The organism is Streptacidiphilus anmyonensis, from assembly GCF_000787855.1.
Classification (GTDB): Bacteria; Actinomycetota; Actinomycetes; order Streptomycetales; family Streptomycetaceae; genus Streptacidiphilus; species Streptacidiphilus anmyonensis.
The window spans coordinates 324176-380678 of sequence record NZ_BBPQ01000002.1 but is presented as its reverse complement, the minus strand read 5'-3'; the positions used below and the strand labels follow the sequence as shown (position 1 = coordinate 380678).

Below are 56503 nucleotides of genomic sequence, written 5' to 3'. Positions count from 1 at the left end.
GGATGACTCCGTGCGCGCGCCCCATTCGGCGTGCGCCCGCCCCGAAAGGACCTTTGGTGCGAGTTCTCGTGGTCGAGGACGAGCAGTTGCTCGCCGATGCTGTCGCCACCGGTCTGCGTCGCGAGGCCATGGCCGTGGACGTGGTCTACGACGGCCAGGCAGCGCTGGACCGGATCGCGCTCAACGAGTACGACGTCGTGGTGCTCGACCGCGATCTGCCGCTGGTCCACGGCGACGACGTGTGCCGCAAGCTGGTCGAGGAGGCGCTGCCGACGCGCGTCCTGATGCTGACGGCCGCCGGCGACATCAGCGACCGGGTGGAGGGCCTGGAGCTGGGCGCCGACGACTACCTGCCCAAGCCGTTCGCCTTCAGCGAACTCGTCGCCCGCGTGCGGGCGCTGGGCCGCCGGGCGACGACCCCGCTGCCGCCGGTGCTGGAGCGGGCCGGGATCACGCTGGACCCGGGCCGCCGCGAGGTGCTGCGCGAGGGCAAGCCGATCTCCCTCGCGCCGAAGGAGTTCGCCGTGCTGGAGGTGCTGATGCGGGCCGGCGGGGCCGTGGTCTCCGCCGAGCAGCTGCTGGAGAAGGCCTGGGACGAGCACACCGATCCGTTCACCAACGTCGTCCGGGTCACCGTGATGACGCTGCGGCGGAAGCTCGGCGAGCCGCCGGTGATCATCACCGTGCCGGGCTCGGGATACCGGATCTGAGTCGTGGCCACCACCGAGACCAGAGGCGTGCGGAGCAGCGGCGACGGCAGCCGCTCCGACCACGGCAACCACATCGACATCAGGGAGTCGCTGCTCCCGTTCCGGCCCACCCTGCGCATCCGGCTGACCATGTTCTACGGCGGGATGTTCCTGCTTGCCGGGCTGATCATGGTGCTGGCGATGTACCTCTTCGTGAACCAGGCGTTCAGCAGCGCCACCCGGATCCCGCCGATCAACGTGGGCCCGAACGTCACCATCACGCAGAACGGCCAGCCCCTCACCGGCGCGGAGTTCCGGGCCTGGCTCTACGCCTACCAGCACCAGGAGGCGTCGGACGCCCTGCACGTGCTGGTCTGGAAGTCCCTGGCGGCGCTGCTCGCGCTGCTGATCCTGGCGGTCTTCTTCGGCTACGCGATGGCCGGCCGGGTGCTCAGCCCGCTCGGCCGGATCACCCGGACCGCTCGTCAGGTGGCCTCCTCCGACCTGCACCGGCGGATCGAGCTGGACGGCCCGGACGACGAGCTCAAGGAGCTGGCGGACACGTTCGACGACATGCTCGACCGGCTCGACAGATCGTTCGAGTCGCAGCAGAAGTTCGTCGCCAACGCCTCGCACGAGCTGCGCACGCCGCTGGCGATCAACCGCACGCTGCTGGAGGTCCAGCTCTCCGACCCGGCGGCGCCGCCGGAGCTGGTCCAGCTGGGCAAGACGCTGCTGGCCACCAACGAGCGCAGCGAGCAGCTCGTCGAGGGCCTGCTGCTGCTCGCCCGCAGCGACAACGAGCTGGCCGAGCGCAAACCGGTCGACCTCGGCGAGGTGGCCCGTCAGGCGCTGGAGCAGACCCGTAGCGAGGCGCAGGAGCGCGGAGTCCGGCTCCGCTCGACGCTGCCGCAGGCGGGCGAGGTCGTGGTCGCCGGCAACGGCGTGCTGCTGGAGCGGGTGGCGCTGAACCTGGTGCAGAACGCGGTGAAGTACAACCTGCCCGCGGACGGCTGGGTGGACGTCCAGGTCCACGCCGCCGTGAACGGGGGCGGCGAGCTCGTGGTGGTCAACAGCGGCCCGGTCGTGCCCGGCTACGAGGTGGAGAACATATTCGAACCGTTCCGGCGCGGAAAGGGCCGGGAACGGACGCACAGCGACAAGGGCGTCGGGCTCGGCCTCTCGATCGTCCGCTCGGTCGTGCGCGCCCACAACGGCTCCATCGAGGCCGTTCCGCGCGCCGAGGGCGGTCTGCTCATCCGCGTCCGGATCCCGGCCGCCAAGGCGCCGGTTCTGCCGCCGTTGCCACCCCGGGGCGCCATCGGCTGATCCCCCGTGTCTCCCCGCCACCACGCCGCCCACCTGCGGCGCGGCGGAACCGGCTGTTCCGAAACGGCGCTGATCAGGCTCTTTGACGACCGGCAAGTAACCGAATATCCGACTTGTGACGTGCGCCCGTGGCCTTGCCACCGGGCGCTTCGTCAACCTACGGTGGCGTAACCTACGGAACCGTAGGTGAGAGTGCTCCGAGAGTTGGATTGCCGTGACGATCGCCCCCGACCGCCCCGCCGGCCGCACCCACTGGACCGACGCGCAGCTCCTCCACGCCCTGGAGGAGGTCGTCGAGCGCGAGCTCGACCGACACCAGGGTGTGGCCAAGGAGTGGATGCCGCACGAGTACGTGCCGTGGAGCATGGGCCGCGACTTCGACGGCCTGATGGGCGGCGAGGCCTGGTCGGTCGAGCAGTCCCAGGTGACCGACGTCGCGCGGGTCTCCCTCGTGGTGAACCTGCTGACCGAGGACAACCTGCCGAGCTACCACCACGAGATCGCGTCGATGTTCGGCCGCGACGGTGCCTGGGGCACCTGGGTGCACCAGTGGACGGCCGAGGAGGGCCGCCACTCGATCGTCATGCGCGACTACCTGCTGACCACCCGCGCGGTCGACCCGGTCGCCCTGGAGCGGGCGCGGATGACGCACATGGCCGAGGGCTTCGAGTCGGACAACAGCCACTCGATGCTGCACTCGGTGGCCTACGTCTCGTTCCAGGAGCTCGCCACGCGCATCTCGCACCGGAACACCGGCCACAACTCCGGCGACCCGATGTGCGACCGCATGCTGGCCCGCATCGCCACCGACGAGAACCTGCACATGGTCTTCTACCGGAACCTGCTGAAGGCCGCCCTGGAGATCGCGCCGGACCAGGCGATGCGCGCCATCGCCGACGTGGTGATCAACTTCCGGATGCCGGGCCACAGCATGCCGGGCTTCGAGCGCGCGGCGGTCCAGATCGCCGTCGGCGGGATCTACAACCTGCGCATCCACCACGACGACGTGCTCCAGCCGGTGCTGCGCCACCTCAAGGTCATGGAGATCGGCGGACTGGGTCCTGAGGGCCTCCAGGCCCAGCAGGAGCTCGGTTTCTTCCTCGATGGTCTCGATGCCCAGGCGACCCGGTTCGACGAGCGCCAGGCGGCCATTCTGGCCCGTCGACAGGCCGCGCAGGAGCGCCGCGCCGGCTAGGCGTGCCGTTTCGTCCCGGCTGCGTCCGGGGTGGGCGGAGAAGTCCGGACTTTCCAGAACCGTGACGAACGTCACAAACTGGTATGTCACTGTGGGTGTGCGCACATTTTCAGCCAAAGTGACGTCGAACACCTGATGACGGACAGTGATCGTGCGGGTGGCCGCGGAGCCTTGCGGTTCCGGGGTTTCCGCTCGCCATGATCACGGTAAGTGGTCAATGAAGGATAGCCGTCCGGCCCCCACTGACCTCCCCGAACAGACCCGGCGATCACCTCTTCGGGGGTCTGATCGGGTGTCGATTGAGTAACGGACCTTGAAGTAAGGCAAAATCTCGCCCTCGGGTCGGGCACAAGTCCGGCCCCCTGCGCGTTACGTGCGCTGGAGACAACCGCAACACGCCCAAAGGGGGAGAGTGATATGGCGACTGACTACGACACCCCACGCAAGACCGATGACGACCTCGAATCGGACAGCATCGAGGAACTCAAGGCACGCCGGAACGAGAAGACGACCAGTTCGGTCGATGTCGACGAGTTCGAGGCTGCCGAGGGTCTGGAGCTGCCCGGAGCAGACCTCAGCAACGAGGAACTGTCTGTCCGGGTGCTTCCGCGCCAGGCCGACGAGTTCACGTGCTCGAGCTGCTTCCTGGTGCACCACCGGAGCCAGCTGGCCAACGAGAAGAACGGCCAGCCGATCTGCCGGGACTGCGCCGCCTGATCGAGCGGTGTAGGAAGGGGACTCATGGGACCGTTCCGCAAGCCGCAGAGATCCTCAGGCGCCGGGAAGGACCCGGCCGGACCGTCAGCGAACGAACCTAGTGTGGCGCTCGACGAGACGACGGCCGACCTCGCCCGGATCGCCGACGAGATGGAGGTCTGGGACGGGTCCGCAGGAGCGGACTCCGTCCCCGCCGAGCCTGGCCGGATGGCCTCGCTCGCGCGGAAACTGGGGCGAAGCCTCAGCAGGGGTGCCAAGGGCAGCGCGGTCGGCCTGGCCGACCGCCTGATGGCGGCGGCACCCCGCATCAAGGTGCGCGACGTTGCGACGCTCCGCGCGCACCACTCCGACGCGCGCAGCGCGGAGGAGTTGGCCGACCGCATCGCGGCCGCCGGCACCCGCGCCGCCGGCGCGGTGGGGGCGGGCGCGGGCGCGGCGGCGATGATGCCGGTGCCGTTCGCGATGCCCGTCGAGATCGCTGCGGAGCTGCTCGCCGTGGCGGCGGTGGAGTTCAAGATGATCGCGGAACTCTACGAGGCCTACGGCCAGCCCGCGCAGGGCAACCTGAAGCAGCGCTCGCTGGCGTACCTCTCGGTCTGGTCCGAGCGCCGCGGCCTGGACGTCGCCTCTCCGGCCACGATCCTGGCCCTCGGCAAGAGCGCGGCGCTGCGGAAGTCGATCCGCCGGCGCCTCACCCTCTCGGGCTTCCGCAAGCTCCCGACGCTGACGCCCTTCATGATCGGCGCCGCGGCGGGCGCCTACGTCAACCGCCGCGACACGGCCCGACTCGCCGCGGACATCCGCCGCAGCCTCCGCGAGCGCCAGCCCGCCGACCCCAACTACTGGCTCGCCGCCAGACCACCCCTCCGCGAGCCGTAGCCCTCCCGGGCGCCGGATCGTCGCACCACGCCCAGGGGCGCGGGGCTGTGCCGCTCTGCGGCGTGGGTGCGAGGGGCTGGGGGTCTTGCTCCCGCGGTCGGTTGCAGCACCTTAAGGGGCGCGAGGCTGTGCCGTTGTGCCGCTCTGCGGCGTGGGCGCGAGGGGCTCGGGTCTTGCTCCCGCGGTCGGTCGCAGCACCTTCAGGGGCGCGGGGCTGTGCCGATGTGCCGCTCTGCGGCGTGGGCGCGAGGGGCTCGGGTCTTGCTCCCGCAGGCGGTCGCAGCACCTTAAGGGGCGCGAGGCTGTGCCGTTGTGCCGCTCTGCGGCGTGGGCGCGACGGGCTGGGGTCGGTCTTGCTCCCGCGGTCGGTTGCAGCACCTTCAGGGGCGCGGGGAGCCGCGCGACAAGCCGACGATGCGCGGATGGTCCTCATTGAGCAGCGTCATCCGCAGCGTGTGGTTCTCGCGCAGTTCCCCGGGCCCCTGGAGGTGGTGTCAGGTGCCCCGGGGCACGCCTAGCGCGCGGCGTCCAGCGCAGCGGCGAGGCGGTCCGGGGTGCGGGTGGAGAGGTAGAGGTACGGCGTCGGGTCGTCCGGGTCGGTGACCTCGACCCGGAGCGCCGTGTGGATGTAGCCGCGCAGCAGCATGAACGCGCGGGCGTCCGCCTTGCGCGTGCGCCAGGCGAAGGCCTCGTCCCGGTCCAGGATCTCGGCCTTGCCGAGCGCCGAGACGGGGATCTTCGCCTCGCCGGCGAGGAGGTGGCCCTGGGTGACCCGGATCCGGGGCGACCCGTAGCTGCTCAGCAGCACCGCGCCGCCGACACCGCCCGCGACCAGGCCCAGCAGGGCCGCGATCGGGCTGAAGATCAGCAGGACCAGCATGAAGGAGATGCCCAGGCCCGCCGGCAGCAGCCACAGGACCGCCGGGGCGGAGAGGCGTTCGTCGTACATGGCCTCCATTGTGCGCCGCGCGGGCGGCGCGCCCGACCGCGGGGCCCTGGTGCGGGCCGCTCCCTGTAGGGTCGCGGGGTGACCGATGCAGCACGCCCCAGCCTGACGCCCCCGCCCGAGGCGGAACCTCCCGTCCGCCACCCGGAGGCCCCGGCGCCGGGTGAGTCGATCGGATCGCACTACGACTTCTGCTTCGCCTGCGGCCCGGCCCAGCCGTCCGGTCTGCACCTGGAGGCGCGGGCCGGGGAGGGCGTGGAGGTCTTCGCCGAGTTCACCGTCGCCCCGACGCACCAGGGCGGCCCCGGGCTCGCCCACGGCGGCGTGCTGGTGACGGCGATGGACGACGCGCTCGGCACGCTCAACTGGCTGCTGCACACCGCCTCGGTCACAGCACGGCTGGAAACCGACTTCCGCCGCCCGGTCCCGGTCGACTCGACCCTCTACCTGCACACCTGGGTGGAGGCCGTGGCCGGTCGCAAGATCTACTGCAGCGGCGAGGCCCGTCTCGACGCCCCGGACGGCCCGGTCGCGCTGACCGCGCGGGCGCTGTTCATCCAGGTCCCGCTGGAGCACTTCGTCAACCACGGCCGTCCCGAGGACATCAAGGCGGCCATGGACAACCCCGACCTGCACAAGCGCGTCCGCGCCTTCGAGGTGAACCCGTGAGTTCCGACCTGCGCCCCGTCGACGTCCTGATCCGCAGGATCGACGAGGACCTGCCCGTCCCCGCCTACGAGCACCCCGGCGACGCCGGCGCGGACCTGCGCACCACCGTCGACGCCGTCCTGGAGCCCGGCGAGCGGGCCGTGCTGCCGACCGGCATCGCGGTCGCGCTGCCGGACGGGTACGCGGCCTTCGTACACGCGCGCTCCGGCCTGGCCGCACGGTGTGGCATCGCCCTCGTCAATGCCCCTGGAACGGTCGATGCCGGGTACCGTGGTGAGATCAAGGTGATCGTCGTCAACCTCGACCCGCGCGAGCGGGTGGTCTTCCACCGCGGGGACCGGATCGCCCAGCTGGTGGTCCAGCGGGTGGAGAAGGTCCGCTTCCACGAGGTGGCGGAACTGCCGGGGTCGGCGCGCGCCGCAGGAGGCTTCGGGTCGACGGGGGGCCACGCCGCGGTTAGCATTCCCGCGGCCGGGCAGAAAGACTCTTCGGTACCCGACCGGGAAGGACAGTGACCGTGTTCCGTCGTCGCGCCAAGGGCGAGGACGCTGGCAATCAGCTCGACGAGCTGGCCGACGCCGACAGCAACGAGTTCGAGGACGCCTCCGAGCTGGAGGACGGTGAGACGGGGGAGCGTGTCGGCCTGCCGCCGGCGCCGCGCCCCGAGGGCCCGTACGACATCTCCGAGGTCGACGACGCCAAGGACGGCCGGGTGGACCTGGGCGGTCTGCTGGTCCCCGGTGTCGACGGCATGGAGCTGCGGGTCGAGGTCGCGGGTGACGCGATCGTCGCGGCCACGCTCGTGCTCGGCAACAGCGCGATCCAGCTGCAGGGCTTCGCCGCGCCGAAGTCCGAGGGGATCTGGGGCGAGGTCCGCCAGGAGATCGCCGACGGCATCGAGCAGCAGGGCGGCGCGATCGACGAGGAGGAGACCGCGCTGGGCTGGGGCCTGCGCGCTCGCGTCCCCGTGCAGCTGCCCGACGGCACGCAGGGGGTCCAGGTCGTCCGTTTCGTCGGCTGCGACGGCCCGCGGTGGTTCCTGCGCGGCGTGATCAGCGGCCAGGCGGCTATGCAGGATGACGCGGCGGCGGTCCTGGAGCAGGTCTTCCGCCAGACGGTCGTCGTCCGCGGCGAGGGCCCGATGGCCCCGCGCGACCCGATCGTGCTGCGCCTGCCCGAGGACGCGCAGATGGTCCCGGACGGCATGCCGCAGCAGGGGCGTCCCGCCTCGGCGGGCGACCTCAACCCGTTCGAGCGCGGCCCGGAGATCACCGAAGTCCGCTAGCTGTCGCTCCCGCAGGTCGTTGCACTACCAGGGGCGCGAGGAACTGCGCGACAAGCCACCGCAGGTGGTGAGTCGCTCAGCGAGCAGGGCCATCCGCACAGGGTGGTTGCTCGCGCAGTTCCTCGCGCCCCTTGGCATGCCGCAGCTGGCGGTGGGCGAAGTCCTGCCGGCTCGCGCCCGGGCGGCGGAGCCGCGTGTCGGCACAGCCCCGCGCCCCTGGGCGTTGCAGCTACCTGTGAGTCACCAGAGGCTGGGCTTGCGCGTCGCCCAGGGCCGGGCGGACTCCAGTTGGGCGGACAGGGAGATGAGCGTGCTCTCCTCGCCGTAGCGCGCGCCCAGCATGACGCCGATGGGGAGGCCGTCGGCCGTCCAGTGCAACGGCAGGTTCACCGACGGCTGGCCCGTGGCGTTGTACAGCGGGGTGAACGGCGTGAACGCCGCGAGCGCGTCGAACTCCGCGGCCGGGTCCGCGTCGTTGCGGAGGCTGCCGACGAGCGCGGGGGGCTGGGCGAGGGTGGGGGAGAGGATGACGTCGTACGCCTCCTGGAGCTGGGCGACCAGCAGGCCGAGCGCGCGGAACGCGTAGAGCGCCGTCGCGAAGTCGGGGCCGGAGACCCGCGCGCCCTGCGCGCGCAGGTGGCGCGTGAGGGGCATCAGCTTGTCCTCGTCCTCCGGGGCGACCGGCGTCTGCGTGGCCATGACGGCCCAGACCTGGCCGAAGACGTTGCGCAGGGTGTCGTCCGCCGGAAGGTCCAGCCTCTCGACGTGGTGGCCGAGGGACGCCAGCAGCTCGGCGGCGGACTCCGTCGCCGCCCGGCAGTCCGCGTGCACATCGACGCCCGGCACGGGCGCCTGCGTCAGGACGGCCACGCGCAGCGTGCCGGGGTCGCGGTCCGCGAACCCGCGGAACGTCTCGCCGGGGGCGAGGGACGGCGCGGCGTAGGGCTCGCCGGGCATGCTGCCCGCGAGGACGTCCAGCAGGGCGGCCGCGTCGCGCACGGTGCGCGCCAGCGGGCCGGAGGTGGAGAGGCCGGAGACGTCGTAGAAGGTCGGGCCGGAGGCCACCCGTCCCCGGCTCGGCTTGATGCCGAACAGGCCGCAGACGGACGCGGGGATGCGGATGGAGCCGCCGCCGTCGCTGCCGTGGGCGAGGGGGGCGAGGCCGGAGGCCACCGCCGCGCCCGCGCCGCCGCTGGAGCCGCCGGCGGAGCGCTCCAGGTCCCAGGGGGTACGGGCCGGGGGCGCGACGAGGTTCTCGGAGTAGCACGGCAGACCGAACTCGGGCGTCTGCGTCTTGCCGAGCAGCACCGTCCCGGCGGCCCGAAGCCGGGTGACGACGTGGTCGTCGACGGCGGGCACGTTCTCCGCGTACGCGGCGGAGCCCAGGGTCGCCCGCACCCCCGCGACGAAGTTGAGGTCCTTGACGGGCACGGGGACGCCGTGGAGTGGCGGGAGCGGGCGGTCCTCGCGGCGGGCCTCGGCGGCGTCCGTCTCGGCCTGGCGGGCCTGCTCCAGGGCGATGTCCCCGGTCACGGTGACGTAGGCGCCGACCGTCTCGTTGAGCCGGTCGATCCGCTCCAGGTAGTGCTCGGTCAGTTCGACGGGGGAGAGCTTCCCCGCCGCGATCAGCTCGCCCTGCTCCAGCGCGGTCAGGTCGTGCAGTTGGGTCATGTCCCAGCCTCCTGGCGTTCCGTCCTACCAACGGGTAGCTCCCGGCGCGATCCTCGCACCGGGAGCCGGAGACCCGCCAGGGTCAGGGGTGAGGTCGGGACTGAAAGCTGCTACAGGCCCTGCCAGTGCGGCTTGGCCGCGTAGGTGGCGCGGAAGTAGTCCGCCAGCTTCAGGCCCTTCGCGGCGGCCTCGTCGACGACGACGGTGGCGTGCCGGTGCAGTTGCAGCGCCGAGGCCGGGACCAGAGCGGAGACGGGGCCCTCGACGGTGGCGGCCACGGCGTCCGCCTTGCCGGCCCCGGTGGCCAGCAGGACCAGGTGGCGGGCGTCGAGGATGGTGCCGATGCCCTGGGTGATGACGTGGTGCGGCACCTGGTCGATGTCGTCGTCGAAGAAGCGCGCGTTGTCGATCCGGGTCTGCTCGGTGAGCGTCTTGATCCGGGTCCGCGAGGCGAGCGAGGAGCAGGGCTCGTTGAAGCCGATGTGGCCGTCGGTGCCGATGCCGAGCAGCTGCAGGTCGACGCCGCCGGCGTCGGCCAGGGCCTGGTCGTACGCGGCGCAGGCGGCGGTGATGTCGGCGGCGTTGCCGTCGGGGCCGATGAAGGAGGACTCGCCGAGCCCCAGCGGCTCGACGACCTCGCGCAGCACGGTGGAGCGGTAGGACTCCGGGTGCCCGGCCCGCAGGCCGACGTACTCGTCGAGCTGGCAGATCCGCGCCCGGGAGGCGTCCACGTCGCCGGAGCGCACCTTCGCGGCGAGCGCGTCGTAGATCGGCAGCGGGGTCGAGCCGGTGGCCACGCCCAGCAGCGCGTCGGGCTTGCGGGCCAGCAGGTCGGCGATCGCCGTGGCGATGAGCTCGCCGCCCGCCGCGGCGTCAGGAACGATCACAACTTCCACGCTGGCCTACCTACCGATCTGGAGAGCTCAAGAGGAGAGGTATAGACCAATCTACCAGCAGGGAGGCCGGCGGCGCGCCCCCGACTTTCACGTACCCTCGCAGTCGGGTCGACACCGGGTCGGCAAGGAGAATGGTCGACATGGGACGCGGCAGGCTGCGCATCTATCTGGGGGCGGCCCCTGGCGTGGGCAAGACCTACGCCATGCTCGGCGAGGGCAGGCGCCGCGCCGAACGCGGCACCGACGTGGTCGTCGGCTTCGTCGAGACCCACGGACGGGCCAACACCGCCGAGCAGATCGAGGGCCTGGAGGTCGTGCCGCGCCGGACCATGACCCACCGCGGCGCGGAGTTCACCGAGATGGACCTCGACGCGGTGCTGGCGCGCCGACCCGCCGTCGCCCTGGTCGACGAGCTCGCCCACACCAACGTGCCCGGCTCGCGTCACCACAAGCGCTGGCAGGACGTCGAGGAACTGCTCGACGCCGGGATCGACGTCATATCCACGGTCAACATCCAGCACCTGGAGTCGCTGGGCGACGCCGTCGAGGGCATCACCGGCGTGCGCCAGCAGGAGACGGTGCCGGACGAGGTGGTGCGCCGGGCCGACCAGATCGAGCTGGTCGACATGGCCCCGGAGGCACTGCGCCGCCGCCTCGCCCACGGCAACGTCTACGCGCCCGAGAAGATCGACGCCGCGCTCGCGCACTACTTCCGGCCCGGCAACCTCACCGCACTGCGCGAGCTGGCGCTGCTCTGGGTCGCCGACCGCGTCGACGAGTACCTCCAGCGGTACCGCGCCGAGAACCACATCGCCAACACCTGGCAGGCCCGCGAGCGCATCGTGGTCGGCCTCACCGGCGGCCCCGAGGGCCGCACGCTGATCCGGCGCGCCGCCCGGATCGCCGCGAAGGGCTCCGGCAGCGAGATCCTCGCCGTCTACGTCTCCCGCAGCGACGGACTGACCAGCGCCTCGCCCAAGGAGCTCACCGTCCAGCGGGCGCTGGTCGAGGACCTCGGCGGCACCTTCCACCACGTGCTCGGCGACGACGCCGCCGAGGCGCTGCTGGACTTCGCCCGCGGGGTCAACGCCACGCAGATCGTGCTCGGCTCCAGCCGCCGCAAGCCCTGGCAGTGGATCTTCGGCCCCGGCGTCGGTGCCACCGTCGCCCGCGAGGCCGGCGACATCGACGTGCACATCGTCACCCACGAGCAGGTCGCGCGCGGCCGGGTGCGACCGATCCGGCGGATCGCCAACCTCGGCATGCCGCGCACCGTGGCCGGCTGGCTGGTCGGCGTCGGCGGGCCGCTGCTGCTGACCTGGGTGCTCAGCTTCGTCCCCTCCACCAGCGACAACCACACCGAGATGCTGCTCTACCTGGGCCTCACGGTGGGCGCGGCGCTGCTCGGCGGGCTCTTCCCGGCCCTGGCCTCGGCGGCGGTCGGCTCGCTGCTGATCAACTGGTTCTACACCCCGCCGCTGCACACGCTGACCATCAGCTCGGTGCAGAACGTCATCGCCGTCGCGGTCTTCCTGGCCGTGGCGCTGTCGGTCGCGTACGTCGTCGACCTCGCCGCCCGTCGGACGGCCGAGGCCGCCCGCAGCCGCGCCGAGGCGGAGACGCTGAGCTTCCTCGCGGGCAGCGTGCTGGGCGGCACCCGAGGGCTCCCCGCGCTGCTGGAGCGGGTCCGGGAGACCTTCCAGATGGAGTCGGTCGCGCTGCTGGAGCGCACCGACGAGTTCACCCCCTGGCGCACCGCCGGCAGCCTCGGCCCCGACCCGGTCAGCCGGCCCGAGGACGCCGACGTGGACGTGCCCGTCGGCGACCACCTCGCGCTGGCGCTCAGCGGCCGGGTGCTGCCCGCCGGGGACCGCCGCGTGCTGGTCGCCTTCGCCGCCCAGGCCGCCGTGCTGCTGGAGAAGCGCCGGCTGGAGGAGGACGCGGCCGAGGCCCGCCGCCTGGCCGAGGGCAACCGGATCCGCACCGCGCTGCTCGCCGCGGTCTCCCACGACCTGCGCACCCCGCTGGCCGGGATCAAGGCGTCCGTCAGCTCGCTGCGCTCCGACGACGTCTCCTGGGAGCCGGAGGACGAGGCCGAGCTGCTGGCCGGGATCGAGGCCGGCGCCGACCGGCTGGACCACCTGATCGGCAACCTGCTCGACATGAGCCGGCTGCAGACCGGCACGGTCGTGCCGATCGTCCGCGAGATCGACCTCGACGAGGTCGTCCCGCTCGCCCTGCTCGGCGTCGCCCCGGACGCGGTGCGCACCGATATCCCCGAGACGCTGCCGATGATCTCCGCCGACCCTGGTCTGCTGGAGCGGGCGCTCGGCAACGTGATCGAGAACGCGGTCAAGTACAACGCGGGCAACCACGTCGGCCCCGGCGGCGTGCCCTGCCGGGTCGGCGTCTCCGCGAGCGAGCTGAACGGCCGCGTCGAGGTGCGGGTCGCCGACCACGGCCCCGGCATCCCCGACGTGGCCAAGGAACGGGTCTTCGAGCCCTTCCAGCGCTACGGCGACGCCCCGCGCGGGGCGGGCGTCGGGCTCGGCCTCGCCGTCGCCCGCGGCTTCGTCGAGGCGACCGGCGGCACGCTGACCGCCGAGGACACGCCCGGCGGCGGCCTGACCATGGTGTTCACTCTTCCGTGTGCGGCACAGGCCGCAGCTCCACTGGTCGCCCACGAAAGGCAGCAGCTCACATGACCCGGGTCCTGGTCGTCGACGACGAACCGCAGATCGTCCGCGCCCTGGTGATCAACCTCAAGGCCCGGCACTACGAGGTGGACGCGGCCCACGACGGCGCCTCCGCGCTGGAGCTGGCCGCCGCCCGCCACCCCGACGTGGTCCTGCTCGACCTCGGCCTGCCGGACATGGACGGCACCGAGGTGATCCGCGGACTGCGCGGCTGGACCAAGGTGCCGATCATCATCCTGTCCGCCCGGCAGAACTCCGACGAGAAGGTCCAGGCGCTGGACGCGGGCGCGGACGACTACGTCACCAAGCCCTTCGGCATGGACGAGCTGCTCGCCCGCCTGCGCGCGGCGGTCCGCCGCGGCGCACCGGTCGGGCCGGAGGCCGAGAGCGCGACGGTGACGACGGCGACCTTCACCGTCGACCTGGCCGCGAAGCGGGTCGTCCGCGACGGCAAGGACATCCGGCTGACCCCGACCGAGTGGCACCTGCTGGAGGTGCTGGTCCGCAACAGCGGACGCCTCGTCAGCCAGAAGCAGCTGCTCCAGGAGGTCTGGGGCCCCGCCTACGGCACCGAGAGCAACTACCTGCGGGTCTACATGGCCCAGTTGCGGCGCAAGCTGGAGGTCGACCCGAGCGCTCCGCGGCACTTCGTCACCGAGCCGGGCATGGGTTACCGCTTCGAGTTGTGATCCGCCCGGGCGGGCCCTTCGGGCCGGGTCCGGGCTGTACCCTTCGGGCATGAGCAGTGAGACCTCCAGCGCGCGCCCGCAGGGGCGCCTGCGCCGCATGTTCACCAAGCTGAGCAGCAGCAACGAGGAGCTGAACGCGGAGCAGCTGCGGCAGGACGTCGAGCAGACGGGCGCCATCCCCATCGTGTCCTGCGGCGACCGCCAGGAGGTCACCGTCAGCGGCACGCTGCGCGCGGTCACGCTGCGCCCCCGCGCCGGCGTCCCGGCGCTGGAGGCCGAGCTCTTCGACGGCACCGACGCGCTGGACGTGGTCTGGCTCGGCCGTCGCTCGATCGTGGGAATCGAGCCGGGGCGCAAGCTCATCGCCCACGGCCGCATCAGCCATGCACGGGGGCGCCGGGTCCTTTTCAACCCGCGCTACGAACTGCGTCCCCACGGACAGGAGTGACCGCGTGAGCCACCGCGCACCGTCGGCGGAGACCACCCCCGCCGCCCCCTCGGCCGACGCCGGAGGCGCCTCCTTGATCGAGGCGTTCGGCGGCGTCCGCGGCATGATCGACATGACCGTGCCCGGTCTGGTCTTCGTGGTCGTCTACACGATCACGAAGAGCGTCCCGGTCTCGTCCTGGTCCGCCGTGGGCGTCACCCTGATCCCGGTCGCCTGGCGGCTGTGGCACAAGGAGACGCTGAAGCACGCGCTGGGCGGGCTGCTGGGCGTCGGGATCGGCGCGTTCATCGCGATCGAGTCCGGCAAGCCGCAGAACTTCTACCTGTCGTCGATGATCTACGGCCTGGTGCTGCTGGTCGTCTACACGATCTCGGCCCTGATCCGCTGGCCGCTCATCGGCGTCATGCTCGGCCCGGTCCTGGGCGAGAACATGACCTGGCGGACGCAGAACCCGGGGCGTCTCTCCGCCTACACCAAGGCGACGTGGGTCTGGGTGGCGCTGTTCGCCCTGCGGGCGGCGATCCTCTTCCCGCTCTACTGGGCGGGCCAGGTGACCTGGCTCGGCGTCGCCAAGATCGGCCTCGGCGTGCCGCCGTGGCTGGTCGCGATCTACCTGAACTGGCTGATCCTCTCCAAGGCCCCGGCGCCGATCAAGGTGAACGTCGAGGAGCCGGAGGAGTCGGGCACCCCGGAGCAGCAGGCCGCACGCGCGGTCGACGAGGCCGTCGACGGAGCGCTCCACGACTTCGCGAACAGCCCGATGCCGCAGTCGCACTCCGAGAGGTAGCCGCGGACAGCCCAGGGGCGCGGGGCCGCCGCATTCCAGCGGAGGCCCCGCGCCCCTGGTTCGTGCCCCTGCCCGCGTGAGCGGACGCTCAGCCCTCGCGGGGAGCGAACAGCGCCTGGAGCTCCGACTCCTTCTCCGCCGTCGCGACGAACAGCAGCTCGTCGCCGCCCTCGAGGACGTCGCTGCCGGACGGCACCAGCACGCGGCCCTCGCGGATGATGGTGACCAGCGCCGTGTCCTCCGGCCAGTCGATCGACTTGACCTGGGTGCCGACGACAGGCGCGTCCGCGCCGAGGGTGAGCTCGACGAGGTTCGCGTCGCCCTGGCTGAACCGCATCAGGGTGACCAGGTCGCCGACGCTGACGGCCTCCTCGACCAGCGCGGACATCAGGCGCGGCGTCGAGACGGCGACGTCCACGCCCCACGCCTCGTTGAAGAGCCACTCGTTCTTAGGGTTGTTCACCCGGGCGACCACGCGCGGCACCCCGTACTCGGTCTTGGCCAGCAGCGAGACGACCAGGTTGACCTTGTCGTCGCCGGTGGCGGCGATCACGACGTTGCAGCGCTGGAGCGCCGCCTCGTCGAGAGCGGTGATCTCGCACGCGTCGGCCAGCAGCCACTCCGCCTGCGGGACCCGCTCGACCGAGATGGACTTCGGGTTCTTGTCGACGAGGAGCACCTCGTGACCGTTCTCCAGGAGCTCGCCCGCGATGGAACGACCCACCGCGCCCGCTCCGGCGATTGCAACGCGCATCAGTGCTCCTCCGGGCCCTTCGCGAAGACGGCCTCGACGGCCTCCAGATCGGCTGTGCGCACCATCACGTGCACCAGGTCGCCCTCCTGCAGCACCATGTCGGGCGCCGGCAGGACGCCCTGGCCGAGACGGGTCACGAAGGCGACCCGGACCTCCGCCTCCTGCTCCAGCTTGGAGACGCGGAGGCCGATCCAGGCGGGGGAGTAGGGGACCTCGGCCAGCTGCACGGCGCCGCTCGGGTCCTGCCAGTTCGGCTCGGAGCCGGACGGGAGGAGACGGCGCAGCATCTGGTCGGCGGTCCAGCGGACGGTGGCGACGGTCGGGATGCCGAGGCGCTGGTAGACCTCGGCGCGACGCGGGTCGTAGATGCGGGCCGCGACGTTCTCGACGCCGAAGTTCTCCCGGGCCACCCGGGCCGCGATGATGTTGGAGTTGTCACCGCTGCTGACCGCGGCGAACGCCCCCGCCTCCTCGATCCCGGCCTCGCGAAGCGTGTCCTGGTCGAAGCCGACCCCGGTCACGCGCTTGCCGCTGAAGTCCGACCCGAGACGGCGGAACGCCGTGGGGTCCTGGTCGACGACAGCGACCGAGTGACCCTGCTTCTCGAGGGTGCGCGCGAGGGTGGATCCCACGCGTCCGCAGCCCATGATGACGATGTGCACGATCGTCCTTCCCGTGTCGGTGTTCGAGGTCGATGGTGACACCCTCTTAACGCGCTCTTGTCACCAGGGTGGCACTCCCGGAAGGATTTGGTACCCAGAGCGCGGGAGTTGGACAACCTTCCTCGCGGAACCCTCACAGGAGGTCACGGCCCCTCTCCGCCTGCGAAGCCGCCGTTTTGGACCCCTACTACCTGGGAACCTTCGGCAGCATCTACGATCCTCTGCGTGCCAAAACTCACGGACCTGTCTAAGCGCATCCTTATCGGTCGCGCGTTGCAGAGCGACAAGCTCGGCGAGACCCTGCTGCCCAAGCGGATCGCTCTGCCGGTCTTCGCCTCCGACGCGCTCTCCTCGGTCGCCTACGCCCCCGAGCAGATCTTCCTGTCCCTGTCGGTGGCGGGCATCGCGACGATCCACTTCTCCTGGTGGGTCGGCGCGATCGTCGCGCTGGTGATGCTGGTCGTTGTGGCGTCCTACCGCCAGAACGTCCACGCCTACCCCAGCGGCGGCGGCGACTACGAGGTCGCCACGGTGAACCTCGGCGGCAACGCGGGCCTCACCGTGGCCGCCGCGCTGCTCGTCGACTACGTGCTGACCGTGGCGGTGTCGACGACCTCCGGCGTCGCCAACATCGTCTCCGCCGTGCCGTCCCTGCACGGGCACGAGGTGGCCATCTCGGTCACCCTCGTGCTGCTGCTGATGGCGATGAACCTGCGCGGGGTGCGCGAGTCCGGCACCGCCTTCGCGATCCCGACCTACGCCTTCATGGGCGGCATCTTCGTGATGATGTTCTGGGCCGCGATCCGCAACGTCGGGTTCGGCACCCACATGCACGCGGCCAGCGCCGGCTTCTCGCTGGTGCCGCAGCCCGGGCATGTGGACCCGACGGGCATCGCCATGATCCTGCTGCTGCTCAAGACCTTCTCCTCCGGCTGTGCCGCGCTGACCGGTGTCGAGGCGATCTCCAACGGCGTCCCGGCCTTCCGCAAGCCCAAGAGCAAGAACGCCGCCACCACGCTGCTGATGATGGCGCTGATCGCCGTCACGATGCTCATCGGCATCATCTGGATGGGCAACCTGACCGGCCTGAAGATGGCCGAGGACACCAGCCAGCTGCACGGCGCCCCGGCCGGCTACCAGCAGAAGACGGCGATCGCGCAGATCTCCGAGGCGGTCTTCTCCAACTTCCACCTGGGCTTCTACTTCATCGCCACGGTCACCGGCCTGATCCTGGTGCTGGCCGCCAACACGGCCTTCAACGGCTTCCCGGTGCTCGGCTCGATCCTCGCCCAGGACCGCTACCTGCCGCGCCAGCTGCACACCCGCGGCGACCGGCTCGCCTTCTCCAACGGCATCATCCTGCTGGCGGGCGTGGCGATCGTCTTCATCGTCGGCTACGGCGCCGACCCGAACCGCCTGATCCAGCTCTACATCATCGGCGTCTTCGTCTCCTTCAACATGAGCCAGACCGGCATGATCCGGCACTGGACCCGCCTGCTGAAGACCGAGACCGACCCGGCCGTGCGTCGCAAGATGATGCGCAGCCGCGTGATCAACGCGATCGGCCTGTCCTGCACCGCCTGCGTGCTCGTGGTCGTCCTGGCGACCAAGTTCATGTCCGGCGCCTGGATGTCCTGCCTGCTGATGGTGGTGTTCTTCATCACCATGAAGGGGATCAACAAGCACTACACCCGGGTCTCCGCCGAGCTCGCCCTCGACGACGCCGAGGCCGAGGCGGAGGCGCTTCCGGCTCGGGTCCACGGTGTGGTGCTGGTCTCCAAGCTGCACAAGCCGACCCTGCGGGCGATCGCCTACGCGCAGCTGTCCTCGCGCGGCAGCGCGCGGCTGGAGGCGGTCACCGTGGACGTCGACCCGGTCGACACCAAGAACCTGCAGGAGGAGTGGGAGCGCCGCGGGATCGAGGTGCCGCTCAAGGTGCTGCACTCGCCCTACCGGGAGATCACCGGCCCGGTCGTGGAGTACGTGCGCCAGCTGCGCAGCAGCAACCCGCGCGACGTGGTCACGGTCTTCATCCCCGAGTACGTCGTCGGCCACTGGTACGAGCACCTGCTGCACAACCAGAGCGCGCTGCGCCTCAAGGGCCGCCTGCTGTTCAAGCCCGGTGTGATGGTGACCTCGGTACCCTGGCAGCTGGAGTCCTCCGAGCGCCGCCGCAAGCAGCGCCCGTGGAACGCGCCGGGGCAGATCCGGCGCGGCGACGTCGGACGCCGCGAGGAGCGGCCGTCGGCGGTCGGCTCCGTACCCGCTCCCGCATCTGCTCCCGCCACTCCAGCCGCTAAGGACACCCAGGCGTGACCTCCCGCCGCAGCACCGCCACCACCCGCCGTACCGCCCCTTCGGACGCGCCGTCGCTCGTCGGCGAACGCTACGAGGTCGAGGTGGGCCCGGTGGCCCACGGCGGCCACTGCGTCGCCCGCCACGAGGGCCGGGTCCTCTTCGTCCGGCACACGCTGCCGGGCGAACTGGTGATCGCCGAGGTGACGGACGGCACCGCGTCCTCGCGCTTCCTGCGCGCGGACGCGGTGGAGGTGCTGCGGCCCGCCAAGGAGCGCGTCGCGCCGCCCTGCCCCTACGCGGGGCCGGGGCAGTGCGGCGGCTGCGACTGGCAGCACGTCACGCCGGGCGGGCAGCGCAAGCTGAAGGTCGCGGTGCTGACCGAGCAGCTGCGCAATCTCGCCGGGCTCACGCCGGAGGAGGCGGGCTGGGACGGCAGCGTCGAGCCCGCCCCGGGCGACAAGCTCCCGGCCGGTCAGGTGCCGGCCTGGCGCACCCGGGTGCAGTACGCGGTCGACCCGGCCACCGGTCGCGCCGGGCTGCGCCGCCACCGCTCGCACGAGGTGGTGCCGGTCGAGCAGTGTCTGATCGCGGCGCCGGGCGTGCAGGAGCTCGGGATCGAGCGGCGCGAGTGGCCGCAGATCGCGAGCGTCGAGGCGATCGCCGCCTCCGGCTCCTCCGACCGGGCCGTGATCCTGGTCCCGACGCCGGGCGGCCGGCTGCCGATCGTCGAGCTGGACAAGCCCGTCTCGGTGCAGCGGATCGACGACCAGGGCGGCCACCACCGCGTCCACGGCCGCACCTTCGTGCGCGAGCGCGCCGCGGGCCGGACCTGGCGGGTCAGCAACGGCGGCTTCTGGCAGATCCACCCGGCCTCGGCCGACACGCTCGTGGACGCCGTGCTGGACGGCCTGCAGCCGCGCGAGGGCGAGAACGCGCTCGACCTGTACTGCGGCGTGGGCCTCTTCGCGGGCGCGCTCGCGGACCGGCTCGGCGAGGACGGCGCGGTGCTCGGCATCGAGTCGAGCAAGCAGGCCGTCGCCGACGCCCGTCACAACCTGGCCGACCTGATCGGCGAGCAGCGGGTGCGGATCGAGGCCGGCCAGGTCGAGAAGCTGCTGCCGCGTACGGGGATCGCGGAGACCGACCTGATCGTCCTGGACCCGCCGCGCTCCGGCGCGGGCCGGGAGACGGTCGCGCATCTGGCCGGTCTCGGCGCCCGTCGCATCGCGTACGTCGCCTGCGACCCGGCGGCGCTCGGCCGCGATCTCGCCTTCTTCGCCGACGCCGGCTACCGGCCGGTCAAGCTGCGCGCCTTCGACCTGTTCCCGATGACGCACCACTTCGAGTGTGTGGCGATTCTGGAGCCCCGCAGCGGGGAATGAGATCCCTACTGGCCAGAATCCCGTTGTCTCAAACTGACCCCTTCCTGTGCTAGCAGAATCGCGCTAGCTTCAACGTATGAGTAAAAAGCAGTTGAATGTCCGGGTTGATGCCACCACGGCGGAGATCGCGCGGACCAGGGCGGAACAGGAGGGGATCAGCATGAACCAGTACATCGAGAAGCTGGTCCAGCAGGACATGGGCGAGACAGGGCGGGCCTTCGTGGATGCCGCGGCGCAGTTCATGAAGGAGTACGAGGCGGTCTTCCTCGCGGAGTTCGGTGGAGATCGAGAGGTCACGGCACAGCGTCGCTGAGGGGGCTCCGTCGTTGAACGTCAATGTCGAGATCGACCTGTCCTGGCTGCTCATGGTCGCCGAGCAGTACACACCGGGCGACCCCCGGGTCACCGACTACGGCTCCCTGGTCGCGGCGGTGACCCGGCATCAGGCTGAGATCTTCGACGTGCTCGTCTACCCCGAGCCCGAGGACCGCGCCGCGGCGCTGATGCACCAGCTCATCCGCGTGCCCGCGCTGGAGCGCAACAACGAACTGTTCGCGACGGCCGTGGCCTTCGCCTACCTGGTCGCCGGCGGCGCCACGGTGGCCACCACGACCCGCGAGATGCGCGCCCTCTCCCGGGCCGTCCGGGAGGGGCGCCTGGGTGTCGGCGGCACGGCGCAGCGGTTGGCGGGCTGGGTCGTCGACCAGACCCCGGAGGGCGCGGGGGCCGAACGCGCCGAGGACGACTCCGAGGACCCCGACGAGGAGTCGGGCGAGGAAGGCTCCGGCGAGGACTGAACGGCGAAGACTTGAACGGCGAAGACTTGATCGGCGAGGACTGAACGGCGAGGACTGAACGGCGAGGACTGACCGCACCATGCTCCACGACATCGTCCCCTGGCTGCGCTGCCCCGTCTGCCGCGCCGAGTTGACGCTCGACCAGAACTCCCTGCGCTGCCCCGCGCGCCACTCCTTCGACGTGGCCAAGCAGGGCTACGCCAACCTGCTCCCCGGCGGCGCCCACACCGGCACCGGCGACACCGCGGCCATGGTCGCCGCCCGCGTCGACTTCCTCGGCGCCGGCCACTACGCGCCGATCGCCGCCGCGCTCGCCGCCGCCGTCCCGGTCGGGACGGAACGCGTCGTCGACCTCGGGGCGGGCACCGGCTCCTACCTCGCGCACGCGCTCGACGCGGCGCCCGAGGCGCACGGACTGGCCCTGGACATCTCCAAGTTCGCCCTGCGCCGGGCCGCGAAGGCCCACCCGCGCGCGGGCGCCGTCGTCTGCGACGCCTGGCAGCCCCTGCCGCTGCGGGACGGCGTGGCGGACGTGGTGCTGAACGTCTTCGCACCAAGGCGCGGCGAGGAGATCCGGCGCGTGCTGCGACCGGGCGGCCTGCTGCTGGTCGTCACCCCGACCCCGCGCCATCTGACCGAACTGGTCCGGGAACTGGGCCTGCTCGGCGTCGACGACCGCAAGGAGGAACGCCTCGCCAAGGCCCTGGAGCCGCACCTCGCTCCGTCCGGCACGAGCGAGCACACCTTCCCGATGAAGCTCACCCACACCGAGGTCGCCACCGTCGTCGGCATGGGCCCCAGCGCCTGGCACACGGACGCCGAGTCCCTCGCGCACCGCATCGCGGCCCTGCCGGACCCGGTGACGGTGACAGCCTCGGTGACCCTCTCCCGCTTCACGGCTCCCGCCTGAGGGATCGGGAGCTGATCGGGAGCCGCGGGGCCTCGTGTGGAGGGCGCGGCGCCGGGGCACTCCTGGTGCTTCCCGCGCCCCCGGCGTGCCCCAACGTCCCCCGGCGTGCCTCCACGTCCCCCGGCGGGGTGGATCAACGGCTGCCGAGACGTTTCCGCAGGTCACCCCTGCCATAGGCTCGTCCCCGTGCCTCTCCGCCCCGTGCTGACCGAGCTGCGAACGACCGCCTTCAAGTCCTTCCGCGACGCCGTCCTCCCGCTCGACGCGGTGACCCTGCTGCACGGCTCGCCGGGAGCGGGGAAGTCCAACGCCCTGGAGGCGCTGGTCGTGCTCGCCGCCCTGGCGGAGGGCGAGGAGGCGGGCACGGCGCTGGCCGCCGCACGCGGCGGAGCGGCCGGCTGCGTGCCGTTCGGGGAGGACGCGATCCGCCTGGGCTGCTCCGTCGACGGGCCGCAGGGCGAGGCGCGTCTGGACGTCACCGTGCGGGTCGAGGGCGACACCGCCCTCGTCGTCGCGGAGCGCCTCACCCTCGGCGGGCGGCTGCTGGTGACCACGGGCGCGGTCGGCCGGAGCGGCGGGCGGATCGACGTGGCCTGGCACAGCGACGGGCGGCAGGGCGACATCCGCGCGCCGCTCTCGGCCTCCGCGCTGGTCACCGCCCAACTGCCGCTGCGCGTCGCGGGAGCGACGGCGGGGGAGCGGTTGGTGCTCGGCGCCGCCGAGCAGGTGCTCACCGCGCTGCGCGAGACCTTCGCGCTCGACCCCGCGCCCGCGCGCATGCGGGCGTGGGTGCGGGCCGACGACGACGCCCGCCTGCGCGGCTCCGCCGAGAACCTCTCGGCGGTGATCGCCCGGATCGAGGGCGAGTGCCGGATCCGCTTCGGCCGACTCGTGCAGGCGGCCCGGGAGATGAGCGCCGTCCCGGCCAACGGCCTCGGCGCGCTGCGCCGCGGCGAGACCGACGGGGCCGCGTGGGTCTGCGCCGCACTCGACGAGCCGGGCGGACGCCGCGTCGCCGCGGACGCGCTGCCTTCGGGCGCGCTGCGCCAACTGGCGTTCGCCACGGCGCTGCTGACCGGCCCGGGGGTCCTCCAGATGAGTCCCGCCGCCGAGATCCCGGACGCGGAGCGCCTGTTGCAGATCCTCGCGGACGGTCTCGACCTCGGTCTGCCGCCGGAGCGCACCGCCGCGCTGCTCTCGCTCGCGACGGAGGTCGCCGCGCGCGGCCACGTCCGCCTGCTGGCCACCTCCGGGGCGGCGGTGACCGTGCCGGGCGTGCGCACGGTGCTGTGCCGCCGCGACGAGGCGGGGCACAGCGTGTTTCGGGGAGAATGATCCTCATGGACGCATCCACGCCGCAGGGCGAGCAGCCGCAGGGCGCGCAGGGACCGGCCGAGGGCGAGCAGGACGGGCGGGACGAGCGGGGTCTGACCGTCGAGGTGCTCATGGACCGGCTGCGGGCCTTCGCCGCGGCGCGGAAGTGGCAGCCGTACCACACGCCGAAGAACCTGGCCGCGGCACTGAGCGTGGAGGCGGCCGAACTCCTGGAGATCTTCCAGTGGTTGACCCCGGAGCAGGCCGCCGAGGTGATGAGCCACCCGAAGCGCGCGCACCAGGTCGAGGACGAGGTCGCGGACGTCCTCGCCTACCTGCTCCAGTTCTGCGGCGTGCTCGGCGTCGATCCGTTGGCCGCCCTGGCCGCGAAGATCGAGCGCAACGAGCTGCGCTTCCCGGCGGCGGAGCCGCAGCCGCTGGACTGATCCCACCGTCGCTCACCCTCGCGGGTGGCGTCGTTTTCCACACCCCCCGGGTTGTCCACAGATCGCGGACGGTCCGGGACGGGCGTCGGCGTTCGGGCGGAGTCTGGGTCCACCAGAAGGCGGGCGCGGACGCCGAGTCCGTCGCCCCGGACCCGAGGGTGGGGTGGCGTCATGGACGCACTGCGACTGATCAAGACGACCCGGCACGCGCTGGTGGAGGCGCGCTCCGCGACGGACGTGACGGTGGAGGCATGGCAGGCGTGCCGTGTCACCGAGGCCGTGGCGCAGATGGCGGCGCTCGCGCTGACGGGCCGGGCGCTCGAGGGCGGCCCGGGCTGCGGGCCCGTGGAGATCGCACGGGCCCTGGCCGAGGCGGGCGCCCACGCGGCCGAGTGCATCGGCCGGCCACCGGACGAGCCGGTGACGGGCGACCGGGCCGCCAGGCTCAGCGAGCTGGCGGATCCGGTGGCGACGGTGCGGGAGCTGCGTGTGCTGCTGCGGGAGGTCTGCCAGTCGCTGCTGGTGGTCGCGCTCGGGGCGGACGAGCAGAGCCTCTACTGGTCCTGCGTCGACGGCGTCGACGCCGCCTTCGAGGCCCGCGAACTGGCCACCGAGCTGATGCGCGCGCTCGGCGAGGAGCCGCCGGACCCGGCGGCGGCCCAGATGGCCGAGGCGGGCGAGCTGACCGAGACGGCCGAGGCGGCCGAGGCGGGAGAAGGGCCGGGCGAGGAGAGGCTGGCGCGCGTCGGCGTCAGGCTCGATCCGCCTCCGGGGTGAAGGAGCCGCCCTCCCGGTCCTCCTGGTCGGCGTGGGCCGTCGACGGCTGCAGTTCGGCGTCGAGCTGGACCAGGTCGGCGCTGAGCGCGGCCAGCATCTGCTCCATCTGCGCCAGCAGATTCTGCGGGCTGGGGCTCGGTGGTTCGGACATGGCGGGGCTGACCTCCTCGGAGCGGGGACGGAACCCGGCGTCCAGTAGTGCCGGTCCCGTGCGGCCAACGATCCGACCAACCGGCCGGTCACTCCCCGTCACACCCAAGAGCGCACCGGCCAGCGGCAGTTCACCCCCTAGCGGGACGCCGTTTGAAGGGGGGCGTCCCCGCCTGCTAGAGCCCCGTCAGGGGCGCGGGGGCACTGCCCCGCGCCCCCGACGGGCCCCACCACTGAGCGTCCGCAGCCGGAGGCCGCCTCAGTTGTGCGCGTGCAGGTCGGCGTTCAGGCCGCCCCAGCTGCCGCTGCGCGCGATGACCTCGACCGCGCCCGACTGCGAGTTGCGGCGGAACAGGAGGTTCGACTGACCGGACAGCTCGACGGCCTTGGCCACGCTGCCGTCGGGGGTGGTGACCCGGGTGCCCGCGGTCACGTAGAGGCCGGCCTCGACCACGCAGTCGTCGCCGAGGGAGATGCCGATACCGGCGTTCGCGCCGAGCAGGCAGCGCTGGCCCACCGAGACCACCTGCTTGCCGCCGCCGGACAGCGTGCCCATGATCGACGCGCCGCCGCCGATGTCGCTGTGGTCGCCGACGACCACACCGGCCGAGATGCGGCCCTCGACCATCGAGGTGCCGAGGGTCCCGGCGTTGAAGTTGACGAAGCCCTCGTGCATCACGGTGGTGCCCTCGGCCAGGTGCGCGCCGAGGCGGACCCGGTCGGCGTGGGCGATCCGGACGCCCGTGGGGGCGACGTAGTCGGTCATGCGCGGGAACTTGTCGATCCCGTAGACGGCCAGCTGGCCGCCCTCCGCGCGCACCGCGAGGCGCGCGGCCTCGACCTGGGCGACGGGGACGGGCCCGATGCTGGTCCAGGCGACGTTGGCCAGCAGGCCGAAGATCCCGTCGAGGTTCTGGCCGTGCGGCCGCACCAGGCGGTGGCTCAGCAGGTGGAGGCGCAGGTACACGTCGTGGGTGTCCAGCGGCTTGTCGTCGAGCGAGCCGATCACCGTGCGGACCGCGATCACCTCGACCCCGCGGCGCGGGTCCACCCGGAGGGCGGCTGTCGCGCCGGCGCCCAGCTCCGCCTCGGCCTGCTCGGCGGTCAGGCGGACGGACCCGGCCGGGCCGGACTCCTCCGACCCCGCCGCGACCAGCTTCGGCGCGGGGAACCAGGTGTCGAGGACGGTGCCGTCGGCGGCGACGGTGGCCAGGCCGACGCCGACGGCGCCGCCCGTGGGAGCGGTGGTGGTGGAGGTCTCAGTAGTCACGCCTGAACGCTAACCAATCGGGTGGGCGGATGCCGAACCCGTCCCGCTGGACGGACCGCGTGTCCGCTGCGCGGCAGCCTCGTCCGGTGGTGACCGGATCGTTCCGGAGGCAGACCCGATGCGGCCTTATCCGGAGACATCGTACGAGGCCAGACTAGGTCTCATGAGTCGCGCACTGATCGTCATCGATGTCCAGGAATCGTTCCGCGCCCGTGCCGAGGGGCCCGGCGGGTGGGCGGGGATCGACAACCCCAAGATCGCCGAGCCGGTCAACCGGCTAGTCCGGCTGGCCCGGGAACAGGGCGACACCGTCGTCTGGGTGCTCCACTCGGAGCCCGGCACCGACACGGTCTTCGATCCCGCCCAGGGCTACGTCCGCCTGCTGGAGGAGCTGGAGAGCCCGCTCCCCGGCGAGATCACGGTCCACAAGACCAGCCACAACGCGTTCACGACCACCAACCTGCAGCAGCAGCTGACCGAGCGGGGGGTCACCGAGCTGGTCCTCTGCGGGATCCGCACCGAGCAGTGCGTGGAGACCACCACGCGGGTGGGCAGTGACTTCGGCTACCGCTGCGTCTTCGTCACCGACGCCACCACCACGCACCCGATCGGCTCGCTGAGCGCCGCCGCCATCATCGAGCGCACCGAGGCGGTGCTGCGGGACCGCTTCGCCGAGATCGCCACCGTCGACGAACTGGTCGCCGCAGCCGGACGATGAGGCCGGCCATGGGGGGAGCCGGCCACGGGGGAGTCGGCGATGGGGCTGGGCGACGGGGCCGGTCATGGGGCCTGGGCGATGATGTGCGGGTGACGTGCCGCATCGCCTTCCTCCTGGTGCCCGGGGTCCATCTGCTGGACCTGGCCGGTCCCGCCCAGGTCTTCGGGACCGCGGCCGCCTTCGGGTATCCCTACGAACTCCACTACGTCGCGGAGCGGGAGTCGGTGCCCAGTGCGCAGGGCCTCCCGCTCCAGGCCGGGACGGTCTGGCCGGAGCTCGGGGTGGACGACCTGCTGGTGGTGCCGGGCTGGCATGTGCCGGACGGCCCGGACCCCGACCTGCCGCTGCCGCTCGGACCGGCCTCGCTGGAGGCGCTGCGGGCGCACCACGCCGTGGGCGGCACCGTCGCCAGCGTCTGCGCGGGGGCGCAGGCGCTCGGCGCCGCCGGACTGCTGGACGGGCGGCGCTGCACCACCCACCACGACCTCCAGGACGAGCTGGCGCGCCGTCACCCGCGGGCGCACGTGGTGAGGGACGTGCTGTTCACCACCGACGACCGGGTGGTGACCTCGGCGGGCATCGCGTCGGGGATCGACCTCGCGTTGCACCTGGTCGCCGGACGGCACGGACCTGCGGCGGCCGCGCAGGTGGCGCGGGACATGGTGGTCTACGCCCGGCGCAACGGCCACGAGCCGCAGGCGAGCGCGATGCTGCGGTACCGCTCGCATCTCGACGACAGCGTCCACCGGGTGCAGGACCTGATCGACACCCGGTTCGCCGAGGCGCTGCCGCTCGCCCGGCTGGCTGCGGCGGGCGGGGTCAGCGAGCGCACGCTGACCCGCGCCTTCACCCGGGCGACCGGCGGGCTGACGCCGCTGCGCTACCAGCAGGCGCTGCGGCTCGAGCGGGCGGAGCATCTGATCAGCCACGGTGCCACGGTCGAGGCGGCGGCGCGTGACGTCGGCTTCGACGACGCCAGGATGCTGCGCCGGCTGCGCTCGCGCGGCTGAGCGCCGCCGGGGCCCGCCGGGCCGCCGACGCTGCTCACAGAGAATTCACAGCTCTTGCTCAGCTCTCACCCTCATTTCCCTTGTTGTCACCCCGAAACGGGGTGTGTGATGTGGACTCGTCAGAACTCCCTTCCCCAACCAGGAGGTATGAGGATGTTCCGGATACGACGCGGTGTCACCGCGTCCCTGGCCACCGCGTGTGGCCTCGCCTTAGCAGCCCTCTTCGCCGGCGCCCCCTCCGGGGTCGCGGCCGCGAAGACCACCGCCCCGCAGGCGATCACGCGGACGGGCGACGTCCAGCTGGTCCGCTCCCACGGCCACCTCTACCGGGTGGAGATCCACGGCCGCCACGGCGTGATCCCCATGGTCGGCGCGCGCGGCGACGCCGTGCGGCGGCAGGTGGGCCGGGCTCCCGCCGACAGCACGCTGATCTACAACGGCGGTCCGGTCCAGCACCAGGTGAGCGTCTACCTGGTCTTCTGGGGCAACCAGTGGGACAGCGACGGCAACGGCGTGGAGCAGTACCAGACCAACCTCTTCAGCGGTCTCGGCACGTCGTCGGACAGCTGGTCCACCGTCACCTCGCAGTACACCGACAGCAGCGGCCAGGGCCCGTCGTTCGGCGGCCCGGTGCTCGGCGGCACCTGGGTGGACGACTCCGCGCCCGCCCCGGCCAACGCCCAGCAGGCCGACATCGCCGCCGAGGCGGACGCCGCCGCGTCCCACTTCGGCGTCTCCGGCCCGGACGTGCAGATCGTCGTGATGAGCCCGAGCGGCACCTCGCCCGACGGCTTCCCGAACAGCGGTTTCTGCGCCTGGCACGACTACGACGGCACGGTCTCCTACACCAACATGCCGTACGTCCTCGACGCCGGTTCGAGCTGCGGCGCGAACTCGGTGGCGAACCAGCTGGACGGCTTCAGCATCGTCGGCGGTCACGAGTACGCCGAGTCGCTGACGGACCCGCAGCCCTCCAGCGGCTGGGTCGCCTCCGACGGCGAGGAGGACGGCGACCTGTGCGCCTGGCAGAACCTGGGCACGGTCTCCCTGCCCACCGGCGACTTCGCCATGCAGCCGACGTGGAGCAACGCGGCCGGCGGCTGCGCGATGTCGGGCTGAGCCCGCTCCGCTGAACCACCAGGTGGCGGGCCGTGGGTGGCCACACACGACCCGCCACCGACACGAACCACCCGCCACCCACACGAACGAGGCGTGGGACGGAACCCTCAGGCCAGCAGGAGTTCGGCGGCGACCTGCCCGTAGATCATCTCTCCGGTCGGGCGGAAGCCCAGGTTCAGATAGAAGTACTCCGGGCCGTCTCGGCCCGGCAGCCACAGCACGCTGACCCGGCGCTCCCCGCGACTGCGGGCCTCGGAGCAGATGGCGGCGACCGCGAAGCGCCCGTAACCCCGCCGCTGGTACTCGGCGGCGATGTTCAGCCGCCAGATCCCGCAGCGGAACGCCTCGACGGGGCTGCTCGGATCGAAACTGCCCATGACGAAGCCCACCAGTTGATCCCGGTCGAAGATCAGTCGCGGCCAGGCGTGGGTCCCATGGACGTACGCCTCGGCCAGCGACTTCACCACCGGGGCGACGAAGCCGTTCTGCTCCGGGCGGACCAGCAGCGCACAGGCCGCGTCGACGTTCGCGGCCGTGACCTGTTCCAGCCGCAGCCAGGGGGAGACGTGCGTCATGGCGGCACGATACGTATCCGGACGCCCGAGCAGAAGACGTACGCGGGCCGGCTGATGCCCTCCCCGCCACGAACCGCCAGGTGGCAGGCCTACCGCGAGGAGAAAACTCCGTGGGCGAAAGTCGAACACCTGGTCATACTCGTCCCTGTGTTCCTGACGATCAGCACCACCGGTACCGACCAGCGGCCCGCCACCGATCTGGGCTTCCTGCTGCACAAACACCCGGACAAGGCCCAGTCCTTCAGCACGGCCCACGGTCGCGCGCACGTCTTCTACCCGGAGGCGAGCGCCGACCGCTGCACGGCCGCGCTGCTGCTGGAGGTCGACCCGATCGCCCTGGTCCGCCGGGGTCGCGGCGCGAAGGGGCGCGGGGGCTCGCCCGACTTCGCCCTGGCCCAGTACGTCAACGACCGCCCCTACGCGGCCTCCTCGCTGCTCGCGGTGGCCATGAGCGCCGTCTTCAAGAGCGCCATGAAGGGCGACTGCAAGGCGCGACCCGAGCTGGCCGTCGAGGCACAGCCGCTGACGGTCGAGCTGCCCGCCGTCCCCGCCAAGGGCGGAGCGGAGCTGGTGCGCCGTCTGTTCGAGCCGCTCGGCTGGCTGGTCGAGGCCGAGCCGCTGCCGCTGGACGCGACCTTCCCGGAGTGGGGCGACTCCCGCTACGTCGGGCTGCGCCTGACCGGCACACTGCGGCTGGCCGAGGCGCTCAGCCAGCTCTATGTGCTGCTGCCCGTCCTCGACGACGCGAAGCACTACTGGGTCGCTCCGGACGAGGTCGACAAGCTGCTCGCCCGCGGCGAGGGCTGGCTGGCCGCGCACCCCGAGCGCCAGCTGATCGTGCGCCGCTACTTCTCCCGCCGCTGGTCGCTGGCGCGTGCCGCGAACGAGCGTCTGGAGCTGGCCCGGCTGGCCGAGGCGGACGACCGCGAGCCGGAGGAGCTCGACAACGCCGTCCCGGAGGAGACAGCCGTCTCCGACGGGGAGCCGGGGGAACCGGAGGAGACGGGCGAGCCAGGTGAGCCGGGCACGACAGGGGTGCCGGGCGAGCAGGGGGAGCCGGGTGAGCCGAAGGCGACCCCGCTGGCGGTCCTCCGTCGCGCCGCGATCGTCGACCAGCTCCGCGCGGCGGGCGCCAAGCGCGTGCTCGACCTGGGCTGCGGCGAGGCCGCCCTCGTCGCCGAACTGCTGAAGGACCGCACCTTCACCGAGATCGTCGGCGTCGAGGTCTCCGCCCGCGCCCTCATGATCGCCGCGCGCCGCCTCCGCCTGGACCGGATGAACGAGCGGCAGGCCGCCCGCGTGAAGCTGGTCCAGGGCGCGCTGACCTACACCGACGCGCGCCTGACCGGCTACGACGCGGCCGTCCTCTCCGAGGTGATCGAGCACGTCGACGAGGAGCGCCTGCCGGCGCTGGAGTACGCCGTCTTCGGCGCGGCCCGCCCGGGCACGGTCGTGGTCACCACGCCCAACGCGGAGTACAACGTGCGGTGGGAGTCGCTGCCCGCCGGTCACGTGCGCCACGCCGACCACCGCTTCGAGTGGGACCGGGCGCAGTTCCGTGCCTGGGCGGAGCGGACCGCCGAGACCTACGGCTACGCCGTCGCCTACGGTCCCGTCGGCGACGAGGACCCGGAGGTCGGCCCGCCCACCCAGCTCGCCGCCTTCACCCGCACTGACGAGACCACCACCCCGAAGGGAGCGTGACCCGATGACCGACACCGAAGCACCGCGACGCGAGCTCGCCGTCCCGGACCTCTCCCTGGTCGTGCTCGTCGGCACCACCGGCTCCGGCAAGTCCAGCTTCGCCGCCAAGCACTTCCTGCCGACCCAGGTCGTCTCCTCCGACGCCTGCCGCGGCCTCGTCTCGGACGACCCCAACGACCAGGCGGCCACCGGCGACGCCTTCGACGTGCTCCACTACATCGCCGGCAAGCGCCTGGCCGCCGGTCGCGTCACCGTCGTCGACGCGACCAACGTGCAGCAGGAGTCGCGCCGCAAGCTCGTCGAGCTGGCACGCGAGTACGACGTCCTGCCCGTCGCCATCGTGCTGGACCTGCCGTCGCAGCTGTGCGCGGAGCGCAACTCCCGCAAGCCGGACCGGGCGCACTTCCCGCCGCGCGTGCTGCAGCGCCAGCAGAGCGAGCTGCGCCGTTCGCTGCGCCACCTGGAGCGGGAGGGCTTCCGCAAGGTGCACGTGCTGCGCACGGAGGCCGAGGTCGACGCGGCCGAGGTGGTCTACGAGAAGCGCTACAACGACCTCAGGCACCTCACCGGCCCGTTCGACGTCGTCGGCGACATCCACGGCTGCCGCTCCGAACTGGTCACCCTGCTGGGCAGGCTCGGCTACGCGGTGACCCGCGACGCCGAGGGCCGCGCGGTCGACGCCGCGCACCCGGACGGCCGCACCGCCGTCTTCGTCGGCGACCTGGTCGACCGCGGGCCGGACACGCCGGGCGTGCTGCGCCTGGTGATGGGCATGGTCGCGGCCGGGCACGCGCTCTGCGTGCCGGGCAACCACGAGAACAAGCTCGGCCGCGCGCTCGCGGGCCGCAAGGTGACGGTCAGCCACGGCCTCAAGGAGTCGCTGGACCAGCTGGCCGCCGAGCCGCCGGAGTTCGTCGCGCAGGTGCGGGAGTTCATCGACGGCCTGGTCAGCCACTACCTGCTGGACGACGGCCGGCTGGTGGTCTGCCACGCCGGTCTGCCGGAGAAGTACCACGGCCGTACCAGCGGGCGGGTGCGCTCGCACGCCCTCTACGGGGACACCACCGGCGAGACCGACGAGTACGGCCTGCCCGTCCGCTACCCGTGGGCGGAGGAGTACCGAGGCCAGGCGCTGGTCGTCTACGGTCACACCCCGACGCCGACCGCGAGCTTCCTCAACAACACGATCTGCCTGGACACCGGCTGCGTCTTCGGCGGGACGATGACGGCGCTGCGCTACCCGGAGCGGGAGCTGGTCGAGGTCGACGCCGAGCAGGTCTGGTACGAGCCGGTGCGGCCGCTGATCAGCGACGCGCCCGGCGCGCGCGAGGGACGCCCGCTGGCGCTCACGGACGTCGCGGGCAAGCGCATCGTGGAGACCCGCCACCACGGCCGGGTCGCCGTCCGCGAGGAGAACGCGGCCGCCGCGCTGGAGGTGATGAGCCGCTTCGCCATCGACCCGCGCCTGCTCGCCTACCTGCCGCCGACCATGGCCCCCGTGGGCACCTCCCAGCGCGAGGGCTACCTGGAGCACCCGGACGAGGCGTTCGCCTCCTACCGGGCGGACGGGGTGCGCCAGGTCGTGTGCGAGGAGAAGCACATGGGCTCGCGCGCGGTCGTCCTGGTCTGCCGCGATCCGGAGGGCTCGGCGGGGGAGAAGCGCTTCGGCGTGCCGACCGGCGGGCAGATCTGGACCCGCACCGGCCGGGCCTTCCTCGACGACCTCACCGTGCCCGGCCTCCCCGCCGAGCACGGCGCGCTGACCCGCGCGGTGCTGGACCGGCTGCGCGCCGCGGCGGAGTCCGCCGGGCTCTTCGCGGAGCTGGAGAGCGACTGGCTGCTGCTCGACGCCGAGCTGCTGCCGTGGTCGCTGAAGGCCGAGAGCCTGCTGCGCCGCCAGTACGCGGCGGTCGGTGCGGCCTCCGGCGCGGCGCTGGCCGCCGCGCGCTCCGCGCTGGCGTCGGCGTCGGCGCGTGGCGCGGCGGCGCTCGACGGCGCCGCGCTCGACGCTGAGGGGCTGGCCGCGCTCGCGGAGCTGGCGCAGCGTCAGGAGCTGCGTGCGCAGGACGCCGCCGCGTTCACCGAGGCGTACCGGCGCTACTGCTGGACGGTCGAGGGGCTGGACTCGGTGCGTCTCGCGCCGTTCCAGCTGCTGGCGGCCGAGGGCGCGAACCTGGCCGTGCGTCCGCACGACCGGCACCTCGCCTGGATCGACCGCCTGGTCGACGCGGACGTCTCGCCGCTGCTGCGCCCGACGCGGCGGCTCGTCGTCGACACCGAGGACCCGGACTCCTGCGCGGCCGGCGCGGCCTGGTGGGAGGAGATGACCGGGCGCGGCGGCGAGGGCATGGTGGTCAAGCCGATGGCCTCGCTGGTCCGCTCGGAGGCCGGCGGCGGCCGCCTGGTCCAGCCGGGGGTGAAGGTCCGCGGTCGCGAGTACCTGCGGATCATCTACGGCCCCGACTACACCCGCCCGGAGCACCTGACCCGTCTGCGCTCCCGCGCCCTCGGCCACAAGCGCTCGCTCGCGCTGCGCGAGTACGCGCTCGGCGTCGAGGCGCTGGACCGGCTGGCGGCGGGCGAACCGCTGTGGCGCGTGCACGAGGCCGTCTTCGCGGTGCTGGCCCTGGAGTCGGAACCGGTCGACCCCCGGCTGTAGTCGCAGTCCTGGAGGCGTGGGGCAGCCCTCCTCGGACGGTCGGAGCACGCAGGACCGACCGCTGAGGGAGGATGGCCCCACGCCCCGGGGAGTTGCCAACGAACCGTCACGGAAACCGGAAAGCAGCAGGGAACAGCACATGACCTACCGCATCCACCGCGTCCGGCCCGAGGACTGGGAGCGCGTCCGGGACATCCGTCTGCGGATGACCAAGGACACGCCCATGGCGTACCTGGAGTCCCACGAGACGGCGCTCGCCCACGACGAGGACACCTGGCGTTTCCGCGCGGCGCGCAACACGCAGCCCGGCAACACCGGTTACGCCGCCGTCCTGGAGGAGACCGGGGAGTGGGTCGGCGTCATGAACGCCTACGTTCCGGCCGCGGACCCCGGGCAGGCGCCGGAGCGGGCATGGCTGGTGGGCGTGTGGGTGGACCCGGCCCACCGGGGCCGGGGGACCGGCCTGACGGACGCCCTGCTGGACACCTGCATCGCCTGGGCCCGCGACGAGGCGGGCGCGCCGGCACTCTACCTGGAGGTGCACGAGCACAACGCCCGCGCGCTGCGCTTCTACGAGCGCCGCGGTTTCGTGCGGACCGGCCACAGCCAGCCCTACGACCTCGATCCGGAGACGATGGAGCTGGAGATGAAGCTCACGCTCCAAACTGCATAACCATCCATGGGTATGCACGTATATGCTGGACGCCGGTCCTCACCGACACTTCCGTCCGCCCACGTCTGCCAGGAGCCCGGCATGGCCTTCAATCTGCGCAACCGGCACTTCCTCAAGGAGTCGGACTTCGCCGCCCAGGAGTTCCGCTTCCTGGTCGACCTGTCGGCCCAGCTCAAGGCGGCCAAGTACGCCGGGACGGAGCAGCCGCGCCTGCGGGGCAGGAACATCGCCCTGGTCTTCGAGAAGGGCTCCACCCGCACCCGCTGCGCCTTCGAGGTCGCCGCGGCCGACCAGGGCGCGCACACCGTCTACCTGGACCCGTCCGGCTCGCATCTCGGCAGCAAGGAGTCCGTCAAGGACAGCGCCCGGGTGCTGGGCCGGATGTTCGACGGCATCGAGTACCGCGGCCACGGCCAGGAGATCGTCGAGGAGTTGGCGCAGTACGCGGGCGTCCCGGTCTGGAACGGCCTCACCGACGAGTGGCACCCCACGCAGATGCTGGCGGACGTCCTCACCGTCCAGGAGCACAGCACCAAGCCGCTGGGCGAGGTCGCCCTCGCCTACCTCGGTGACGCCCGCAACAACATGGGCAACTCCCTCCTCGTCACCGGCGCGCTCCTCGGCATGGACATCCGCATCGTCGCGCCGAAGGCGCTCTGGCCGACCGACGACGTCCAGTCCGAGGCCCGCCGCCTCGCGGCGGAGAGCGGCGCGCGCATCACCCTCACCGACGACGTGGCGGCCGGCGTCGCGGGCGCGGACTTCCTCTACACGGACGTCTGGGTCTCCATGGGCGAGCCCAAGGAGGTCTGGACCGAGCGCATCGCGCTGCTCACCCCGTACCAGGTCTCCATGGACACCGTCCGCGCCACCGGCAACCCGGACGTCAAGTTCCTCCACTGCCTCCCGGCCTTCCACGACCTCGGCACCGAGGTCGGCCGCCAGATGCACGCGGCCACCGGGATGTCCGAGCTCGAGTGCACGGACGAACTCTTCGAGTCCAAGCACTCCATCGTCTTCGACCAGGCAGAGAACCGCCTCCACACCATCAAGGCCGTCATGGTCGCGACGCTGGGAGACTGACGCCCCGTCGCCACCGCCGCCGGTCGCCACCGCCGAGCCGCCCCCGCGAAAACCGGATGACGCCCCGTCAGCCGGGGGCCAAGCTGGTTGCCATGACTGTCTGGGACGGCATGGTGAAGGTGCGCGGCGGCGAGGTCTGGGCGCGGGATACCGGCGGGGACGGCCCGCCGCTGGTCCTGCTGCACCCCGGGATCGGCCATTCGGCCATCTGGGACGAGCTGGTGCCCCCGCTCGCCGAGCGGTTCCGGGTGATCCGCTACGACATGCGCGGCTACGGGCGGTCCCCTCGGGCGACCGCCCCATACGCGTTGGTCGATGACCTGGAGGCGGTGCTCGACCACTTCGGGGTCCGTCGTGCCTCCCTGGTCGGGTGCAGCATGGGTGGCGGGACGGCGATGACGCTGGCGCTCGCCGCGCCGGAGCGGGTGGCCTCCATGGTGCTGCTCTGTCCGAGCGTGCCCGGGTATCCCTGGCCGGAGGAGCCGGAGCTGGAGGCCGAGTACGACGCGCTGAAGCGATCGGGCGCCCCCGACGTCCGGCTGACCTTCGCCCTGCGGGTCTGGGCGGCGGCTGGCGCGGACGAGCGGGTCTTCGCGCTGATGCGCTCCTCCGTGGCGACCTGGGAGGCGGGGGAGTTCGAGCAGGAGGACGAGACCGTCTTCGAGCGGCTCGGTCAGGTCGAGGTGCCCTCGGTCCTGCTGGTGGGCGACCTCGATCGCGCCGCGCTGGTGGCCGCGAACCAGGAGGCGGCCCGGCGCATCCCCGGATGCGAGCTCACCCTCCTGCCCGGCGTGGACCACTACCTCCCGCTGCGGGCACCGGAGCTGGTCGTCGAGGCGGTGATCCGCCACTGCCTGGGCCGGCCGTCAGGATCCGACTGACCGCGTCGCCCGCTCCCCGATCGCGCGGACCTGCTCCACCAGTGCGGGCGGCGACTGGACCGTGAAGGGCAGGTCCAGCATCAGCAGGCGGACCGCCGTCCAGTCGAGGCGGTCCGCCTCGGCGCTCCAGCGGGCGCGGCCGTCGGGGAGTTCGGTGACCTCGCCCGGGGCCTGGCCGAGCTTGGACCTGAGCAGTTCGGGGTCGGCGTCGAAGTCCACCACCACCGGCGAGGACGGCCACAGCCGCCTCAGCTTGTCCTGCACGAACGCCGCCGCGTCGGCGGCGGGCAGGTCGCGGGCCGTTGCCCGCGCGCCCGTGGCCGTCGGGGTGACGAGCCGGTCGACGCGGAAGAGGCGCCAGTCGTCGCGGTCGAGGTCCCAGGCGACGAGGTACCAGCGGCGGCCGGTCGCCACCAGGCGCTGCGGCTCGACATGGCGTCGCGACTCCGCGCCGTCCGCCGCGCGGTAGGCGAAGCGGACCCGTTCGTGATTGGTGATCGCGCCCGCGATCACCGTCAGCACGGCCGGTTCGACGCGCGGGCCGCCGCCCGTCATGGTGACCACGGCGGAGCCCAGCGCGCCCACGCGGTAGCGCAGGCGCGAGGGCAGCACCTGCTCCAGCTTGGTCAACGCCCGCAGCGACGCGTCCTCGATGCCGTCGACGGCGCTGCCCGCTGCGGCGCGCAGGCCGACCGCGATGGCGACGGCCTCCTCGTCGTCGAGCAGCAGCGGCGGCAGAGCGCGGCCCGCGACCAGGCGGTAGCCGCCGATGGAGCCCATGGTGGCCTCGACCGGGTAGCCGAGGTCGCGCAGGCGGTCGACGTCGCGGCGGATGGTGCGGGTGCTGACCTCGAGCCGGTCGGCGAGTTCCGTGCCCGACCACTCCCGCGGGGTCTGCAGCAAGGAGAGCAGATTCAACAGTCGTGCCGAGGTGTCCATCACGTCTTCCAGAATCCGCGCCCACTAGGACAAGACCTGTCCTACATCCCTCATAGCTTAGGTCCTGTCAACGAGAGAGCAGCAGGAAGCCGCAGGGGAGAAGGACAGATGAGCAGCACGGATCGCAGGCGGTGGATCGCCCTGGCCGTCGTCATGACGGCCAGCTTCATGGACCTGGTCGACGCGACGATCGTCAACATCGCCATTCCGAGCATCCAACGCGACACCGGCGCGGGCTTCAGCGCGATCCAGTGGATCACCGCCGGTTACGCGCTCGCCTTCGCGGTCGGTCTGATCACCGGCGGGCGCCTCGGCGACATCTACGGCCGCAAGCGCGTCTTCCTGATCGGCACGGCCGGCTTCACCGCCGCCTCACTGCTGTGCGGCCTCGCCGCCAACCCGGAGATGCTGGTCGCCACGCGCATGCTGCAGGGCGCGACAGCGGCGCTGATGGTGCCCCAGGTGCTCTCGATCATCCATGCGACCTTCAGCGGTGAGGAGCGCGGCAAGGTCTTCGGGATGTTCGGAGCGATCATCGGGCTCGCCGCCGTCACCGGCCCGCTGCTGGGTGCGCTGCTGACGACGTGGAACGTGTTCGGCCTGGAGTGGCGGCCGATCTTCCTGATCAACCTGCCCTTCGGCATCGCCGGCCTGGTCCTCGGCCGCCGCTTCATCGACGAGTCCAGGGCGCCGCACGCCCTGAAGCTGGACCTGGTCGGCGTCGCGCTGGCCACCGCCGGTCTGCTGATGGTGATGTACCCGCTGGTCCAGGGCCGGGAGAACGGCTGGCCGGTGTGGGGCTGGGCGCTGATGGCGGCCGGTCTCGCCGCGCTCGGCGGCTTCGTCCGCTACGAGCGGTTCAAGGGCGCGAAGGACGGGTCCCCGCTGGTCGAGCTGACCCTCTTCAAGGCGCGCAGCTTCGCCGCCGGGATCGGCGTCCAGCTGGTCTTCGGCGCCGGGATGGGCATCTTCTTCCTGGTCTGGACGCTGTACATGCAGATCGGCCTCGGCTGGACCCCGCTGCACGCCGGCCTGACCGGCCTTCCGTTCACCGTCGCCTGCTCGGCCGCCGCCGGAATGTCGGTGCAGCTGCTGGTGCCGCGCCTGGGGAGCCGCTCGGTGCTCCAGCTCGGTGCGCTGACCACCGCCGCGGGCGCGCTGCTCTACATCGGCGAGGCCTACCGCTACGGCCAGGGCATCCACTCCTGGCAGATGGCGCTGCCGCTGCTGGTGATGGGCGCCGGGATGGGCATGGTCTTCTCCCCGCTGACGGACGCGGTGCTCTCGGAGGTCCCCAAGCAGCACGCGGGCTCGGCCTCGGGCCTGATCAACACCACCAACCAGCTCGGCAACGCCTTCGGCCTGGCGCTGGTCTCGGTCGCCTTCACCGGTTCGACGGTGGTCCGCTCCTTCGGTCACGCGATGTTCTGGATGGTCGGCGCGCTGGCGGTGGTGACGCTCCTGCTGGCCGCCCTGCCCAAGCGCGGCGCGCACGCCCCGAAGGCGGCGGCCGACACCACGGGCACCCCTGCCGACCAGCGGGTTCTTGTGAACTGACGGTGGCCTGAGCCCGGCTCGACATCTGCTTCCGCACCGGGCGGGCGGACCGCGCGCGACACGTCGCGCGCGGTCCGGCCGCCCGGTTTCGCGCGATGACCCGGCGTGTATTAGGGTGGTATCTCGACATCAAGATATCTGCCGCTACACTCGACTTGGATCGCGTGAGCAGCGCGCCCGGAAGACCCAGAACACAGGGAGAAGTCGTGTCCGCGAACAGCTTCGACGCCCGCAGCACGCTGCAGGTGGGCGACGAGTCGTACGAGATCTTCAAGCTCGACCAGGTCGAGGGCGCCGCCCGCCTTCCCTACAGCCTGAAGATCCTCCTGGAGAACCTGCTCCGCACCGAGGACGGCGCCAACATCACCGCCGACCACATCCGGGCGCTCGGCGGCTGGGACCCGAACGCGGAGCCCTCCGAGGAGATCCAGTTCACCCCCGCCCGCGTGATCATGCAGGACTTCACCGGCGTGCCCTGTGTCGTCGACCTCGCCACCATGCGTGAGGCCGTCAAGGAGCTCGGCGGCGACCCCTCCCGGATCAACCCGCTGGCGCCGGCCGAGATGGTCATCGACCACTCGGTCATCGCCGACAAGTTCGGCACCAAGGACGCGTTCACCCAGAACGTCGAGATCGAGTACGGCCGCAACAAGGAGCGCTACCAGTTCCTGCGCTGGGGCCAGACCGCGTTCGACGAGTTCAAGGTCGTCCCGCCGGGCACCGGCATCGTGCACCAGGTCAACATCGAGTACCTGGCCCGCACCGTCATGGTCCGCAACGGCCAGGCCTACCCCGACACCTGCGTCGGCACCGACTCGCACACCACCATGGTCAACGGCCTGGGCGTGCTGGGCTGGGGCGTCGGCGGCATCGAGGCCGAGGCCGCGATGCTGGGCCAGCCGGTCTCCATGCTGATCCCGCGCGTGGTCGGCTTCAAGCTCACCGGCGCGCTGCCGGACGGCGCCACCGCCACCGACCTGGTGCTCACCATCACCGAGATGCTGCGCAAGCACGGCGTCGTCGGCAAGTTCGTCGAGTTCTACGGTGACGGCGTCGGCTCGGTGCCGCTGGCCAACCGCGCCACCCTCGGCAACATGTCGCCGGAGTTCGGCTCGACCTGCGCGATCTTCCCGATCGACGGCGAGACCATCAACTACCTGCGCCTGACCGGCCGCAGCGAGCAGCAGCTGGCGCTCGTCGAGGCCTACGCCAAGGAGCAGGGCCTGTGGCACAACCCGGCGCAGGAGCCGGTCTACTCCGAGTACCTGGAGCTGGACCTGGCCACCGTCGTGCCGTCGATCGCCGGCCCGAAGCGCCCGCAGGACCGCGTGATCCTGGCCGAGGCCGCCACCAAGTTCCGCTCCGCCGTGCGTGACTACATCTCCACCTCGGACGAGTCGGGCGAGGAGTCCTTCCCGGCCTCCGACGCCCCGGCCGCCGCCAACGGCATCCACAACCCCTCCGTGGTCACCGCCCCCGACGGCTCGACCTACGAGATCGACAACGGCGCGGTCGTGATCGCCTCGATCACCTCCTGCACCAACACCTCCAACCCCTCGGTCATGCTGGGCGCCGCCCTGCTGGCCAAGAAGGCCGTGGAGAAGGGCCTGACCGTCAAGCCGTGGGTCAAGACCACGCTGGCGCCGGGCTCCAAGGTCGTCATGGACTACTACGAGAAGGCCGGCCTGCTCCCGTACATGGAGAAGCTGGGCTTCAACCTGGTCGGCTACGGCTGCGTCACCTGCATCGGCAACTCGGGCCCGCTGCCCGAGGAGGTCTCCAAGACCGTCAACGACCACGACCTGGCCGTCGTCTCGGTCCTGTCCGGCAACCGCAACTTCGAGGGCCGGATCAACCCCGACGTCAAGATGAACTACCTGGCCTCGCCGCCGCTGGTGGTCGCCTACGCCATCGCGGGCAACATGAACGTCGACATCACCCGCGACGCGCTGGGCGCCGACGCCGAGGGCAACCCGGTCTACCTGCACGACATCTGGCCGACCGAGCAGGAGGTCGCCGACGTCATCGCGACCTCGATCGACCAGGACATGTTCACCAAGGACTACGCGGACGTCTTCGCGGGCGACCACCGCTGGCAGTCCCTCCAGGTGCCGACCGGCAACACCTTCGAGTGGGACGCCGAGTCCACCTACGTCCGCAAGCCCCCGTACTTCGAGGGCATGGCGCACGAGCCGGCTCCGGTCACCGACATCGCCGGCGCCCGCGTCCTGGCCAAGCTGGGCGACTCGGTCACCACCGACCACATCTCCCCGGCCGGCAACATCAAGGACGGCACCCCGGCGGCCGAGTACCTCAAGGCCCACGGCGTCGAGAAGCGCGACTTCAACTCCTACGGCTCGCGCCGTGGCAACCACGAGGTCATGATCCGCGGCACCTTCGCCAACATCCGCCTGCGCAACCAGATCGCGCCGGGCACCGAGGGCGGCTACACCCGCGACTTCACCCAGGCCGACGGCCCGGTGTCGTTCATCTACGACGCCTCGCAGAACTACCAGGCCGCAGGCACCCCGCTCGTCGTCCTGGCGGGCAAGGAGTACGGCTCCGGCTCGTCCCGCGACTGGGCGGCCAAGGGCACCGCGCTGCTCGGCGTCAAGGCCGTCATCGCCGAGTCCTACGAGCGCATCCACCGCTCCAACCTGATCGGCATGGGCGTCCTGCCGCTCCAGTTCCCGGAGGGCCACACGGCCGACTCCCTCGGCCTGACCGGCGAGGAGACCTTCTCCTTCGCGGGCGTCACCGAGCTGAACGAGGGCCGCACGCCGAAGACGGTCAAGGTCACCACGGACTCCGGCATCTCCTTCGACGCCAAGGTCCGGATCGACACCCCCGGCGAGGCGGACTACTACCGCAACGGCGGCATCCTGCAGTACGTGCTGCGCTCGCTGATCAAGTAATCCGCGACCGGTCGGCGACGGCCCCGCTCCCCTTCCGGGAGCGGGGCCGTTCCCGTTTTCGGCGAAGCCGTTGACGAGATGTACCCCCATGAATAACCCTAAGAGGGGTTAGAGATGCCCGCAGAGGAGGCAGCATGCCGAAGATCAACGTCTATCTGCCCGACGACCTCGCCGCCGCGGTGAAGGCCGCCGAGATCCCCGTCTCGGCCGTGTGCCAGAAGGCACTGGCCGACGCCGTCCAGGCGGTGACGCTGGCCCGCAAGGGCGTCGCCCTGCTGCGCGACCCGGCGTTCGACCCGGACGCCCGTCCCGAACTGGCCGCGCGTCTCGCCGGTCGGATGACGGACCGGCTCAAGGCGTCGGTCGAACTCGCCCACCAGGCCGCGGGGGAGGGGCCCGTCGGCACCCGGCACCTGCTCGTCGGCCTGATCGACGAGGGCGGCAACCTCGCCGTCCGGCTGCTCCCGGCGCTCGGCGAGGAGCCCGACGCGCTGCGCGAGGCCGCACTGGCGAGCACGGCGGACGAGCCGCTGCCGAACGCGACGGGGGCGGCGGGCGGCTTCTGGACCGGGCTGACCATGCCCGCTCGCAGCGCGATCGGCGCGGCCCTGGAGGCGGCGCTCGAGCTCGGCCACAACTACATCGGCTGCGAGCACCTCCTCCTCGGCCTGCTCGCCGAGGAGGAGAGCGGCGCGGGACGGATCCTGCACGCCGCCGGCCTGGACGCCACCGCGGTCCGCCGCGCCATCGCCACCGCGATGGCGGGCTTCGCCCAGGCCCGCCAGAACGCGACCCCGCCCGGCACCGAGTCGCTGCTGCGGCAACTCGCCCAGCGCCTCGACGCGATCGAAGGCCGCCTCGGCGCGGCGGGGCTGTGACGGGAGCCCGGACCGTACGAGGGCTCGGCTGACGGGGGCTCAGCCCAGCGCGGCCCTGGCGACGCCGAGGACGAACGGGTTCGTGTTCGCCGACTCGCTGGTGGGCGTGAACGCGTAGACCAGGATCCGCCGGCCGTCCCTGGTCGCGAACACGCCGTCGGTGTAGCCCGGTCGCGAGCCCGTCTTCCCCCAGACCGTGACGCCGTCGATCGTCGCGCTCATCAGGCCCATGCCGAAGCAGGCGCGTCCGGGGTCGCCCAGCCGGCACTGGTTGGTGCCCAGGTAGGCGACGTCCGGGACGGTGAACATGTCGTCGAGTTCCGCGCTCGGCAGCAGCCGTCCGGCGAGCAGGCCCTTCATCAGCGTGTCCAGGTCGCGGGCCGACGAGATCATGCCGCCCTCGGCCCACGGGTAGGGGCTCTGCCGCGTCACGTCCACGAGTCGCGTGGTGCCGTTCGTGTCGACGGCCAGGTATCCGTGCAGCCGCGGGCCGTGGATGCGGTAGTCGGTCGCGGCCGGGACCTCCGTGTCGCTCAGCCCCAGCGGGCGGATGACGCGACGGGCGACCTCGGACGCGTAGCTGTGCCCGGTGACCTTCTCGACGAGCGAGCCGAGCAGGTAGTAGTTGATGCCGTTGTACTGCTGCTCGGCGCCCGGCGCGAAGCTCATCCGCAGCCCGCCGAGCGCGGCCTCGACCTGGGCGGGCGTGGGGTGGTCGAACCGGTGCGCGACGAAGCCGGCCGGGTCGTCCTCGTCGTCGCCGACGTCCACGCCCGGCAGGCCGCTGGTGTGGTCGAGCAGCTGGGCGACGGTGATCGGCGGGAATCCGGCCGGCAGCACGCCGGGCAGGTAGTGCTGGATGCTCTGGTCGAGCGAGATCCGGTGTTCGGCGACCAGTTGCAGGGTGACGATCGCGGTGAACACCTTCGTCACGCTGCCGATCCGGAACCGCGAGTCCGGCGCGGGAGCGGTGCCCCTGGCCACGTCGCCGAGACCGGAGACGCCGTTCCAGCTGCCGTCCGTGCCGTCGACGTCGACCAGTGATCCGGTGATGACCGGGTTCGGAAGGCCGCTGATCGAGGCCTGGAGCGCAGCAGCATCCGGCGGACCGAAGCCGGTCGCGGCGTCGCCGGTCGCCGCCACGGTCGGAGTCGCCACAGCCGCGGGAGCCACCGCAGCGGCCACGGCCACGGCCACAGCCGCCGCGGTGGCGACCGATACCGCCCGGCCACCTGCCCGTGAAGCTCCCCTGAACGTCAGCACATGCCCTCCCGATGCCCTCGTGCCGTCCCCTTCGGACGCCGACCAGCCTTCCGGACCCGGGGGCGCACGTCGCTGGCGTCCGGACCCGACTTCGGGGTGGTGCAGGCACCACCCCCGGGAGTCGGCGTGGCGAGCGGGTGATCTACTGGCTCGAAAATCGAAAATCTGTTCCTATACTGGTGGAGTGAACACCTCGCCCGTCCCTCCCGGCTGGCCGGAGCGCGTGCAGCCCCCCGGCAGCCCTGGCTGGGAGGAGTCTGCGCGCAGGTGGCTCTACGACCAGGTCCCGGGGGAGTGGCGGCGGTACCACGTGCTCTACAAGCACCCGCTGATGCTCGCCCGGGACGTCCGCTACCTCACCGACGGGTCCCTTCAGGTCGCCCGGTCCGCGTACTCGCGTGCGCGCGTGGAGCTCGCGGACCACTTCGAGCCGCACGCCATCGAGGAGCGCCTGCGCGCCTATGCGGAGGAGGGCGCCCGCCTGAGCGTCCTGGCCCGGCAGGTGCAGCTGGTGGAGGACGCGTTGTCGGGCGTGCGCTGGGTTCCCAAGCTCTGACGGCGGGGCCGTACTGACGCTTGTTCTCTCGTGCGGGCGGTGGTACCCATGCCGGGAGCGAGAGCTGACGCCGTGTCAGCTGTCGGCGCCGGAAGGGACGAGCCCGTGACGGTCACCACGCTGCGCTTCAACCAGGTCGCGCCCGGCCTGGATCGCAAGGACGTCGCCGCCCGCTACCGTGCCACCGTCGAGATGGCCGTCCATGCCGAGGCGCACGGCTTCGACCTGGTCACGCTGGAGGAGCACCACGGCGTGGCCGACGGCTGGAGTCCCGCGCCGATCGCCACCGCGGCGGCGATCGCGGGGGCCACCAGCCGCATCCCGCTGATGCTGTGCGCGCTGATCACGCCGCTGTACGACCCGTTGCGGCTGGCCGAGGAGCTCGTCGTGCTGGACCACCTCAGCGGCGGGCGGGTCACCACGGTCGCCGGGCTCGGCTACCGGCCGGCCGAGTACGAGCTGATGGGCGTCGAGTGGAAGCAGCGCGGGCGGATCCAGGACGAGGTGCTGGCCGCACTGGTCGCCGCCTGGTCCGGGGAGGAGTTCGAGTACCGGGGCCGCACGGTGCGACTGACTCCGCCGCCGCTGACCGCGCCGCAGCCGCCGCTGATCGTCGGCGGCTCGTCCAAGGCCGCGGCGCGGCGCGCCGTGCGGCTGCGGCTGCCGCTGTTCACGGCCGCCTACCTTCCCGAGTTGGTCGACTACTACGAGTCGTTGGCCGCCGCGGCGGACTGGCACGAGGGCTTCGTCCTGCTGCCGCCGGAGCGCACCCGCATGGTCCACTGCACCGAGGACCCGGACCGCGCCTGGGCGCGGTACGGCGAGCACTTCCTGCACGAGGCCCGAACCTACGCCTCCTGGCAGACGCCCGACATCCGCTCGGCGGTCGCGACGCAGGCGCTGACGGTCGACCAGCTCCGCGCGGAGGGCGTCTACTGCTGCCTGACCCCGGACGAGTGCGTGGCCGTCGCCGCCGCGGAGGGCCCGATGGGCACCCTGCTGCTGCATCCGATGTGCGGTGGTATGCCGGTGGAGGCGGGCTGGGAGAGCCTGCGCCTGTTCACGGACGAGGTGATGCCGCGGATCCGCCCCTGAGCGACGCGCCGCGACGTGCCGCGACGCGACACGACGCGCTCGAGCGGTCAGTCCGGCTCGGTCAGGTAGCCGCGCAGGAGCTTCTTGCATTCGGCGATGAGCACCGGGTCGCCCTCCGCGTCCTGGCGGAAGGCCAGGCGCAGGACCGCGTCCGCGCACTCCAGGGCGACCTGGAGGGAGATCCGCGCGGCCGCGCGGTCCTCGCCGCCGATGAGGTCGCCGAGGAGGGCCCAGAGGCGGTCCGCGACCGCGGCGTTGTTCTCCAGGACGGAGTCGAGCAGGTGCACGCTCTGCGCGTCCTCGCGGCCGACCGCGCCGAAGTCGACGACGCCGAAGCCGGGCACGGCGCGGTGCATGGCCACGTACTCCTCGACCGCGAGGTCGACCATGGTCGCGATGTCGGAGGGCCGCTCGGCCTCCATGCGCCGGGTCAGCCGGTCCATGAAGTGTTCGAGGTTGCGTTCGGCGAGCGCGCCCAGCAGTCCGTCGATGCCGGGGAAGAACTGGTAGAGCGTGCCGATCGGGACCTCCGCGCGCCGGGCGACCTCCTTGGTGGTCAGCGCGGTGTAGCCGACCTCGTCGAGCAGGCGCGCGGTGGCGTCCAGGATGCGGTCGAAGCGTTCCTGACTGCGCCGCTGCACGGGCCGGCGACGGACGCTGCCTTCGGATGGCGCGGGAACGTGCATGGCCTCACTCTGCCCGATCGGGTGCGGCCTTGGCGAGTCACTAACGTGAGTTCTTCTCACGTTGTCTGGACGGCCACCTCGGCCACCCCGGCTGCCCCGGCTGCCGCGGCGTAGTCGTGGAAGCCGCGGCCGGACTTGCGGCCCAGCAGACCCGCCTGCACCATCCGCGCCAGCAGCGGCGGCGGCGAGTACAGCGGCTCCTTGTACTCCTGGTACATCGACTCGGCGATCGCCTGCACCGTGTCGAGCCCGATCAGGTCGGCGAGGGCCAGCGGGCCCAGCGGGTGGGCGCAGCCCTGCACCATGCCCTGGTCGATGTCCGCCGCGGAGGCGAAGCCGGACTCCAGCATCCGGATCGCCGAGAGCAGGTAGGGCACGAGCAGCGCGTTGACCACGAAACCCGCCCGGTCGCCGGCGCGGATCACGCGCTTGCCGAGGACGCCGGTGACGAACGCCTCGGCGCGCTCAGCCGTCCGCTCCGCGGTGAGGAGCGAGGGCACGAGCTCGACCAGCGGCAGGACCGGCACGGGATTGAAGAAGTGGACGCCGATCACCCGGTCCGGCCGGGAGGTCGCCGTCGCGAGCTTGACCATGGGAATGGAGGAGCTGTTCGAGGCGAGGATCGCGTCCGGATCCTCGACCACGCGGTCCAGCCGCGCGAAGACCTCGGTCTTGATCCGCTCGGACTCGGCGACCGCCTCGAGCACCAGCTCCCGGTCGGCGAAGTCGGACAGGTCCGTGGTCCAGCGCAGGCGGCCGAGCGCCTTGTCCCGCTCCGGCCCGCCGAGCCTGCCCCCGCGGACCGCGCGGGCGAGCGAACGCTCGACGCGCTCGCGTCCGGCGGCCAGCGCCTGCGCGTCGATCTCGAAGACCAGGACGTCGAGCCCGGCGCGGGCGCAGACCTCGGCGATGCCGGAGCCCATCAGTCCGGCGCCGACGACTCCGACGCGGTGGACGGGTTGGTTCATCTCAGGCCTCCGAGCGAACGAGTCTCTGTCTGGCTGATGCGTCTGACTGATGCGTCAGTTAGCCCTCTTCGGGCCGTCAGCGTCAAGGTCTTGTCTCTGACTGATGCGTCAGTAGGATGACCTCCATGACGGACGAGGACCGGCGCGGAGCGATCCTGGAGGCCACCTGGCAGCTGATCGCCGAGCGCGGCTTCCACGCCGTGCGGATCAGCGACATCGCCAAGGTGTGCGGCACCAGCACGGGCACGGTGCACTACTACTTCCCCGGCAAGGACGACGTGCTGACGCAGGCGCTGAAGTACTGCGTCGAGCAGGCGTTCGTCCGGCAGAGCCGGGAGCTGCGCGGCATCGACGACGCCCACGAGCGGCTGCTCAAGCTGATCGACATGCAGCTGCCCCGGATGGGCCGGGTGCGCGACGAGTGGTCGATCTGGCTCCAGTACTGGGCGGAGGCCGTGGTGCGGCCCGAGTTCCGGCCCGCGCACAACGAGTTCTACGCCCGCTGGCACGAGACCGTGGTGCGGATCGTCCGGCGCGGCCAGCGGCAGGGCGTCTTCCGGACCGACGTGTCGCCCGAGGAGCTGGCCGTGCACCTGACCGCGCTCACGGACGGCGCGGCGATCCAGGTGCTGACCGGTCGCCCCGGCATGACCGTCTCGGTGATGCGGGAGCTGCTGATCGGCTACGTCCAGCGCGAGCTGCTCGTCGAGCGGCGCACCTCCCCGGAACCCGCGTGAGCCCGGACGCCACCACGCCGCCGCTGCCGCCGCAGCCGGGCGTCGACCACGACACGATCCGCCGCAACCTGGCCGCCTTCCCGCGCCGTTCGGCCGTGACCGCGGGCGGGCGTGCGGCGGCCGTCGCGGTCTGTGTGCTGCCGTCGCCGACCGGCCCGCAGCTGCTGATGATCAAACGTGCGGCCAAGGGCCGCAACGCCGGGCAGTGGGCGCTGCCCGGCGGCAGGGTCGAGCCGGGGGAGGGCTCCGCGGAGACCGCCCTGCGCGAACTGGCCGAGGAGACCGGCGTCGAGGCCCCTGCCTCCGCCGTGGCCGGCCTGCTGGACGACTACGTCGCGGGCACGGGCTTCGTGATCACCCCGGTCGTGGTCCTGCTCGACGCGCCGCCCGCGCGGCTGCGCCGCTGCCCGCGCGAGGTGCACTCGCTGCACCGCGTCCCGCTCGCCCGGCTCTGCGACCCGGACGTGCCGCGCTGGCGGGAGACGCCCGACGGCGGTCGGCTGCTCCAGATGCCGCTGCGCCGCACCATGGTCGTGCACGCGCCGACCGGCGCGCTGTTGTGGCAGTTCCGGGAGGTGGCGCTGCTCGGGCGGCCCACCCGGGTGAGCGGTCTGGACGAGCCGGACTTCGCCCGCTCCTGACGGCCGTCCTGACCGGCCGCCCGAAGGCAGCGCTTGCCTTCGCCCTCGCTCGTGCCGCTCGGGTCAGCGCCGACGCGCTTCCGCAACGTTTCGGGCATCTCTTTCCCTTCAGCCTTGACACGACTTCATCCCATTGGCTCTGCTTGAAGTTCAGAAGTTGTATTCAAGGCCGAAACCAGGCCGCGAACGGGTCTCCGCCGCAAGGGCGCGGGGAGGATGGATCGATCATGTCCGTGGAAACGCCGGGTTCACAGTCGTCGCTGCACCGGGCCAACCTGGAGCGTGTGCTCCGGGCTGTCCGGATGGCCGGATCGCTGACCCAGGCCGAGATCGCGCGGAGCACGGGGCTCTCCGCCGCGACGGTCTCCAACATCGTCCGTGAGCTCAGCGAGGCGGGGACGGTGGTGGTCACGCCCACCTCCTCGGGCGGGCGCCGCGCCCGCAGCGTGTCGCTCAGCGCGGACGCGGGCATCGTCGTCGGCGTCGACTTCGGTCACTCCCACCTGCGGGTGGCCATCGGCAACCTGGCCCACCGGGTGCTGGCGGAGGAGAGCGAGCCGATCGACACCGACGCCTCCGCCGACCAGGGCTTCGGCCGCGCGGAGCAGTTGGTCGCGCGGCTGCTGGAGCAGACCGGATTCCCCGCCGAGAAGGTCATCGGCGTCGGCCTCGGCGTCCCCGGCCCGATCGACGTGGAGACCGGCGCGCTCGGCTCGACCGCGATCCTGCCGGGCTGGACGGGCATCGCGCCGGCGCAGGAGCTCTCCCGTCGCCTCGGCATGGCGGTGCTCGTCGACAACGACGCGAACCTGGGCGCGCTGGGCGAGCTGGTCTGGGGCGCCGGCCGCGGGCTCTCGGACCTCGCCTACATCAAGGTGTCCAGCGGTGTCGGCGCCGGTCTGGTGATCGCCGGGCAGATCTACCGGGGGCCCGGCGGCACGGCGGGCGAGATCGGGCACATCACCCTGGACGAGGCGGGCCCGGTCTGCCGCTGCGGCAACCGCGGCTGCCTGGAGACGTTCGTCAGCGCCCGCCACATCCTGGCGCTGCTGCAGCAGAGCCACGGCGCGGACCTCAGCATGCCCAAGGTGGTGCAGCTGGCCCAGCGCGGCGACCTCGGCTGCCGCCGGGTGATCGCGGACGCCGGCCGGCAGATCGGCACCGGCGTCGCCAACCTCTGCAACCTGCTGAACCCGCGCCGGGTCATCCTCGGTGGCGATCTGGCCGAGGCGGGGGACCTGGTGCTCGACCCGATAAGGGAGTCCGTGGCCCGCTACGCCATCCCGAGCGCCGCGCGGCAACTGTCGGTCGTGCCCGGAACGCTGGGCGGAAGGGCCGAGGTTCTTGGAGCCTTGGCGTTGGTCATGTCCGAAATGGGCGATTCCAACGCATTGCCCACGGGGTGATGTCCGCATTCCGGGGGCTTGGTTGCCGCCATGCCTTCAGGAAGATAACGAATGGATTCGGATCGCCTGTTCATCGACTTTAATTATTGACGCCAGCTGGGAGTGCGGGGTTGACTCCTCACACCTCGGTCGCAGTGTGGCGACCGCGTCAGGGAGGCACCCCAAACGATGAACAGCACTCTGCGCCGCACGGTCGTGGTAACCACCGCCGTTTCCATCGCGCTCGGCCTGGCCGCTTGTGGCAAGGCCGGCAGCAGCAACGCCAGCTCTTCTTCTTCCAGCTCCGCCGCAGGCGGCTCCCAGGCCATCGGCCTGCTGCTCCCCGAGAACACCACCACCCGGTACGAGCAGTTCGACAAGCCGCTGTTCGAGGCCAAGGTCAAGGCCCTGGCCCCGAACGTCACCGTCGACTACGCCAACGCCGCCGGCAGCGCCCAGACCCAGGCGCAGCAGGTCCAGACGATGATCAACCAGGGCGTCAAGGTCATCGTGGTCGACGCCCAGGACTCGGCCCAGATCAAGTCCTCCGTGCAGGCCGCGCACGACAAGGGCATCAAGGTCGTCGCCTACGACCGCCTGGCCCAGGGCCCGGTCGACGCCTACGTCTCGTTCGACAACGAGAAGGTCGGTGAGCTCCAGGGCCAGGGCCTGCTCACCGCCATGGGCTCCGCCGCCACCCCGTCCGCCAAGGTCGTGGAGATCGACGGCGACTCGGCCGACCCGAACGCCGCCGACTTCAAGAAGGGCTTCACCACCGCCGTCGCCGGCAAGGTGGACATCGCCTACGACGCCTCGGGCCTGTGGAAGCCCGACGTCGCCGCGCAGAAGGCCACCGCCGCCTTCAACCAGCTCGGTGCGAAGAACGTCGCGGGCGTCTACTCCGCCAACGACGGCATGGCCGCCGGTATCGTCACCTCGATGAAGAACGCGGGCGTCAACGCCCCGATCGGTGGCCAGGACGCCCAGCTCGACGCGGTGCAGCGCATCGTGGCCGGCACCCAGGCGTACACGGTCTACAAGGCGTACAAGCCGGAGGCCGAGGCGGCCGCCACGCTGGCCGTCGACCTGCTGAACGGCCAGTCCATCAGCTCGGTCGCCACCGCCACCAAGACCAGCCTCTCCGGCAACACGGTCCCGTCCGACCTGCTCACCCCGGTCCTGCTGACCAAGGCGAACATCAAGGACACCGTCATCACCGACGGCCTCTACACCGTCGCGCAGATCTGCACCTCGGACTTCGCCACCGCCTGCAAGGCCGCCGGCCTGCAGTAGTCCGGACGCAGTCCAGACGGTCCGTCAGATATCCGCCCGCACACGGGATTCCCGTGTGCGGGCGGACGCGGGACATTCCATTCAAGGCTTTACGCACGACCTCGCAGGCGCCAGGGCTGGCGCGGCATCCCGTCCGAGGCACCGGACGGGGAGAAGGAGTTGGTTCACGTGACAAGCGCGCCCGTACTGGCGTTGCGCGGAGTCTCCAAGCGGTTCGGCGCCGTCCAGGCGCTGACCGACGTCGAGCTGGAGGTCCACGCCGGAGAGGTGGTGGCGCTGGTCGGTGACAACGGCGCCGGTAAGTCCACCCTGGTCAAGACGATCGCCGGAGTGCACCCCATCGATGACGGCCAGATCGAGTGGGAGGGACGCCCGGTCCAGATCAACCGGCCGCAGGACGCCCAGCACCTCGGCGTCGCGACCGTCTACCAGGACCTCGCCCTCTGCGACAACCTGGACGTCGTCAACAACCTGTTCCTGGGGCGTGAGTTGAAGCGCCGCGGCACCCTCGACGAGGTGGCCATGGAGCAGAGGGCGCGGGAGCTGCTGGACACCCTGTCCATCCGCATCCCGTCCGTCCGCATCCCGATCGCCTCGCTGTCGGGTGGTCAGCGCCAGGTCGTGGCGATCGCCCGCTCGCTGATCGGCGAGCCGAAGGTCGTCATCCTGGACGAGCCGACCGCCGCCCTCGGCGTCGAGCAGACCGCCCAGGTCCTCGACCTGGTCGAGCGGCTGCGTGAGCGCGGCCTCGGCGTCATCCTGATCAGCCACAACATGGCCGACGTCCGCGCCGTCGCGGACACCGTCGCGGTCCTGCGCCTCGGAAGGAACAACGGAACCTTCCCGGTGCAGCAGACCACGCAGGAGACCATCATCGCCGCCATCACCGGCGCCACCGAGAACGCGGTGACCCGGCGCGCGGCGCGCACGGCGGAGGCCGCGAAGTGAGCAACGACACCAAGACCACCCCGCCCCCCGCGTCGAGCCCGGCCGTCGACCCGCGGCTGCTCCAGCGCGAGTCCGGCCTTTCCGGCTACGTCAGCGAGTTCGTGCGCAAGGTCCGCGGCGGCGACCTCGGCTCGCTGCCGGTCGTCGTCGGTCTGATCGTCATCTGGGCCGTCTTCAGCCTCAACGACGGCAAGTACTTCGCCGCGTCGACGGCCGAGTTCATCGCCTACTACATGGTCGGCATCGGTCTGCTGGCCGTCGGCCTGGTCTTCGTGCTGCTGCTGGGCGAGATCGACCTCTCGGTCGGCGCCGTCAGCGGCCTGGCCGCCGCCGTCTACGCCGTGCTCTCGGTCAACGAGCACGTCGACCCGTGGCTGTCGGTGCTGCTCACGCTGCTGACCGGCGCCGCCATCGGCGCGCTGCACGGCTTCATCTTCGCCAAGATCGGCGTGCCCGCCTTCGTCGTCACCCTCGCCGGCTTCCTGGCCTGGCAGGGCGTGATGCTGTGGCTCCTCGGCTCCACCGGCACCATCAACCTGGACGACAAGGGCCTGAACCACTTCCTGTCCGGGAACTCCTACTTCCTCGGCGGGGACATCTCCGGCGGCTACGTCCTGGCCGTGCTCGCGGTCGCCTCGCTGCTGTTCGGCAGCCTCAGCGAGCAGGCGCGCCGCCGCAAGGCCGGCGTCCCGTTCCGCCCGACCAGCGAGATCGTGCTGCGCGCGGTGCTGCTGGCCATCGGCGCCTTCGGCGCGGCCTACGTGCTGAACCAGGCCAGCGGCGTGCCGAACGCGCTGGTGATCTTCCTGGCGCTGCTGATCGTCTGTGACTTCGTGCTGCGCCGCACCTCCTACGGCCGCAAGATCTTCGCCGTCGGTGGCAACATCGAGGCGAGCCGCCGCGCCGGCATCTCCGTCCCGGCCATCCGGATCTCGGTCTACGCCATCTCCGGCACCTTCGCCGCGCTCGGCGGTCTGGCCATCGCCGGCACCACCAACGCGGCCGGCCAGGCCGGTGCGGACCCGAACAACCTGATGATGGCCATCGCCGCGGCCGTCATCGGCGGCACCTCGCTGTTCGGCGGGCGCGGCCGCGTCTGGTCCGCGCTGCTCGGCATGCTGGTGATCGAGTCGATCAACGCCGGTCTCTACATGCTCGGCCTGACCCTGGACATCCAGTACATGATCACCGGTGGCGTGCTGCTCGCCGCCGTGGTCGTGGACTCGCTGTCCCGGCGCACCCAGAAGTCCTCGGGACGCGCCTGACGCGTCCCGCCCGGGGGATCGCCCGCACGGCGGGCATCCCCCGAAAGGACGCGCGAAACGCCGTCGGCCCTCCGCAACGTGGTCGGCTCTCTTGAGGGGGAGAGCCGGTCACGGGGCTGACGGAACGCAAAATGACCGCCCGGCACCGATACCGCTCCGGTGCCGGGCGGTCGCGCGCGTGCAGAGGACAACTAGACTGAGCGGACTTGGGCGTCCACGGCCGCCCGGGTGGGAGAGGGCGCCGGGCGAAGACGCCTGGCGCCGGACAGAGATTGAGGAGGAACGGGTGGCCCTGCTGACCCGCATTCGGGGACCGCGCGATCTGGACCGTCTCAGCCCGGGACAGCTGGCCGTGCTGGCCGAGGAGATCCGGGGCTTCCTGGTCGAGGAGGTCTCGAAGACGGGTGGCCACCTCGGCCCCAACCTCGGCGTCGTCGAGCTGACGATCGCGCTGCACCGCGTCTTCGAGTCGCCGAAGGACCGGATCCTCTTCGACACCGGGCACCAGTCCTACGTCCACAAGATCCTCACCGGTCGTCAGGACTTCAGCCGGCTGCGCAGCAAGGGCGGCCTGTCCGGCTACCCGTCGCGCGCCGAGTCCGAGCACGACGTGATCGAGAACTCGCACGCCTCCACGGTCCTCGGCTACGCCGACGGCCTGGCCAAGGCCAACCAGCAGCTCGGCCACGACGACCGCACGGTCGTCGCCGTCATCGGCGACGGCGCGCTGACCGGCGGCATGGCCTGGGAGGCGCTCAACAACATCGCCGAGAGCGACCGGCCGGTCATCATCGTCGTCAACGACAACGAGCGCTCCTACTCGCCCACCATCGGCGGCCTGGCCAACCACCTCGCCACGCTGCGCACCACCCAGGGCTACGAGCGCTTCCTGTCCTGGGGCAAGGACGCGCTCCAGCGCACCCCGGTGGTGGGCCAGTCGCTGTTCGAGACGCTGCACGGCGCCAAGAAGGGCCTGAAGGACTTCATCGCCCCGCAGGGCATGTTCGAGGATCTGGGCCTGAAGTACGTCGGCCCGATCGACGGCCACGACGTCTCGGCGCTGGAGTCGGCGCTCAAGCGGGCCAAGGGCTTCGGCGGGCCGGTCATCGTGCACTGCCTCACCCAGAAGGGCCGCGGCTACCGCGCCGCCGAGCAGAACGAGGAGGACCGCTTCCACGCGGTCCCCGTCATCCACCCCGACACCGGCCTCCCGGTGAAGACGGCGGGTCAGGACTGGACCTCCGTCTTCGGCGAGGAGATGGTCGCCATCGGCCGCGAGCGCAAGGACGTGGTCGGCATCACCGCCGCCATGCTCCACCCGGTCGGCCTGGCGCCCTTCGCCAAGGAGTTCCCGGACCGCATCTACGACGTCGGCATCGCCGAGCAGCACGCCGCGGTCTCGGCCGCCGGCCTCGCCACGGGCGGCCTGCACCCGGTCGTCGCCGTCTACGCGACCTTCCTCAACCGGGCCTTCGACCAGGTGCTGATGGACGTCGCGCTGCACAAGTGCGGCGTGACGTTCGTACTCGACCGAGCCGGTGTGACCGGCTCGGACGGCGCCTCCCACAACGGCATGTGGGACATGTCGATCCTTCAGGTCGTCCCCGGCCTGCGCCTGGCCGCTCCGCGCGACGCGGACCAGCTGCGCGCACAACTGCGCGAGGCCGTCGCCGTCGAGGACGCGCCCACGGTCGTCCGCTACAGCAAGGGCAACGTCGGCCCCGCGGTCGCCGCTGTCGCCCGGGTCGGCGGCATGGACGTGCTGCGCGACGGCAGCGTCGACGGCGCCGACGCGGACGTCCTCATCGTCTCGGTCGGCGCGATGGCGCAGACCTGCCTCGACGCGGCGGAGAAGCTCGCCGCGCAGGGCATCGCCGCGACGGTGGTCGACCCCCGCTGGGTCAAGCCCGTCGACCCCGAGCTCGCGCCGCTCGCGGCCCGGCACCGGGCCGTGGTGACGGTCGAGGACAACGGCCGCGTCGGCGGAGTCGGCGCGACGATCGCGCAGGCCCTGCGCGACGCGGGCGTGGACGTCCCGCTGCGGGATCTGGGGATCCCGCAGGAGTTCCTGGACCACGCGACCCGGGACGAGATCCTGAACGCGATCGGCCTCACCGCCGACGGCGTCGCCGAGAAGGCCGCCGCCCTGGTCGCCAAGGTCTCCCTGGACCCCGCGACGGTGTTGTAGGTGTTGTAGTTGCACCGTCAGGGGCGCGAGGCGGAGCCGATCAGCGGCTCCGCCGCGGGGCACGAGCAACCACCCGGTGCGGATGGCCCTGTTCGTTCGGGGACCCACCACCCTGCGTGGCTTGTCGCGCGGTTCCCCGCGCCCCTGACGTGGGTGCCACTCGCCCTGGTCGCCCTCCTGGTCCATCTGCCGTCGTTCCTCCGACCCTTCTGGAACCCCGACGAGGGCTACCTCGCCACCGAGGCGCGGATGCTGGCGCACGGCGGGACGCTCTACGTCGACGTCGTGGACCGCAAGCCGCCGCTGCTGCCGTGGCTCTACCAGGGCGCGTTCGCGCTGCTCGGCTCGGACTCGCTGTGGCCGCTGCGGGTGCTCGCGGTCCTGGCCTGCCTCGCGACAGCGCTGTTCACCGCCGCCGTCGCCCGCCGCCGCTGGGGCGGCGCCGCGGGGACGGTCGCGGGGCTGTTCACGGTCCTGCTCAGCGTCGCGCTCGCGCCGGAGGACACCCAGGCGGCGACCTTCGAGGTCTTCATGCTGCCCGCCACGGCCGCCGCGTTCTGGTGCGCCGACCGCAAGCGGTGGGCCGGTGCGGGGCTCGCCGCCGCCCTCGCCGCGATGGTCAAGCAGACCGGGGGAGTGGTCCTGCTCCCGGCGCTCTACCTGCTGTGGCGCGACGACCGGCGCCCCGGCGCGGTCCTGCGGCTGCTTGCCGGTTTCGTCGTTCCGGTGGCCGCCCTCGCCCTGCTGACGGGGCCGCGGGACTTCCTCTTCTGGGTCGTCTCCGGCTCCGGCGACTACGCCTCGCTCGACGGGGCCTGGGCCACCGCGCTCGGACGGGCCGCCGGAAACGCCGGGATCATGCTCGCCGCCGCCGTCCCCGCGCTGGTCCTGCTCGCCCGCCATCTGCGCGTCTCGCTCCGCGAGGACGCCGACGTGTGGCTGTGGCTCGCCGGGTCCGCCGTCGGCGTCGCCGTCGGCTTCCACTTCTTCGGGCACTACTACCTCCAGCTCGTCCCGCCGCTGGCGCTGCTGTGCGCGGGGGCCCTGCACCGCACGGCCGAACCGCGCCGGGCCCGGTTCGCCCTCGCCTGGACGGCGGTCGCCGCCGCCG

The 56503-nt window shown here is 72.0% G+C and carries 53 protein-coding genes (1 of these 53 only partly in view); 41 read left to right on the top strand and 12 right to left on the bottom strand.

Going from position 1 to position 56503, the window contains the following annotated elements:
• Positions 1-56: 56 nt before the first annotated feature.
• From TR50_RS04290 to TR50_RS04270, 5 genes are all read left to right on the top strand, one after another.
• Positions 57-710 (top strand): response regulator transcription factor, encoded by a 654-nt coding sequence (locus tag TR50_RS04290; RefSeq protein ID WP_042414129.1) that lies wholly within the window; start codon positions 57-59, stop codon positions 708-710.
• A gap of 72 nt (positions 711-782) precedes the next feature.
• Positions 783-2018 carry a sensor histidine kinase gene (locus TR50_RS04285; RefSeq protein WP_042414626.1) on the top strand — a complete coding sequence of 412 codons (1236 nt, stop codon included), beginning with the start codon at positions 783-785 and terminating at the stop codon, positions 2016-2018.
• A 214-nt stretch (positions 2019-2232) separates the two neighbouring features.
• Positions 2233-3213, top strand: a complete 981-nt coding sequence (locus TR50_RS04280; RefSeq protein ID WP_042414125.1) for an acyl-ACP desaturase — start codon at positions 2233-2235, stop codon at positions 3211-3213.
• A gap of 417 nt (positions 3214-3630) precedes the next feature.
• Positions 3631-3930 carry a DUF4193 domain-containing protein gene (locus tag TR50_RS04275; protein WP_042363734.1) on the top strand — a complete coding sequence of 100 codons (300 nt, stop codon included), beginning with the start codon at positions 3631-3633 and terminating at the stop codon, positions 3928-3930.
• 102 nt (positions 3931-4032) lie between these two features.
• Positions 4033-4809 carry a hypothetical protein gene (locus TR50_RS04270; RefSeq protein ID WP_236654256.1) on the top strand — a complete coding sequence of 259 codons (777 nt, stop codon included), beginning with the start codon at positions 4033-4035 and terminating at the stop codon, positions 4807-4809.
• Positions 4810-5323: 514 nt separating this feature from the next.
• Here TR50_RS04270 and TR50_RS04265 read toward each other — a convergent pair.
• Positions 5324-5758, bottom strand: coding sequence for a DUF3093 domain-containing protein (locus tag TR50_RS04265; RefSeq protein WP_236653149.1), 435 nt, complete (start codon positions 5756-5758; stop codon positions 5324-5326).
• Between the two features lie 78 nt (positions 5759-5836).
• Here TR50_RS04265 and TR50_RS04260 point away from each other — a divergent pair, with 78 nt between their 5' ends.
• Genes TR50_RS04260 through TR50_RS04250 form a run of 3 tightly spaced genes read left to right on the top strand, consistent with a single transcriptional unit; the run spans position 5837 to position 7709 of the window.
• Positions 5837-6424, top strand: a complete 588-nt coding sequence (locus TR50_RS04260; protein WP_042414120.1) for a PaaI family thioesterase — start codon at positions 5837-5839, stop codon at positions 6422-6424.
• The gene (gene dut / locus TR50_RS04255) at positions 6421-6939 is read left to right on the top strand and encodes a dUTP diphosphatase (protein WP_439654194.1); all 519 of its coding nucleotides are present in this window, start codon (positions 6421-6423) and stop codon (positions 6937-6939) included. The genes TR50_RS04260 and dut overlap by 4 nt, the downstream gene beginning before the upstream one ends.
• 2 nt (positions 6940-6941) lie before the next feature.
• Positions 6942-7709: a DUF3710 domain-containing protein gene (locus tag TR50_RS04250; protein WP_042414118.1), complete on the top strand. Its 768-nt coding sequence runs from the start codon at positions 6942-6944 to the stop codon at positions 7707-7709.
• Between the two features lie 240 nt (positions 7710-7949).
• On the opposite strand, the gene TR50_RS04245 is transcribed toward TR50_RS04250, so the two are convergent.
• A complete protein-coding gene (locus TR50_RS04245) occupies positions 7950-9380 on the bottom strand; it encodes an amidase (RefSeq protein ID WP_042414115.1) in 1431 nt (476 codons plus the stop codon).
• 110 nt (positions 9381-9490) lie between these two features.
• Positions 9491-10276 (bottom strand): glucosamine-6-phosphate deaminase, encoded by a 786-nt coding sequence (nagB, locus tag TR50_RS04240; protein WP_042414112.1) that lies wholly within the window; start codon positions 10274-10276, stop codon positions 9491-9493.
• Positions 10277-10416: 140 nt separating this feature from the next.
• Between nagB and TR50_RS04235 the strand changes: the two genes are divergently transcribed.
• Genes TR50_RS04235 through TR50_RS04220 form a run of 4 tightly spaced genes read left to right on the top strand, consistent with a single transcriptional unit; the run spans position 10417 to position 14896 of the window.
• Positions 10417-12981, top strand: coding sequence for a DUF4118 domain-containing protein (locus tag TR50_RS04235; protein WP_042414621.1), 2565 nt, complete (start codon positions 10417-10419; stop codon positions 12979-12981).
• The gene (locus tag TR50_RS04230) at positions 12978-13661 is read left to right on the top strand and encodes a response regulator (protein ID WP_042414109.1); all 684 of its coding nucleotides are present in this window, start codon (positions 12978-12980) and stop codon (positions 13659-13661) included. Before TR50_RS04235 ends, TR50_RS04230 begins: the two co-directional genes overlap by 4 nt.
• A gap of 49 nt (positions 13662-13710) precedes the next feature.
• The gene (locus TR50_RS04225; protein ID WP_042414106.1) at positions 13711-14109 is read left to right on the top strand and encodes an OB-fold nucleic acid binding domain-containing protein; all 399 of its coding nucleotides are present in this window, start codon (positions 13711-13713) and stop codon (positions 14107-14109) included.
• 4 nt (positions 14110-14113) lie between these two features.
• Positions 14114-14896 carry a DUF3159 domain-containing protein gene (locus tag TR50_RS04220; RefSeq protein WP_042414103.1) on the top strand — a complete coding sequence of 261 codons (783 nt, stop codon included), beginning with the start codon at positions 14114-14116 and terminating at the stop codon, positions 14894-14896.
• 88 nt (positions 14897-14984) lie between these two features.
• Here the strand turns inward: TR50_RS04220 and TR50_RS04215 are convergent, their stop codons facing one another.
• Positions 14985-15650: a potassium channel family protein gene (locus TR50_RS04215; RefSeq protein ID WP_042414100.1), complete on the bottom strand. Its 666-nt coding sequence runs from the start codon at positions 15648-15650 to the stop codon at positions 14985-14987.
• Positions 15650-16312, bottom strand: a complete 663-nt coding sequence (locus TR50_RS04210; protein WP_042414097.1) for a potassium channel family protein — start codon at positions 16310-16312, stop codon at positions 15650-15652. The genes TR50_RS04215 and TR50_RS04210 overlap by 1 nt, the downstream gene beginning before the upstream one ends.
• A 225-nt stretch (positions 16313-16537) precedes the next feature.
• Here TR50_RS04210 and TR50_RS04205 point away from each other — a divergent pair, with 225 nt between their 5' ends.
• From TR50_RS04205 to TR50_RS04170, 8 genes are all read left to right on the top strand, one after another.
• On the top strand, positions 16538-18628 hold the full coding sequence (locus tag TR50_RS04205; RefSeq protein WP_042414094.1) for an APC family permease: 2091 nt from the start codon (positions 16538-16540) through the stop codon (positions 18626-18628).
• Positions 18625-19992, top strand: coding sequence for a class I SAM-dependent RNA methyltransferase (locus TR50_RS04200; protein ID WP_042414091.1), 1368 nt, complete (start codon positions 18625-18627; stop codon positions 19990-19992). Before TR50_RS04205 ends, TR50_RS04200 begins: the two co-directional genes overlap by 4 nt.
• A gap of 76 nt (positions 19993-20068) precedes the next feature.
• Positions 20069-20305: a toxin-antitoxin system HicB family antitoxin gene (locus tag TR50_RS04195; protein ID WP_042414087.1), complete on the top strand. Its 237-nt coding sequence runs from the start codon at positions 20069-20071 to the stop codon at positions 20303-20305.
• A 52-nt stretch (positions 20306-20357) separates the two neighbouring features.
• The gene (locus tag TR50_RS04190; protein WP_236654276.1) at positions 20358-20789 is read left to right on the top strand and encodes a fic family toxin-antitoxin system, toxin component; all 432 of its coding nucleotides are present in this window, start codon (positions 20358-20360) and stop codon (positions 20787-20789) included.
• Positions 20790-20868: 79 nt separating this feature from the next.
• Complete coding sequence (locus tag TR50_RS04185) at positions 20869-21699, top strand: putative RNA methyltransferase (RefSeq protein ID WP_042414084.1); 831 nt, start codon at positions 20869-20871, stop codon at positions 21697-21699.
• 186 nt (positions 21700-21885) lie between these two features.
• A complete protein-coding gene (locus tag TR50_RS04180) occupies positions 21886-23034 on the top strand; it encodes an AAA family ATPase (protein WP_063774987.1) in 1149 nt (382 codons plus the stop codon).
• 110 nt (positions 23035-23144) lie between these two features.
• Positions 23145-23459, top strand: coding sequence for a nucleotide pyrophosphohydrolase (locus TR50_RS04175; RefSeq protein ID WP_236654275.1), 315 nt, complete (start codon positions 23145-23147; stop codon positions 23457-23459).
• Positions 23460-23630: 171 nt separating this feature from the next.
• Complete coding sequence (locus TR50_RS04170; protein ID WP_052440680.1) at positions 23631-24236, top strand: DUF6099 family protein; 606 nt, start codon at positions 23631-23633, stop codon at positions 24234-24236.
• On the opposite strand, the gene TR50_RS47560 is transcribed toward TR50_RS04170, so the two are convergent.
• Both TR50_RS47560 and dapD read right to left on the bottom strand, forming a co-directional pair.
• A complete protein-coding gene (locus TR50_RS47560; RefSeq protein WP_162837948.1) occupies positions 24211-24387 on the bottom strand; it encodes a hypothetical protein in 177 nt (58 codons plus the stop codon). The two genes, TR50_RS04170 and TR50_RS47560, sit on opposite strands and share 26 nt — an antisense overlap.
• Positions 24388-24645: 258 nt before the next feature.
• Positions 24646-25656 carry a 2,3,4,5-tetrahydropyridine-2,6-dicarboxylate N-succinyltransferase gene (gene dapD / locus TR50_RS04165; RefSeq protein WP_042414080.1) on the bottom strand — a complete coding sequence of 337 codons (1011 nt, stop codon included), beginning with the start codon at positions 25654-25656 and terminating at the stop codon, positions 24646-24648.
• 163 nt (positions 25657-25819) lie between these two features.
• On the opposite strand from dapD, the gene TR50_RS04160 reads away from it, so the two are divergent.
• From TR50_RS04160 to TR50_RS04150, 3 genes are all read left to right on the top strand, one after another.
• Positions 25820-26374: a cysteine hydrolase family protein gene (locus tag TR50_RS04160; protein ID WP_042414076.1), complete on the top strand. Its 555-nt coding sequence runs from the start codon at positions 25820-25822 to the stop codon at positions 26372-26374.
• Between the two features lie 89 nt (positions 26375-26463).
• Positions 26464-27384 carry a GlxA family transcriptional regulator gene (locus TR50_RS04155; RefSeq protein ID WP_042414072.1) on the top strand — a complete coding sequence of 307 codons (921 nt, stop codon included), beginning with the start codon at positions 26464-26466 and terminating at the stop codon, positions 27382-27384.
• A gap of 153 nt (positions 27385-27537) precedes the next feature.
• Positions 27538-28503, top strand: coding sequence for a hypothetical protein (locus tag TR50_RS04150; protein ID WP_052440678.1), 966 nt, complete (start codon positions 27538-27540; stop codon positions 28501-28503).
• Between the two features lie 107 nt (positions 28504-28610).
• Here TR50_RS04150 and TR50_RS04145 read toward each other — a convergent pair whose 3' ends face one another.
• Positions 28611-29078, bottom strand: coding sequence for a GNAT family N-acetyltransferase (locus TR50_RS04145; RefSeq protein WP_042414070.1), 468 nt, complete (start codon positions 29076-29078; stop codon positions 28611-28613).
• A 147-nt stretch (positions 29079-29225) separates the two neighbouring features.
• Between TR50_RS04145 and TR50_RS04140 the strand changes: the two genes are divergently transcribed.
• The 5 genes from TR50_RS04140 to TR50_RS04120 all read left to right on the top strand — a co-directional run bounded on the left by TR50_RS04140 (position 29226) and on the right by TR50_RS04120 (position 36078).
• Positions 29226-30782 (top strand): 3' terminal RNA ribose 2'-O-methyltransferase Hen1, encoded by a 1557-nt coding sequence (locus TR50_RS04140; protein WP_042414067.1) that lies wholly within the window; start codon positions 29226-29228, stop codon positions 30780-30782.
• Between the two features lie 4 nt (positions 30783-30786).
• Positions 30787-33441, top strand: coding sequence for a polynucleotide kinase-phosphatase (locus TR50_RS04135; protein ID WP_042414063.1), 2655 nt, complete (start codon positions 30787-30789; stop codon positions 33439-33441).
• Between the two features lie 139 nt (positions 33442-33580).
• Positions 33581-34114: a GNAT family N-acetyltransferase gene (locus tag TR50_RS04130; RefSeq protein WP_042414060.1), complete on the top strand. Its 534-nt coding sequence runs from the start codon at positions 33581-33583 to the stop codon at positions 34112-34114.
• A gap of 81 nt (positions 34115-34195) precedes the next feature.
• The gene (gene argF, locus TR50_RS04125; RefSeq protein ID WP_042414057.1) at positions 34196-35197 is read left to right on the top strand and encodes an ornithine carbamoyltransferase; all 1002 of its coding nucleotides are present in this window, start codon (positions 34196-34198) and stop codon (positions 35195-35197) included.
• A 92-nt stretch (positions 35198-35289) separates the two neighbouring features.
• Complete coding sequence (locus tag TR50_RS04120; protein WP_052440676.1) at positions 35290-36078, top strand: alpha/beta fold hydrolase; 789 nt, start codon at positions 35290-35292, stop codon at positions 36076-36078.
• On the opposite strand, the gene TR50_RS04115 is transcribed toward TR50_RS04120, so the two are convergent.
• Complete coding sequence (locus tag TR50_RS04115) at positions 36064-37020, bottom strand: helix-turn-helix transcriptional regulator (protein WP_042414054.1); 957 nt, start codon at positions 37018-37020, stop codon at positions 36064-36066. The genes TR50_RS04120 and TR50_RS04115 overlap by 15 nt on opposite strands.
• A gap of 105 nt (positions 37021-37125) precedes the next feature.
• Here TR50_RS04115 and TR50_RS04110 point away from each other — a divergent pair, with 105 nt between their 5' ends.
• The 3 genes from TR50_RS04110 (at position 37126) to TR50_RS04100 (ending at position 42367) form a co-directional block, all read left to right on the top strand.
• Complete coding sequence (locus TR50_RS04110) at positions 37126-38574, top strand: MFS transporter (protein WP_042414051.1); 1449 nt, start codon at positions 37126-37128, stop codon at positions 38572-38574.
• A 206-nt stretch (positions 38575-38780) separates the two neighbouring features.
• Positions 38781-41489: an aconitate hydratase AcnA gene (acnA, locus tag TR50_RS04105; protein WP_042414048.1), complete on the top strand. Its 2709-nt coding sequence runs from the start codon at positions 38781-38783 to the stop codon at positions 41487-41489.
• A gap of 134 nt (positions 41490-41623) precedes the next feature.
• The gene (locus tag TR50_RS04100; protein WP_042414045.1) at positions 41624-42367 is read left to right on the top strand and encodes a Clp protease N-terminal domain-containing protein; all 744 of its coding nucleotides are present in this window, start codon (positions 41624-41626) and stop codon (positions 42365-42367) included.
• 39 nt (positions 42368-42406) lie between these two features.
• Here the strand turns inward: TR50_RS04100 and TR50_RS04095 are convergent, their stop codons facing one another.
• Positions 42407-43525: a serine hydrolase domain-containing protein gene (locus TR50_RS04095; protein ID WP_160311072.1), complete on the bottom strand. Its 1119-nt coding sequence runs from the start codon at positions 43523-43525 to the stop codon at positions 42407-42409.
• A gap of 289 nt (positions 43526-43814) precedes the next feature.
• On the opposite strand from TR50_RS04095, the gene TR50_RS04090 reads away from it, so the two are divergent.
• Positions 43815-44186, top strand: a complete 372-nt coding sequence (locus tag TR50_RS04090; RefSeq protein WP_042414042.1) for a hypothetical protein — start codon at positions 43815-43817, stop codon at positions 44184-44186.
• Between the two features lie 105 nt (positions 44187-44291).
• Positions 44292-45281 carry an LLM class flavin-dependent oxidoreductase gene (locus tag TR50_RS04085; RefSeq protein ID WP_042414040.1) on the top strand — a complete coding sequence of 330 codons (990 nt, stop codon included), beginning with the start codon at positions 44292-44294 and terminating at the stop codon, positions 45279-45281.
• Between the two features lie 47 nt (positions 45282-45328).
• Here the strand turns inward: TR50_RS04085 and TR50_RS04080 are convergent, their stop codons facing one another.
• Together TR50_RS04080 and TR50_RS04075 are read right to left on the bottom strand one after the other, a co-directional pair.
• Positions 45329-45922, bottom strand: a complete 594-nt coding sequence (locus TR50_RS04080) for a TetR/AcrR family transcriptional regulator (protein WP_236654255.1) — start codon at positions 45920-45922, stop codon at positions 45329-45331.
• Between the two features lie 101 nt (positions 45923-46023).
• Positions 46024-46935, bottom strand: coding sequence for a 3-hydroxybutyryl-CoA dehydrogenase (locus tag TR50_RS04075; protein ID WP_042414033.1), 912 nt, complete (start codon positions 46933-46935; stop codon positions 46024-46026).
• Positions 46936-47060: 125 nt separating this feature from the next.
• Here TR50_RS04075 and TR50_RS04070 point away from each other — a divergent pair, with 125 nt between their 5' ends.
• The 8 genes from TR50_RS04070 to TR50_RS04035 all read left to right on the top strand — a co-directional run.
• Positions 47061-47672, top strand: coding sequence for a TetR/AcrR family transcriptional regulator (locus tag TR50_RS04070; RefSeq protein WP_236654254.1), 612 nt, complete (start codon positions 47061-47063; stop codon positions 47670-47672).
• Positions 47669-48313 (top strand): NUDIX hydrolase, encoded by a 645-nt coding sequence (locus tag TR50_RS49655; RefSeq protein WP_269084778.1) that lies wholly within the window; start codon positions 47669-47671, stop codon positions 48311-48313. The genes TR50_RS04070 and TR50_RS49655 overlap by 4 nt, the downstream gene beginning before the upstream one ends.
• A 233-nt stretch (positions 48314-48546) precedes the next feature.
• Positions 48547-49719: an ROK family transcriptional regulator gene (locus tag TR50_RS04060; RefSeq protein WP_052440733.1), complete on the top strand. Its 1173-nt coding sequence runs from the start codon at positions 48547-48549 to the stop codon at positions 49717-49719.
• Positions 49720-49887: 168 nt separating this feature from the next.
• On the top strand, positions 49888-50991 hold the full coding sequence (locus TR50_RS04055; protein WP_042414018.1) for a sugar ABC transporter substrate-binding protein: 1104 nt from the start codon (positions 49888-49890) through the stop codon (positions 50989-50991).
• A 159-nt stretch (positions 50992-51150) separates the two neighbouring features.
• Positions 51151-51939 (top strand): ATP-binding cassette domain-containing protein, encoded by a 789-nt coding sequence (locus TR50_RS04050; protein ID WP_084699715.1) that lies wholly within the window; start codon positions 51151-51153, stop codon positions 51937-51939.
• Positions 51936-53204 carry a sugar ABC transporter permease gene (locus TR50_RS04045; protein WP_042414014.1) on the top strand — a complete coding sequence of 423 codons (1269 nt, stop codon included), beginning with the start codon at positions 51936-51938 and terminating at the stop codon, positions 53202-53204. Before TR50_RS04050 ends, TR50_RS04045 begins: the two co-directional genes overlap by 4 nt.
• Before the next feature lie 286 nt (positions 53205-53490).
• The gene (gene dxs / locus TR50_RS04040) at positions 53491-55392 is read left to right on the top strand and encodes a 1-deoxy-D-xylulose-5-phosphate synthase (RefSeq protein WP_042414009.1); all 1902 of its coding nucleotides are present in this window, start codon (positions 53491-53493) and stop codon (positions 55390-55392) included.
• A gap of 153 nt (positions 55393-55545) precedes the next feature.
• Positions 55546-56503: the 5' portion of an ArnT family glycosyltransferase gene (locus TR50_RS04035; protein WP_236654253.1), read on the top strand. The gene runs 422 nt beyond the window's last position; the window shows 958 of its 1380 coding nt (coding positions 1-958); it begins with the start codon at positions 55546-55548; its stop codon lies off the right edge, out of view.

Coding starts and splice junctions, on each gene's coding strand:
- TR50_RS04185 (WP_042414084.1), top strand. CDS start 20,869: ATGCTCCACGACATCGTCCCCTGGCTGCGCTGCCCCGTCTGCCGCGCC.
- TR50_RS04235 (WP_042414621.1), top strand. CDS start 10,417: ATGGGACGCGGCAGGCTGCGCATCTATCTGGGGGCGGCCCCTGGCGTG.
- TR50_RS04055 (WP_042414018.1), top strand. CDS start 49,888: ATGAACAGCACTCTGCGCCGCACGGTCGTGGTAACCACCGCCGTTTCC.
- argF (WP_042414057.1), top strand. CDS start 34,196: ATGGCCTTCAATCTGCGCAACCGGCACTTCCTCAAGGAGTCGGACTTC.
- TR50_RS04075 (WP_042414033.1), bottom strand. CDS start 46,935: ATGAACCAACCCGTCCACCGCGTCGGAGTCGTCGGCGCCGGACTGATG.
- TR50_RS04225 (WP_042414106.1), top strand. CDS start 13,711: ATGAGCAGTGAGACCTCCAGCGCGCGCCCGCAGGGGCGCCTGCGCCGC.
- TR50_RS04275 (WP_042363734.1), top strand. CDS start 3,631: ATGGCGACTGACTACGACACCCCACGCAAGACCGATGACGACCTCGAA.
- TR50_RS04230 (WP_042414109.1), top strand. CDS start 12,978: ATGACCCGGGTCCTGGTCGTCGACGACGAACCGCAGATCGTCCGCGCC.
- TR50_RS04190 (WP_236654276.1), top strand. CDS start 20,358: ATGGTCGCCGAGCAGTACACACCGGGCGACCCCCGGGTCACCGACTAC.
- TR50_RS04135 (WP_042414063.1), top strand. CDS start 30,787: ATGACCGACACCGAAGCACCGCGACGCGAGCTCGCCGTCCCGGACCTC.
- TR50_RS04195 (WP_042414087.1), top strand. CDS start 20,069: ATGAGTAAAAAGCAGTTGAATGTCCGGGTTGATGCCACCACGGCGGAG.
- TR50_RS04070 (WP_236654254.1), top strand. CDS start 47,061: ATGACGGACGAGGACCGGCGCGGAGCGATCCTGGAGGCCACCTGGCAG.
- TR50_RS04170 (WP_052440680.1), top strand. CDS start 23,631: ATGGACGCACTGCGACTGATCAAGACGACCCGGCACGCGCTGGTGGAG.
- TR50_RS04215 (WP_042414100.1), bottom strand. CDS start 15,650: ATGCGCGTTGCAATCGCCGGAGCGGGCGCGGTGGGTCGTTCCATCGCG.
- TR50_RS04150 (WP_052440678.1), top strand. CDS start 27,538: ATGTTCCGGATACGACGCGGTGTCACCGCGTCCCTGGCCACCGCGTGT.
- TR50_RS04265 (WP_236653149.1), bottom strand. CDS start 5,758: ATGTACGACGAACGCCTCTCCGCCCCGGCGGTCCTGTGGCTGCTGCCG.
- TR50_RS04160 (WP_042414076.1), top strand. CDS start 25,820: ATGAGTCGCGCACTGATCGTCATCGATGTCCAGGAATCGTTCCGCGCC.
- TR50_RS04175 (WP_236654275.1), top strand. CDS start 23,145: ATGGACCGGCTGCGGGCCTTCGCCGCGGCGCGGAAGTGGCAGCCGTAC.
- TR50_RS04100 (WP_042414045.1), top strand. CDS start 41,624: ATGCCGAAGATCAACGTCTATCTGCCCGACGACCTCGCCGCCGCGGTG.
- TR50_RS47560 (WP_162837948.1), bottom strand. CDS start 24,387: ATGTCCGAACCACCGAGCCCCAGCCCGCAGAATCTGCTGGCGCAGATG.
- TR50_RS04130 (WP_042414060.1), top strand. CDS start 33,581: ATGACCTACCGCATCCACCGCGTCCGGCCCGAGGACTGGGAGCGCGTC.
- TR50_RS04120 (WP_052440676.1), top strand. CDS start 35,290: ATGACTGTCTGGGACGGCATGGTGAAGGTGCGCGGCGGCGAGGTCTGG.
- TR50_RS04110 (WP_042414051.1), top strand. CDS start 37,126: ATGAGCAGCACGGATCGCAGGCGGTGGATCGCCCTGGCCGTCGTCATG.
- TR50_RS04145 (WP_042414070.1), bottom strand. CDS start 29,078: ATGACGCACGTCTCCCCCTGGCTGCGGCTGGAACAGGTCACGGCCGCG.
- TR50_RS04245 (WP_042414115.1), bottom strand. CDS start 9,380: ATGACCCAACTGCACGACCTGACCGCGCTGGAGCAGGGCGAGCTGATC.